Source organism: Cryobacterium sp. AP23 (assembly GCF_054075385.1).
The window spans coordinates 3,624,143-3,681,172 of record NZ_CM133415.1 but is presented as its reverse complement, the minus strand read 5'-3'; the positions used below and the strand labels follow the sequence as shown (position 1 = coordinate 3,681,172).

Here is a 57,030-nt window from a genome sequence, read left to right as displayed (position 1 = left end):
CGCCCTGCAACCGCCCGCTCAGCCCGCATCCCCGTTCGGCGCGGCTATCGGGATGCGCTGCTGGTCGGGGTGTTCGGCACCCTCGCGGCGCTGGCCTGGTCGTGGCAGCCGTCGCTCTGGTTCGACGAGGCCGCCACGGTCTCCGCCACCATGCGCAGCTGGACGGAACTCGGCCGGATGCTGCAGACCATCGACGCGGTGCACGGCCTGTACTACGCCGGGATGCACCTGTGGCTGGACGTCGTCGGGTATTCGCCGTTCACCCTGCGACTGCCCAGCGCGATCTGCGTGGGAGTCGCGGCCGCCCTGACGGTGCTGCTGGTGCGCTCCCGGGCATCCCGCCGCGCCGCGGTTCTGGCAGGCATTGTCTTCTGCCTGCTGCCCCGGGTCACCTGGATGGGCGCAGAGGGCCGGTCCTACGCGTTGACCGCAGTCCTCGCGCTCACCCTGACCCTGGTCTTCCTCGCCGCCTGGCGGCGCGGCCCGTCGTCCCGGCGCATCCGGTTGCTCTGGTGGAGCCTCTACGGTGTCACTGCCGTCATCGCCACCATCACGTTCATCTACCTCGCGTTCCTGGTCGCCGCCCACGGCGTGACCGCACTGTGGACGCTGTGGGCACGTCGGCGCAGCGGCCGGGCGGTGCGATCGTCGTTGCTCGGCTGGGCCCTGGCCGGCGGGTCGGCCGCCGTGCTGCTGATGCCGTTCGCGCTGAGCGTCGTGCGGCAGTCCGGCCAGGTGAGCTGGATCGCCCCCATCAGCTGGGGCAGCTGGCGGGGCGTGTTCGTCACCCAGTGGTTCTACCTCAACCCGCTGTTCGCGATCGTGGCCTGGGCGCTGCTGGTTGTGGGCGTGGTCACCCTCATCCTCACCAACCGGCCCGGCCGCACCCGCTCCCCCGTGCCGGCGACCGGCGAGCGCAACCCGTCGTTGCTGGCCATCGCACTGCCCTGGCTGGTCGTACCCACACTCGGGGTCATCGGCGTATCCGCGCTGGTGACGCCCCTGTATTCACCGCGCTACCTCACGTTCTGCGCCCCTGCCGTGGCGATTCTGATCGGAGTCGGGCTGAACGCCCTCCGCCGCCGGTGGCTGATCATCGTGGCGCTCGTCGCGCTCGTCGCTCTGGCTGTCCCGCAGTACGTGGCCCAACGGCAGCCGGAAGCCAAGCAGCACTCGTCGTGGAGCGAGGTCGCCGATCTGATCGCCCAGGAACGCGCCGCCCGCCCCGGCGAGACCGCCGCCATCATCTACGGGCCGGTGCGCCAGCATCCGTCGGCGACCACCCGCGTGATCGCGTACTCCTACCCGGATGCGTTCGACGGGCTGATCGATGTGAAGCTGAAGACCCCCGCCGCCCAGACCGGTGACCTGTGGGAAACCCGGTACCCGCTCACCGAGGTCACCGACCGGTTCGACGGGGTTGACGCGGTGTGGCTGGTCACGAGCGACAAACAGGACTGGCGGCCCAGCGTGACCGAGAAGCTCGGCGACCTCGGCTACACCCGTGTGCAGGAATGGGGCCTCACCGGGGTGAACGTGCTGCGCTACGAGCGCTGACCGATTCCGGGACCAGACCCGGCCCGGCTGAGGCTGCGGCGCCACCGCCCCAGCGCGCCCGGGCCGGCGCGGCGCACAGCCATCCACACGATGATCACCAGCGCGATCGCCAGGGAGACCCGGGTGACCGTGAGGGAGGGAACCAGCAGGCGCACGGTCAGGGCGAGCGGGATCGCCAGCCACTCCCACCGGCCGCTGAGCGCGATGAACGGCACCAGCAGCAGTGCGTACCAGGGGTAGCGGGGGCTGAGCACCAGCAGGGTGCCGCCGATCATCACGAGCTGGCCGAGCCACGGCGCATCCGGGTCGGTCTTCCAGATCGTGACCGCCGCAAGGCCTGCCAGCAGGATCGCGGCGACGACGATGGCGGAGCCTCCCGGCGCGATCAGCGACACCAGGGCGAACCGGGACCCGTCCTCGTAGCCCTCCTCGGTGAGGTAACCGGGCAGGTAGCCGAGTACCCCGATGCCCGTGCTGAGCACGTACGGCACGTACAGCACCGCGAAGGTCAGGACCGCGGCGGTGAGCACCTTCCAACCCTGCCGTTTCAGCATGGCTGGCGCGGCGATCGCCGGGATGAGCTTGACCCCGATGGCCACGCCGAGCAGGATCCCCCCGCGAACGTATTTCGCGCTGCTCACCCAGAACGCGGCGGCGAGAACGAAAGCCACCCCGAGCAGGTCGACGTGCGAGTTGGTGATTCCCTCCGTGGCGACCAGGGGGCACCATGCCCAGAGCGCCGCGTGCCGCTGGTCGAGGCCACGGCGGCGGAGGCCGACCAGCAGCATCCCGGTGATGCCGACGCACAGGACCAGCCCGGTCAGCTGCAACGGCCAATAGCCAGCGTCGGCGCCGACGACGGCCCGGACGGCTGCGAAGTAGATCTCCGCGGCGGGCGGATAGATGGTGGGAACGGTGGTGCGGTTCAGCGCTGAGCACAGCGGCGGCTCGGCGTCACGATCCACGGTCTCGATGCGCTCCCCCACGCATTCCTGCTCGTCGTCGCCGGCCACCGGGGCCGGGAACAACCAGTCCGGCCGCAACCCGTCGAGCCGTTCGTCCGCAGGCACGAACGCGTACGGCGAGATCCCGGCGTTCTGCACGATGCCGTCCCAGGCGTACCGGGCCGAGTCGGTGCTCGTGTTCGGTGGGCCGGCCATTGCGGCACCGCCGAGGACGACGGATCCAGCCAGCACGAGCACCACCACGGCCCGGCCCTCGACCTTCCGCAGCAGGATGACGGCGACGGCGAAGAGCACCCAGAGCGTCAGGGTTCCCAGCAGCAACGGAGCAGCGTCACGGTGCGGGCGGAACAGGTCGAACGCCACCACCAGGACCGCGGTCAGGGCGGTGCTGGCGGCCAGGAGAACCGAGACGACGATGGTGCGCACCCTGCCATCCTCCCCGAGTGGAGCCGGGCGCGCTGACCGGCGTGGTCCAGCGTCAGCGGACCGTAAGGTCTGCGGCCCCCGGCGGGGGCGGGTTGATGGTGAAATGGACTATGCGCCGATTGATGTACGAGGCCAGGGCCCAACTCGCCTCACCGGTGCGGAATCCGCGGATGGCCACCGTGATCGGCCGCCTGCTCGGCCTGGCCTTCCTGCTCTGTTTCGGCACCGGCCTGTACAGCCACTTCCTGCAACAGCCGCTGCCGTGGATGACTTTCCCCACCCGGCCGGCCGGGCTGTACCAGCTCACCCAGGGCACCCACATCGTGGCCGGGATCGCCTGCTTCCCCCTGCTCCTGGCCAAGCTCTACGTGGTCTTCCCGCAGCTCTTCCAGTACCCGCCGGTCACATCGTTCGCCGGATTCCTCGAACGGGCGTCGATCGCGCTGTTCGTGGGCGCCTCGCTCGTGGAGATCACGATCGGCCTGCTGAACACCTATCAGTGGTACCCGTTCCCATTCCCGTTCAAGCAGGTGCACTTCGCCCTCGCCTTCGTGATCATCGGCTCGCTGCTGGTGCACATCGGTGTCAAGTTGCCGCTGATCTCCGCACATTGGCGGGCCGACACCCCGGCCACCCGGGACGCCGGCCCCGCCGAGCGCACCGGCGACACCAGTGAGAGCGACGGCGAGGGACTCCCCCGCACCCGCGGGCTCACCGGCCGCGTGCTCGCCTACATCGATGCCACCCCGACCCTTCCGGCGCGCACGAGCCGCCGCGGGTTCCTCACCACGGTGGCGTTGGCTGTCGCGGCCGTCGTCGGGCTCACCGCCGGCCAGACCTTCGCACCGCTGGATGCCCTCAACGTGTTCGGGCCGCGCAAGAAAGGCGTCGGCCAGCAGGGCGTGCCTGTGAACCGCACCTCGGCCCAGGCCGACGTGGCGACAACGGCCATGGCGGCGGACTGGGTGCTCACGCTCGCGGTCGGCAGCGCCGAACGCTCCTTCAGCCACGCCGACCTGGTCGCCCTGCCGCAGACCGACGTCGACCTGCCCATCTCCTGCGTCGAGGGCTGGAGTCAGATGGCCTCCTGGCGGGGCGTGCGCCTGCGCGACCTCATCGGTGAGGCCGGCGGCTCCCCCGACTCCGACCTCAGGCTGATCAGCCTGGAGAAGCGCGGCGGTTTCAAGCAGACCGAGATGGGCCGCGAGTACGTGCAAGATCCGCTCACCCTCGTGGCCCTCGAGCTGAACGGCGAGACCCTCGACCTCGAGCACGGCTTCCCGGCGCGGATGATCGCGCCCGGCCGGCCCGGCGTCCTGCAAACCAAATGGCTCAGCCGGATCGAGGCGATCGACGCATGATGACCACAGAAACCGACCTGCCCGTGCCGTCAGGGCGGATGCGCGTGGCGCGGCTCCTCCTGGTCGCCGTGGGCGTGCTCGGCCTCGGCCTCGGCGCCTACGTGCTGCTGGACACCGTTGCCCTGCGGCGGCTACCGGGCGTGGCGCTGTGGATCGGACTGGCCATTGTGCTGCACGATGCGGTGCTCTCGCCGGTGGTGTTCGGCCTCGGCGTACTCACCCGCCGCGCGGGGCACCGGGTCGCCGGCAGCATCATCGTGACGGTGCAGGCCGTCATCGTGCTCGGCTCGCTGATGACGCTGATCGTGGTTCCGGCCATCGTGGCGCAGAACCTGGGCCCGAAGAACCCGACCATCCTGCCGCTGGATTATGCGCTGAACCTGGGCCTGTTCTGGCTCGCCCTCGCGGTGGTCGGGCTCATCGTCTGCGTCTGGATCTACCTGCGCACAAGGCGGGCGAACCAGCGTCCGTCGCTGATCCAGTCCTGAACCACCCGCAGGCCGGCCTCGGCGGCGCGGGCGCGGAGCGGCACGATGCCGATCTCGGCCCACGGGAACACGTCGCTGCGACGCCCGCTGGCGTCTTCGAGGGTTCCCTCGAACGCGTGCTCCCGACGGGCATCCGGGCTGACCTCGACGACCAGCGCCCCATCGAGGGAGAGCAGCTGGGCACACCGGGCCAGCAGCGCTCCGGGGTCACCGCCGATGCCGATATTGCCGTCCAGCAGGAGCGCCGTTCCCCAACCGCCTTCCAGCGGCATCGGAGCGAAGACGGACCGGTTGAACACCGCCAGGCCCGCCGCGGTGGCGATCTGCACGGCGGCCGGTGACACGTCCACGCCCGCGGCCGACAGGCCCAGGTCCATTGCCGCGCGGATCATCCGGCCGGGTCCGCAGCCGATGTCGAGCACCGGCCCGGTCGCATTCGTCAGCAGGTCCATGTCGGTGGCGTCGGCGTCGGCGCTCCACCGGCCGGTGTCCATCGGGGCGGAGGCCGGCGATTGCGCCGTGTTGTGCCGGAGGTAGAGCACGGTGGACTCGGTCTGCAGCGCCGCCGCGTACGGTTCGGTGCCGCCGGAGCCGAACGTGCGCGGGGCGTCGAGGTCCGGCCGGCCGGACAGGAGCGTCATCGTCCTGCTCCGCTGAGCAGGGGCGCACCGAAGCCGGCCAGGGTGGCCGCGAACCGGCCGTCGGGGGCGAGGGCGGCCACCTCGTGGGCGTCCTCGATGTGGTCGACGTCGGTGAGGGTCGGCAGCAGGCGCACCCGGAGGCCCGCGGCCCGCAACCTCTCGAGTTGCCGTTGCCCGGTATCGTCCCGCGACATGGGCACGCCACGGATGAGGTCGCCGTCGGGGTGGCGGAGCGCGAGCGCCCAGAAGCCGCCGTCGGCAGCGGGACCGAACCAGGCGTCCACGTCATCCGGCCACGCGGTGAAGATCGGGGCGAGCACGGCTGCAGAGACCTGCGGGGTGTCCATGCCGATCAGCACGGCCGGTTCGGTGCAGCCGTCGAAGATCGCGCCGAGGCGCTCGTCGAGTCCGCCGTGCACCTGCGGCACGATGTCGTAGCCGGCCGCGGCGGCCGGGGCCACCTGCCCGTCGAAGGCGAGCACCCGGCGGGTGGCGGGCAGCGTCGCCACTGCGGCGAGCGTGTCGTCGAGGCTCGCCGCGGCCAGCTGCGCGGCCTGCTCGAGGCTGAGCGGCGGGTGCAGCCGGGTCTTGACCTTGCCGGGCAGGCACTCCTTGGCGATGACGATCAGAGTCGTCATCGCCGGGCCTCCTTGAGGAGCCGTGACATGTCGCCGATCGCCGTGAGGGTGCCACGCACCGTGCCGGTCACCTTGCTGCGGCCCACGCGCGGCGCGTACGGGGTGTCGACCTCACGGATGCGCCAGCCTTGGGCTGCGGCCTTGAGGAAGACCTCCAACGGGTAGCCGCTGCGTCGGTCCTGGAGGTCGAGGGACAGGAGGTCTTCTCGCCGGGCGGCCCGCATCGGGCCCAAGTCGTAGATGTTCACACCTGTTATTCGGCGCAGTCGCCAAGAAAGAGTGGTATTTGCTATCCGGGCGTGCAACGGCCACGATCCGGCGGTCGTCGGCCGGCGCCGGCCGAGCACCAGATCGGCGTCGCCGGCGGCCACGGGATCCACCACCAACGAAAGGTCCCGGGGGTCCATCGACGCGTCGGCATCGCAGAAGGCCACGATCGGCGCGCTCGCGTGCAGCAATCCGGCGTGGGCGGCCGCGCCGAAACCGCGGCGGGCCTCGTGCACCACCGTGGCGCCGGCGGCCAGGGCGACCTCGGCCGACCCGTCGGTCGAGCCGTTGTCGACGACGATCGCGCGGTACCCCGCGGGTAGCCGGCCCAGCAGCCACGGCAGGGCTCCGGCCTCGTTCAAGCACGGCATAACGACATCAACCTGGAACTCACTCACCTCTCGACCCTAGGGCGCGGGCCGACCGCATCCGGCCCGCGAAACGTTACGGACTGCGGAAGGATGCCGACGGCGGCCGGAACGAATAGCCTTCAAGGGTGCATTCACCCCCCATCGCCGGGCCTCCCGACGCACCCCGCCGCATCCTGGTCATCGACGACGACCCCACGGTCGCCGAGATCGTCTGCCGCTACCTGATCGCTGCGGGTTTCAGCGTGGAACAGGCGCCCGACGGGCTCACCGGGCTGGCCCGAGCCGAAATGATGCGGCCGGACCTGGTCGTGCTCGACCGGATGCTGCCGGGGCTGGATGGCATCGAGGTGTGCGGCCGGCTGAAATCGACCCGGGCGGTGTCGGTGATCATGCTCACCGCGCTGAACGACGAGGACGACCGGATCGACGGCCTCGAAGCCGGCGCCGACGACTACCTCGCCAAACCGTTCTCCCCGCGGGAACTCGTGCTGCGGGTGCAGTCGGTGCTGCGCCGGAACGCGCCGGAGCCGGCATCCGGCGGCCCCACCGAGGTCGGTCCGTTCTCGCTGGACCTCGCCGCCCACGAGGTGCGGATGGACGGTGTCCCGCTCGTGCTCACGGCCAGGGAGTTCGACCTGCTGGCGTACCTGATCGGGCGGCCGCACCTGGCCCTGAGTCGGGAGGAGCTGCTCAAGTCGGTGTGGGGCTGGGACTTCGGCGACCTGTCGACGGTGACCGTGCACGTGCGGCGGCTGCGCGAGAAGATCGAGGCGGACCCGACCCGGCCGCGCCTGTTGAACACCGTCTGGGGAGTGGGCTACCGATTCGACCCCGAGCCCCTCGTCGCCTCCAGGGGTCAGCAGCACGACGCCGGGGAGGGCCGGTGAACGTCTCCGGGCTGGTCAGCGTCGTCGTGATCGCCCTGGCCAGCGCCATCATCGTCGGCGCCGTGGGTCTGATCACGCTGCGGCTGCTCGCCCGGTATTCGCTGGTGCTGCAGCTGCTGGTCGTCGCCCTCGCCACGATCGTCTCGGTGGTGAGCGGGATGGCCGCCGCCGCGTCGCTGATGTACGTGTCCGATCACGACCTGACGGTGTTTTACTTCGTGGCCGGGGTCGCGGGCGCCGTGTCCCTGCTCATGGCGGGCCTGCTCGGCCGCGCCCTGGTGAAGGACAGCCGGCACCTCACCCTCGCCGCGGTGAGCCTCGGCCGCGGCGAACCGGTGGCAGCGGCCGAACGGCACAGCAACACCGAGTTCGCCGCCCTCGCCGGCCAGCTCGCCGCCGCCGGGGAACGACTGCAGGAGCTGCGCGACCGTGAGGGCCGGATCGACGCCTCCCGGCGGGACCTGGTCGCCTGGATTTCGCACGACCTCCGCACCCCGCTGGCCGGCATCCGGGCCATGGCCGAGGCCCTCGAAGACGACATGGTCGAAGACCCCGCGCGGTACCACCGCCAGATCCGCGGCCAGGTGGACCGGTTGACGGCGATGGTCGACGACCTCTTCGAACTGTCCCGCATCCACTCCGGGACCCTGCGGCTGCGCTTGGCGGAGGTCGCCCTCTACGACCTGATCAGCGACACCGTCGCCGACCTTGGGCCGGTGGCGCGGGAGAAGGCGCTCGACCTGCGCTTCGAAGGCGCGATGGGCCTGACGATCCGGGCGGATCCGGGTGAGTTGTCCCGCGCCGTCGGCAACCTGGTGATGAACGCGATGCAGCAGTCGTCGCCGGGCAGCGCCATCGTCGTCGCCGTGACCGGGCACCCGGACGGCCGGGCGGTCATCTCGGTGCAGGACAGCGCCGGCGGCATCGACCCGGACGACCTCGGCCGGGTGTTCGAAGCCGGATGGCGCGGCAGCGAACCGCGCACCCCCGCCGTCGAACCGGCGGACAAGGGCCGCGCCGGCCTCGGCCTGGCGATCGTGGAGGGAATCATCGCCGCGCACGGCGGCGAGGTCACCGTGCAGAACGTCGCCGGCGGCTGCCGGTTCGACCTGCTGCTGCCGGCCTCCTAGCGCACCGCGCTCCGCAAGGGGGCAGAGGCGAATTCCAGCATGCCGGCCTCGAAGGTGATCGACGGCCGCCAGTGCAGTTCGGTGCGCAGCCGCTCGGATGACGCGGTGATGTGCCGGACATCGCCGAGCCGGTACTGGCCGGTGACGACGGGGGCGGGGCCGCCCGCGGCCCGGCTGAGCGCGTCGGCCATGTCGCCGATCGTGTGCACGGTGCCGCTGCCGACGTTGAAGGCCCGGAAGCCGCCGCCCGGCACGGCGGTCCATTCGATCGCGGCCAGGTTCGCTGACGCGATGTCGCGCACGTGCACGAAGTCGCGGCGCTGTCGGCCGTCCTCGAACACCTGCGGGGCCTCACCGCGCTGCAGGGCCGACCGGAACAGGGACGCGACCCCCGCGTACGGCGTGTTCTGCGGCATCCCGGGCCCGTAGACGTTGTGGTAGCGCAGGGCGGCCACCCGGCCCGCGCTGCCGCGGCTCCACGACGTGGCCAGGTACTCCTGGCCGAGTTTGCTGCTCGCATACACGTTGCGGGGGTCGAGCGGGTCGTCTTCGCCCACCAGCGCCGGATCGAGCGCCTCACCGGTCGCGTCGTCGACGGGGTCGAACCGGCCGGCGTCGAGGTCGGACACGCGCCGCGGGCCCGGCCGGGCGAATCCGGTGCGGCTGCGGTAGCTGCCTTCGCCGTAGACGACCATCGACGAGGCCAGGACCAATCGTTCGATTCCGGCGGCCTGCATGCCCGCCAGTAGCACGGCGGTGCCGACTTCGTTGCTGTGCACGTAGTCGGGGGCGTCGGAGAAGTCGACGCCGAGGCCGACCTTGGCCGCCTGGTGGCAGACGACGTCGATGCCGCGGAGGGAATGCGCGACGACGGCGGGATCGGTCACGTCGCCGACGACGAAGTCGACCCGGGGGTCCGGCGTCGGCAGGCCACCGTGCACGTCGCGGCGGAGGGAGTCGAGCACCCGCACCGTCCAGCCCCGGTCGAGCGCCGCGGACACGATCGCCCCGCCGATGAAACCGGCACCGCCGGTGACCAGCAGGTGGCCGGGCGACGCGGGGACTTCGGTCTCAGCCATGGCGGGCTCCTTCGGTGCGGTCGAAACGGGCTGGCGGTGGGTCAGGTCAACGGGAGTAGACCGGGATGGCTTCCACCAGCGGACCGATCGGGCTGACGGTGTAGGAGGAGGCGAGTCCGTCGCCGGTGTAGCCGACCGATGCGGCGATGCCCGCCCCGCCGGTGACCAGGTAGGCGATGGACGGCGTCACCCCGACGACGACGGATTGGCCCGCCGGCACGGTGAGATCCGTGACGGTACCACCGTCGGCGGTGAGGGTGACGGTGCTGTCGGCGGTGGTGGTGTTGGCCAGGTGGAGCGCCGGGGCAGGTCCGCTCGCGACGTAGACGAGGAACTCCTCACCCTGCGGTGCGGCGGCGGGCGTCCACGTGAAGTCCCGGCTGACGGACCCGTTCACCGTCGTCAGCGCGGCGGCGACCAGGGGCTGGTCACCGGCCAGGTTCACGGTGTAGTTGCCGGGCACGACCCCGCTCAGCGGGATCTCGGTGGCGATGCCGGGCTGGATGACCACCTCGAGGGAAGTGCCGGTGGAAGCGCCGTCTTCGCTTTGCACGCCGACACTCACGGTGGCCGCGGTGTCGCCGGGCACGAGGACCCGCACCGTCGGGGTGTCCTCCGACACCGCTCCCTCGTCGACGGATACGTCGGCACTGGGCGGGGTGACGACGACTCCGGGGATGACCTGTTCGGTCGCCGCCTCGGTGGTCGGGCCGGTGAGTTCGACGCCGCCGGGCTGGATGCCGCGAATGACGCTTTGCTCGAGGGCCGCGGCCACCACCCCGCCGGTGGACTGCATGTGCACCACGGGTGAGAGCAGGTTGGGGGCCAGGCCGGCCAGGGAGATGATGCGCTGGGTGCCGGGCTGCACCAGGATGCCTGTGGAGCCGGGGGCGTCCACCTGCCCGGTCTCGCCGTAGACGGTGAGGTCGACCGTGGCGACGACCGTGGACGGGTTGCTGAGCAGCACGAGGCTGGTGCGGCCGACGTCGGTGGAGCCACCGACCAGCCAGGAGTCGCTGGATGCCTCGGTGCACGCCGACGTTGCCAGCCCGGAGAGGGTTTCGCTTGCCGCGGTCTGGGACTGGGCGCCGGAGACGAGGGGCGCCTCCGGTGCATCGTCGGCCGCGGGAACCGTCAGGAGCTGCGGGGCCCCATCCCTGGCGCTCTCCGCGTTGTCGACGGCGGAGATGTCGCTGCGGTTGACGTCGACGACGACCCCGCCGGTGCCGGGTGCGCGGGCACCGTAGACGGTGTCGAAACGACCGACGGAGGTGGCGACATCCGCCTGGCTGGAATCGGCGGCGAGCGTGAGGAGGGGGCCGGGGCACACCCGCAGCTGGTCGCTGGCGACGGGCGTGACCACGGTCGACGTCGGTTCGCGCACGACAGACGGCCACGGCGCGACGGCGGCACCGCCGACGGCGACGACGACGACGGCCATGCCGATCAGGCCGGCGGTGACCCGGGCCCCGACGAGGGCAACCCTGCGCTTAGTGGCCATGGTCTGAATCCTTCGGGCTGTCGGGGTCGGCCGCTTCCGGGCTGGCGTTCGGGTTCTGGGGCTCCGGGGTCACGGTGTCAGCCGGGGCTGTCGCGGTCGTCGGTTGCGCACTCTCGGTGTCCGCGGGCGGCGTCGCTGTCGTCGGTTCGGTAACCGAGGGGACGGCCTCCGCGGCATCGGCGCGCTTCGCCTTGGTGGACTTGGATTTGGTCCTGGACTTCGGCTTCGCGCCGGGTCGTTCGGAGCGCGGCACCCGGGGGGCGCGCGGGCTGCGCGGCGCACGGGTGGGCTTGGGCGGTTTGCTCATCCGGGACGCCCGGCGGATGGCGTCACGGTGCGCCTGCCGCACGGCTTCCCGGCCGGCACCGGTGGGGATGGAGAGCAGCACCGTCGCACCGATCACGATCACGGCGATGACGGTTGTGACCAGCCCGAAGAGGCCACCGGCGTGGGCGGGAATCGCGCCGTTCACGGCGGCGTCGGTGGATGCGTCCGACCGCCATAGCCGGCCGAAGGCGGTGTCACCGACGGGGACGAGGGCGGCGGTGCCGTCGAGCGAGGTGGTGGCGCGGGTTGTGGTCTGTTCGGCTTCCGCGGTCACCGAGCTGTCGGAGCCCCACTCGGCGGGGGTTTCGGCGGCGGGGCGCAGCAGCACGAAGCTGATGCCGTACGTGGCCAGGTATGCCGAGGTGTCCGCCCCGCTCTGGGACGCGAGGTTCCCGGCCAGGGTCGCCAGTTCTGACTGCTCCTGGGTGAGGACTGTCGCGGTGCTGTTGAGGGTGGATTGCAGGTCGAGTCGGGCGCCCTCGCCGCGCACGATGGTGGCGAGGATGCCGCCGTCCGGCTGCGGGACGATCTGCAGGGTGCCGACCCGGGGGTCGACCAGGGCTTCGGCCGTGACGAATGCCGGCTGGGTGCGGCCGGCGCCTTCCTGCACCACGGAGGTGCCGAGCGGGATCGCGGCGGCCAGGGGCAGCGCCACCACGGCCAGGGCGAGCGCGGAAGCCACCAGCGGCGCCACGGCGACCTTGTGCAGCCCGCGGGCCGCGTACACGACGGCACCGACGATGCCGAGCCAGTAGAGGCTGAGTCCGGCCCCGGGCCAGATTCCCACGGCCTGGCTGCCGAGCGCGGCCACCGATACCGAACTGGCGACGATCGCGGTGCCCAGTCCGAGCAGGGCCGCGATCAGGGCGAACGCTGCGCTCCGGGCGCCGGGCAGCAGCAGGGACACGAGCCCGAGGATGGCCAGCGGAACGAGGAGCAGCGGAACCATCAGCGAGACGGCGCTGGCGTCACCACCCCAGAGCGGCAGCAATTGCGTCCACCCGCCGAAGTCGCCGGCCGGGAAGCCGAGGATCAGCTGCCAGACCGGCACCGGCGCGGTGGGAACCGGCACGCCGGGGTCCGCCAGCAGGGCCAACCAGTTTCCGCGCAGGGCCTGGTTCCAGATCAGGGGAAGCGCCAGGGCGAGGGCCGGCAGGGGGATGCCGACGAAGCGCATCACCCGGCGGCCGCTGGTCAGAACGCAGAGGAGCCATCCGACTAGCAGTGCGGGCGCCAAGGAAGGGGCGCAGGCGACGATCGCGGCGAACAGCAGGGCGGCGGAGCCCGACGCGGACCAGGACCTGGCTGCGGCCATTCCGGCGAAGAAGAGCCAGGGCAGCAGCAGGTGCACGAGGATGGCCGCCGGCCGGCCGGCGGCGATCGCGGTGAGGAAGGTGGGCGACAGCATCCAGAGCACCGCGGCGGTGGCGCGGATCGAGCCGCGGTGGGTGAGCCGGGTCGCGGCCATCCAGGCCCCGGTGGCGGCCAGCGGCAGCGCCAGCAGGTACAGCAGCACCATCGAGAACGACGGCGACCAGAAGGTGAGCGTGCCGAGGATCGCCAGTATCACCGCGAACGGGTCGGCGCCGCCGACGAAGCCCAGCCCGATGTCCCGCCAGCCGTAGCCGACGTTGCTCCAGAGCGCGCCCACGGTGTCGGACAGGGGCAACAGCCCGCCACCGGAGAGGGTTTGTGCGCCGAGGAACGTCGCGAAGATGCCGACGCTGAGCACAGCCGCGCCGAGCAAGGTCCAGGCCCCGCCGCGGGAGAAGAACCGGATCTCCGGTCGGTCGCCCCTGGCGCCGGTGAGGGCGGCCTCACGGGTGAGGGCGTGCCGGCGGCGGACCTCGGCGGCGGACACCCGCAGGGAGGAGATCGACGACCACGGCATGGTGCGGGTGGCGGCGAAGGTGCGCCGGGCCTGGCGGACCCGGCTGCCGAGGAACGCCGCGGAGAAAGCGGCGGCGAATTCGCCGATGATCGCGCCGGGCTCCTTGCGTAGCAGGTCGATGATCGAGCGGAGGAAGGCGAGCGGCACGAGGGAGAGCCAGTGCACCGCCAGGGTCCAGGTGGGGGCGTAGACGAGCCGGCGGTGCAGCTGGGCGGAGCGTTCGACCCGCGCCCGGCGGCGGCTGGCCCGGCCGCGCGAGGAGCCGTCCGGTCCGGCGACGCCGTCGCCGGCGGAGCTGATCCTGGCGGCGGGCACCACCGATACCCGGAAGCCGGCCAGGCGCACCCGCACGCAGAAGTCGAGCGAGTCGTCGACGACCGGCAGGGCGGAGTCGAAGCCGCCGAGGCGGTCCCACACCGTGCGCCGCACGAGCATGCCGCCGGCGCTGACCGCGAGGACGTCGCTCAGGGCATCGTGCTGTTCCTGGTCGAGTTCGCTCTCGACCAGCGTCACCGCGGACCCGTACGGCGTCATCGACAGGCCGAAGTCGTGGATGTACTGGTCGGCAACCCACTCCATGACCTTGGGACCGGCGACTGCCACGGAGGGGGCGATCTCCAGTTCGGCGACGAGCTTCTCCAGGGCGCTGGTCTCCGGAGCGCTGTCCTGGGCGAGGAGCCAGAGCAGCTCGTGGTCACCGTCGGGTTCCGGCAGGACGCGCACAGCGGTCTTGATCGCGTCGCCGAACGACAGGTTCGCATCCGCTGAGATGAAGTGGGTGGGCCCGTAGGCCGCCAGGAGTTCGGCGGAGGCATCCGTGGATCCGCAGTCGACGGCAACGACGGTATCGGGCTGGCGGGTCTGCCCGCGCAGGGCCTCGAGAGTTCGCTGAAGGTGGGCTGCGCCGTTACGGGCGACGATGATGGCGGTGACTCTGGCTTGCATATCGTGGATCAGCCTAGGTCGGATATCTGTGCAGACCCATCAAGCGGCTGGCGCGCCACGAAACGAAACCGCCGCGAAGGAGCGTGGGTCAGCCCGCGCGCTTGCGAAGTTTGCGGCGCTCGCGCTCGGATAGCCCGCCCCAGATTCCGAAGCGTTCGTCGTTGGCGAGGGCGTACTGCAGGCACTGCGGGCGCACCTCGCAGGAGCCGCAGATCTTCTTGGCATCCCTGGTCGAGCCGCCCTTTTCGGGGAAGAACGCCTCAGGGTCGGTCTGCGCGCAGAGCGAGTCGGACTGCCAGGCGAGAGGATTGTCGTCCTCCACGCTGTCAGGCGTCGTGGGCTGCTTGCGCACTCCGGGAACTCCGAGACGGACTGGATCTACAAACCAGTCGTCGGGGACTCCGGAACGATATTCGGACAACGTCATATCGCCTCCACCCATCAGCTTCTGCACATTTCCGCGCTAGAACTAATTACACCCGTGTAGTTCGCCGCCGTCAAGTCACGGATGGTAAACCCTCAATGCGGGCTGGAGGGTTTGCGACGCGCCCGGTTGCCCGAATCGTGTCGCGGCGGGTCAGCTCGCTGAGGCCTGGCGTGACTCCCAGGCGCTTCGCACCATGTCCTCGAGGCTGTGGCGCATCTTCCAGTCCAGATCGCGCGCGGCCATCTCGCCCGACGCCACGATCCGGTCGGGGTCGCCGGTACGGCGCGGGCCGATCTCCGGGGTGAAGTCGATGCCCGTGACCGAGGCGACGGTGCTCATGATCTCGCCGACGGAGACGCCGTCGCCGCTGCCGAGGTTGTAGACGGGGGCGATCTCCTGGCCGGCATCCAGCCGACGGGCCGCGGCCACATGGGACACGGCGAGGTCGGCGACGTGGATGTAGTCGCGCACGCAGGTGCCGTCTTCGGTCTTGTAGTCATTGCCGTTGATGCGAGGGGTGCGACCGTCGATGAGGGCTTCGAACACCATCGGGAACAGGTTGTGCGGGCTGGTGTCGCGAAGCTCCGGCGAACCGGAGCCGACGACGTTGAAGTAACGCAGCGAGGTGTGGGCGAGGCCGGCGGCCACGGCCTGGTCGCGCAGCAGCCATTCGCCGATCAGCTTGGACTCGCCGTAGGGCGACTCCGGGCTCTTGGCGGTCTCCTCGGTGACGAGGTCGGTGAACGGGGTGCCGTAGACGGCGGCGCTGGACGAGAATACGATGCGGCCGACCCCGGCCTCCTGCATGGCGGCCAGCAGCAGCGCCGTCGCGGTGACGTTCTGCTCGTAGGTGTGCAGCGGCCGGGACACGGACACCCCGGCGTACTTGAAACCGGCGACGTGCACGACGCCGCTGATGGAGTGCTCGGCGAAGGTCTTCGCCAGCAGCGCGGTGTCGAGCAGCGTGCCCCGGACGAACGGCACACCGGCCGGGACGAAGTCGGCGTGGCCGCTGGACAGGTCGTCGAGCACGACGACGTCGATGCCCTCAGCGAGGAACGCGCGGACGACGTGGGAGCCGATATAGCCGGCACCTCCGGTAACAAGCCAAGCCATGTGGTGCCCCTGCGCTTTCCAGGCAGCCGCATGCCGCCATTTCAGACCACACTATCGTCCGCGCGGGAACGGTTCGGGATGCCGGTTGCGCCGGGCCAGTTCGACGTCACCGAGACCGTCGGAGCGCAACGCGACAACACTGGCCGCCACAGCCCAGATCACCAGGGCCACCAAAATACTCATAAACAGGATCATGGCAGTAAAAGTAGGCCTTGTGACTTTCTGCCACTAGTGGCAGAGTTGCCGCTTAGCGGCACATTCCTGCCATCCACTCTTGGAGGAGCCTTGCTCAAGAAAATCGTCTGCGTCGCCATTCCCGGAATGGCCCCGTTCGAGTTCGGCGTGATCTGCGAGGTGTTCGGCATCGACCGGTCAGAGCACGGCGGCCCGGTCTTCGATTTCCGCGTTGTCACCGCGGTTCCGGGAGCGTTGCGCACCAAACTCGGCTTCGACATCGTGGTGCACGACGACCTCGCCGCGGCCGCCGACGCCGACCTGGTCGCCATTCCAGCGTACGAGGCCGGCTCGGAGATCCACCCCGAGGTACTGCGGGTGGTGCGCGAAGCCGAGGCCAGGGGCGCCTGGGTCCTCAGCGTCTGCAGCGGCGCATTCATCCTCGGCGCCGCCGGCATCCTCGACGGCCGGCGCAGCACCACGCACTGGATGTACGCCGCGGCGCTGGCCGAGGAGTACCCGAACACCACGGTTGACCCCGATGTGCTCTTCGTCGACGACAACCGTGTGGTCACCGGCGCCGGCACCGCGGCGGGTATCGACGCGGCGCTGCACGTGGTGCGCCGGGAACTCGGCGCGGCGGCCGCGAACGTCATCGCCCGGCGCATGGTGGTTCCGCCGCAGCGCGACGGCGGCCAGTCCCAGTTCATCCAGGCGCCGATCCCGGAGCAATACAGCGACTCGTTCGCCGAGATCACCGACTGGATGCTGCGCAGCCTCGATCAGGACCTCACCGTCGACCAGCTGGCCCGGCGCGCCCTGATGTCGCCGCGCACCTTCGCCCGCCGGTTCCGGGCCGAGCTCGGCACCACCCCGACGGCGTGGCTGAACCGGCAGCGCCTGATCCTGGCGCAGCAGCTCCTCGAGGAAACCGACGCGACCCTCGACCTGATTGCCGCCCAGACCGGTTTCGGCGGCGCGGCCGTGATGCGGCACCACTTCGTGCGCAGCCTGCAGACCACGCCGACGGCTTACCGCCGCACCTTCGGGCGGCGCCGGCCGGCAGCGGACTACGCGGCGGTGACGTCCGGGGTGGTGGCCAGGAAGACCTCGCCGGACCCGGCGAAGGTGAGCGTCGCCTCGTCGGGAGTGATGTAGACCGACTCTCCCCTGGACAGCGCGAACGACGAACCCGCCCCGGCGACGAGGAAACGCCCGGCGGTGCAGATGGCGATGGCGGGGCCGGTGATGCTGACCTGGCGCATCGGAACGCCCGCCGCACCGGCCGCACCGGCTTCGGCATCCGCCGGCACCACGATGTGGGCCAGTTCGAAGTCGGGCACATCCGGCCGGTACACGGCCACGCCGTCGGCCAGCACGATCGGCTCGAGGTACGGCACGGGCAGAGGCGCGAAATCGAGCACGTCGAGGAGCTCGTCGACGTCGATGTGCTTAGGGCTGAGGCCGCCGCGCAGGACGTTGTCGGAAGAGGCCATCACCTCGACACCGAGCCCGGACAGGTAGGCGTGGATGTTGCCGGCCGGCAGGAAGAGCACCTCGCCGCGCTTGAGCGTCACCAGGTTGGTGAGCAGGGAGATGACGATGCCGGGGTCGCCGGGGTAGGCATCGGCGAGCGACCGCACGGTGGCCAGCTCGTCGGCGAAACTGACCTGGGCGCCGCCGTCGATGAGGAACGCGGCCCGCTCGGCGAGCGCCACCACCCGTTCGACCAGCCAGGACACCTCACCGGAGTCGCCGCCGCGACCGTCGCGCAGCAGCCAGTCCACGGCGTCGCGCAGGGCGTCGTCGCCGACCAGCCGGTTCTCCAGCCCCAGCAGGGCCGCGGGCTGCGGGTCGTCCATGGTGGCGTCGAGCGCGCGCAGCTCGGCGAGGATGGCGCGGATCTGCCGGGGGTCACGGAATCCGCAGAGGGCCTGGAAGGTGTCGCTGAGCGCGAAGATGATCTCCGGCTTGTGGAACGGGTCGCGGTAGTTGCGGTCGGCCGCGGTGAGCGGGATGCCCGCGGCGTTCTCCAGGGCGAAACCGGCCGCGGCGCGCGCCGGCGACGGGTGGGCCTGCAGCGAGAGCGGGCTGTGGGCGGCGAGGATCTTCATCAGGAACGGCAGGCGCTCCGACCCGGCCCGGTCGGCGCCGAGCGCGGCGGCGGGGTCGGCGTGGATCCACTCGGCGAGGTTCGCCGCTCCCCCGGTGAGGTCGGGCCGGGTGATCACCGACGGGCTGCCGGGATGCGCGCCGAGCCACAGTTCGGCCTCGGGACCGCCCGATGCCGGACGGCCGAGGAGGTCGGCGATCGCGCTGTCTGAACCCCACGCGTAATCCCGCGGGGTGTTGCTGATGCCCACAAACATGCTTGGCTCCTGAGTCGAATGGTTTAGACCAAACTACCAACCGTTTTCCCGCCAGCCCTTTCGCCGACTTAGGCTGAAAGTCCCGGTCGGAGCGCTCGCGCGACCGACCCGTCCTCGTCGCAATGGAGCACAGATGACCTTCGAGCCGCTCGGCAGTGATTTCTTCGGATACGAGAACCTCCTCGGCGACGAGGAGAAGGCCGCCCTGGCGCGGATTCGCGCCTACCTGGAGGCCGATGTGCGCCCCGTGGTGAACGGCTACTGGGAACGTGCGGAATTCCCGACCGAGATCATCAAGCCCCTCGGCGCCCTCGGCGCCTACTCGTTCGGCTGGGAGGAAACCCGGCCGTTCGAGAACTCGGCGGTCTTCCGCGGCTTCGTGGCGCTGGAAATGGCGCGGGTGGACGGCTCCGTGGCCACCTTCGTCGGCGTGCAGAACGGGCTCGTGGCCGGGTCCATCGCGGCCTGCGGCTCGCCAGAGCAGCGGGCGGAGTGGCTGCCGAAGCTGGCCAGCGGCGACATCGTGGGCGCGTTCGCCCTCACCGAGCCGCTGAGCGGGTCCGACTCCGCGCAGGGCCTCTCCACCACCGCGACCCGCACCGGCGACAGCTGGACCCTGAACGGGCAGAAGCGCTGGATCGGCAACGCCACCTTCTCCGACATCACGATCGTCTGGGCCAAGGACACCGCCGACGGTGCCGTCAAGGGCTTCATCGTGCCCACCGACACCCCCGGCTACGCGGCAACGAAGATCGAGGGCAAGATCAGCCTCCGCTCCGTGCAGAACGCCGACATCACCCTGACGGATGTGGTCGTGCCCGAGCACAACCGGCTGCAGGAGGCGCACTCGTTCCGGGACACCGCCCGCGTGCTGCGGTTCACCCGAGCCGAGGTGTCCTGGGCGGCCGTCGGCCTGGCGATCGGCGCCTATGAGTCAGCGGTGAAGTACGCCGCCTCACGGGTACAGTTCGGCAAACCGATCGGCGGCCACCAACTCGTGCAGGACCTGCTCGTGAAGAGCCTGGGCAACATCACCGCGAGCCTCGGCATGGTCGTGCGGGTCTCCCAGATGCTCGACGACGGCACGCAGCGCGACGAGCACTCCGCCCTGACGAAGTCGTACACGACATCTCGGATGCGTGAAACGGTGGCCTGGTGCCGCGAACTGTTCGGCGGCAACGGGATCGTGCTCGACTACGACATTGCCCGGTTCTTCGCGGACGCGGAGGCGATCTACTCCTATGAAGGCACCCAGGAGATGAACACCCTGATCGTGGGGCGCAGCATCACCGGTCTGGCGGCATTCGTCTGAGCCGGAACTGCCGAGAATGCCGCCGCTTGGGTGAGAATGGGCTCATGGCATCGGCGGGCGGCGACGGGAACGGCGTGAACCAGTGAGCGTGCGGCGGGGTGCGCCCGAGGTCGATGCGATCGTGGTCGGCTCGGGGCCGAACGGGCTCGCTGCCGCCGTGACCCTCGCCAGGGCGGGCCTGTCGGTGCGGGTGTACGAGCGGGAGGCGCACGTCGGCGGCGGTGCGGCCACCGCCGAGCTGACCCTGCCCGGCTACCTGCACGACGTCTGCTCCGCCGTGCACCCGATGGCACTGGCGTCGGAGTTCTTCCGCCGGTTCGGCCTCAGCGACCGCATCGACCTGGTCGTGCCGGAGGTCTCCTACGGGCATCCGCTGCCCGGCGGCACGGCCGGCCTGGCCTATCAGAGCCTCGCCCGCACCGTCGACGAGCTCGGCCGCGACGGCCCCGCCTGGCGCCGGTTGTTCGAGCCGCTGGTGGACCACGCCCAGCAGGTCGCCGAGTTCACCGGGAACCAGCTGCTGCGGATCCCCCGGCACCCGGCGACGGCGCTGCGCTTCGGCCTGCGCGCCCTGGAACAGGGCACCGCGCTCTGGGACTGGCGGTTCAGCGGCCAGGTCGCGCCGGCACTGCTCACCGGCGTCAGCGCCCACACCATCCGGGCCCTGCCGAGCATCGCCACCGCCGGCGCCGGCCTGACCCTGGCCACCCACGCGCACGCCGGCGGCTGGCCCATCCCGGTCGGTGGCAGCGGCGCGATCGTGACCGCGATGGTGGACGACCTGCTCGCCCACGGCGGCGAGATCGTGACCGGCACCGAGGTGCGGCGCCTGAGCGACCTGCCACCGGCCCGCGTGGTGCTGCTGGACCTGACCCCCAAAGCGCTGCTGCAACTGGCCGGCGACGAGCTTCCCGCCGGCTACGCCCGACGGCTCCGCGCCTTCCGGTACGGCAACGCCGTCGCCAAAGTCGACTTCGCCCTGTCCGACCCGGTCCCGTGGCAGGCGCCAGGGCTGCGCGCGGCCGGCACCGTGCACGTCGGCGGCACCCGGGCCCAGATCCGCCGGGCGGAGAACACCGTGGCGCGCGGCCGGCACGCCGAGGAGCCCTACGTGCTCGTCTCGCAGCCCAGCGGCAGCGACCCCAGCCGGGCGCCGGCCGGCAAGCACACCCTGTGGGCGTATACGCACGTGCCCCGCGGCTCCACGGTGGACCAGACCGGCGCGATCATCGGGCAGATCGAGCGGTTCGCGCCGGGCTTCAGGGACACGATCCTTGCCTCCGCCTCCCGCACCGCCCAGGACGTGCAGGCGCACAACCCCAACTATGTGGGCGGGGACATCTCGGCCGGGGAGATCAGCATCCGCCAGCTGCTGGCCCGGCCGGTGTTGTCGCCCGACCCGTGGCGCACTCCGCTGGCCGGGGTGTACCTGTGTTCGTCGTCCACCCCGCCCGGGCCCGGTGTGCACGGCCTCGCCGGCTGGCACGCGGCGCTCAGCGCGCTCCGGCACGACCTGGGCGTGACGCGCGCGCCAGACCTCTCCCCCGATCCGCCCGACGAAAGGTGACACCGTGGCCGTCAACTACCGCCCGTTCGATTGCTCCCCCGAGGAGGTCTTCGCGGTGCTCGCCGACGGATGGCTGTACCCCAGCTGGGTCGTCGGCGCGTCCCGAATCAGGAAGGTCGACGAGCTCTGGCCGGCCAGCGGCACCTCCATCCACCATTCGGTGGGAGTGTGGCCGGCCCTGATCGATGACACGACGTCGGTGCTGGAGTGGGACCCGCCCCGGCACGTCCTGCTCAAGGCGCGCGGCTGGCCGATCGGCGAGGCGCAGGTCGCGATCGACGTGAAGCCCAGGCCGCACGGCTGCGTTGTCCGGATCACCGAGGACGCCACTGCGGGGCCCGGCCGATTCGTGCCGTCGTTCCTCCGCGATACCGCGATCGGCGCCCGCAACACCGAAACCTTGCGGCGCCTGGCCTATCTGGCCGAGGGCGGCGCCGTCCAGGTCCGGTGAACCCCTCGCCCGCCTAACTGTTCCCCGTGCGGACAATTGCACCCGGTGTGCCGGGACCACTTGTCCGCATTGGGAACTGTTGGGCGGGCAGTGAGTTCAGGGGGCCCAGGTCACGGCTCGCGGATGTAGGCGCCGTCCTGGATGGTGGGCAGGCCGGCCTGCTGCCAGGCGTTCATGCCGCCCGTCACGTTGATCGCCTCGAGGCCGTGGCGTTCGAGGAACGCCGCGCCCTGCAGGCTGCGGCCACCGGCGGCGCAGATCACGTACACGGGCGACTCACTCGGCACCTCGCCGACCCGCTCGCCGAGGTCGCCGAGGGGGATGTGGATGGCCTCGGCGGCGTGGCCGGCCTCCCACTCGAAGGCTTCGCGCACGTCGATCACGATGGGATCGGGCAGCGCCGAGAGTTCGGTCACGGAAATATCGGTCATGCGGCTTCCCTTCGCGGCGGGGAGGGGCGCTGTGCACCCCACGTCCCTCGATGTATACCCCAGAGGGTATCAAGCGATCCCCGCAGGTCCAGGAGAGGCCGCCCCAGTACCCTAGACACATGCCCGTCGTGCAGAGCCGTCTCCCTGTTCGTCTTTTCGCGACCCTGGTCTTCTTCAGCGTCCTGGCCGGGCAGTTCTGGCGCAACCTGTTCGGCTGGTGGGGATTCGGCGCCATCGCCCTGATCGTCGTCGGCGGCAGCATCTGGTTCCTCGTGTCGACCAAACCCGCCCTGGGCTGGCGCACGTTCCCGAAATCGCTCGCCGCGTTCATGCTGCTCGCGACCCTCTCGGTCGCATGGTCGGCCTACCCGGGCGCCAGCGCGCTGGGCATCACGCTGCAATGGATCACCACGATCACCGCCCTGTTCGTCGCGCTCTGCCTGACCTGGACGGAATTCCTGCGCACCCTGTCGGCGGCGCTGCGGCTGATCCTCGCCCTGTCCCTGGTGTTCGAAGCCGTCGTCGCGATCTTCATCGGTCACGCCGTGCTGCCGTTCTGGGTGGAATACACCGGCAAGATCCCCGCCGCGTTCTACTGGTCCCGCGCCCTGCTGCTGGAGGGCGGCCCGGTCGAGGGCATCGTCGCCAGCCGCAACCTGCTCGGGTTCATCGCCCTGCTGGCGCTGATCGTGTTCGCCATCCAGCTCGCGGCGGGCACCGTCGCCCGCGGCTGGGGCATCTTCTGGGTGGTCCTGGCGCTGGTGATGCTCTGGCTGACCCGGTCCGCGACGGTGTCCGTGGCGCTCGTGGCCGTGGCGGTCGCCCTGCTCTTCGCCCTCTGGGCCCGCCGGGTTCCGCCGCTCGGCCGGCGCGGGCTGTACCTCACCGCCGGCGGGGCGGCGGCGGCCGTCATCGTCGGCGTGGCGGCCTTCTCGTCGACCCTCCTCGGCCTGCTCGGCAAGAGCGACGACCTGACCGGCCGGTTCGACATCTGGAACCGGGTCATCGACCTGGCCGGCCAGCGACCCGTCTGGGGCTGGGGCTGGGTGAGCTACTGGGTGCCGTGGGTGGAACCATTCGACGGCCTCGCCGTGCGGAAGGGCGTGCAGTACCTGCAGGCGCACAACGCGTGGCTGGATGTCTGGCTGCAGCTGGGCATCCTCGGCCTGATCGCCTTCGGCGCCCTGGCGGTGGCGACCCTGTGGCGGTCCTGGTTCCTGGCGGTCGACCGCCCCCGCCTGGGCATCGCCGACACGGCCGAATACGCGGTGACGGCGCTCCTGCCCCTGCTGCTGATCGTCGCGCTGCTGGCGCAGAGCCTGGCGGAAAGCCGCATCCTGGTGGAATCGGGCTGGGTGCTGCTGATCGTGCTCGCGGTCAAGACCAAGCGCCCCAGCGCGGCGGAGGACCTGCTCAGCGTGGGCAGGCGATGACCGACCGCGCCCGTCCCCCGCAGGTTCCGGCGGCGATCTCCGCCGTCTTCTCCTCCCCACGCTTCAGCGCAGCGCTCACCCACCTGATCCTCGGCGTGGCGTTCGCGACCCATCTGCTGCGCAGCCTGATGGGCTGGCCCGGCCTGCTCGGCGCCCTTGCCTGCCTGGTGGCCCTCGCGGCCGGGTCGCTCATCGCCCGGCGGCGCAGCATCGAATGGCACGGCCTGCTGCCGGTGTCCATCCTGGTGTTCCTGATCTGGTGCGCCCTGTCGGTTCTGTGGAGCGGATACGCCGGCCGCACCGTGACCGGGATCGGATACCAGCTCACCTTCGCCTTTCTGGCGATCTACATCGCCCTGGTGCGGGACACCATCCAGATCGTGCGGTCCACCGGTGACGTCTTGCGGGTGCTGCTGGGCCTGTCGATCGGGTTGGAGGTGCTCTCGGGGCTGCTGCTCGACCTGCCGATCGCTTTCCTCGGCGTGCAGGGCAACATCGCTATGCTCGGGCCCATCCAGGGTGTGTTCGGCTCGCGCAATGTCCTCGGCCTGGTCTCGCTGATCGCCGGGGTCAGCTTCCTCGTCGAACTGCGCTCCCGTTCGGTGCGCCCGGTGCGCGCCGCCTGGTCCATCGCCCTCGCCACCCTCGGGGTGCTCCTGACCCATTCGCCGGTGTTCGTCGTCGTCGCCAGCGCCGTCGGCATCGCCGCGCTGGCCCTGTACTGGCTGCGCCACACCCGCCCCGAGGACCGATGGCGGCTGCAGCTGGGCCTGCTCGCCACCGTGCTCGTCACCACGCTGCTCGTCTTCATCGGCCGGGCGAGCATCATCGACCTGCTCAACGCCGGCAGCGAGTTCGAGACCCGGTCCACCCTGTGGCAGGAGATGTGGCGGCTCGTGGAGCTGCATCCGCTGGAGGGGTGGGGCTGGACCGGATCCTGGCCGCAGGCCGTCAGCCCATACGGCTGGCTCGACTTCGTGACCCGGACCGAGCACAGCTCGGCGCTGAACGCCTTCCTGGACGTGTACTTCCAGGTCGGGCTCGTCGGGTTCCTCTCCTTCCTCGCCCTGGTGACCCTGGCCTTCATCCGGTCCTGGCTGCTCGCCTCGAACAAGCGCCCCGTCGTCTACGTCTGGTCGCCGCTGGTCCTGGTCGCACTGCTGGTCACCTCGGCGGCCGAGAGCACCGTGCTGGTCGAGTTCGGCTGGCTGCTGCTGCTGATCTGTTCGGTCAAGGCCGCGCAGGGCCAGAGTTGGCGCCGCCAGCTGAAGCCCAGCCCGCGCAGCGACCTGGACCGCTAAGACCGAAGCCCAGGACCGGCCGGGGTGAACATCCATCAATGCCCGGCAGAATGGAACGAACCAGCCAATGGAAGCGGGACCCGTGCACGTGAGTCACACCGAAGAGCCAGACCAGGACCAGCCCACCGTCGCGGCGGCGAGCCCGAACACGGGCAATGGCTTCATCCTGATCGTGGCGGCGACCGGACTCGTCGGCATCGCGGGCTACCTGATCACCGTGTGGGTGCCCAACCTGATCGGGTTCGGGCCGTACGCGACCTTCGCGGTGTTCTGGGCGTTCACCTTCCTCGTCGCCGCGGCCCTCACCGGCATCCAGCAGGAGATCACCCGCGGCACCCACGCCCGGCTGCCCGGTGACAGCACCCGGTCCGGCCAGGCCGGAAAGTTCGCCCTGCTGGCCGCCATCGCGGTGCTCGTCGCCGTCCTCGGCACCGCGCCGTTCTGGCAGGCCGCGGTGTTCCCCGAGCACGGGTGGGCGCTCGTGGTCCCCCTCGCCGTCGGCGCGGCATCCTACGTACCTCTGGCCGTGCTGGCCGGGTCGCTCTATGGCGTGGGGCACTGGAAGGCCCTGTTCGCGCTGATCAGCATCGAGGGACTGCTGCGCCTCGTGCTGGTGATCCTGGCCGCGTACCTGCAGCCGGATGCCGCCACCTTCGCCTGGGCCATCGCGATCCCGTTCCCCGTCGCGGTCCTCGCCGTGTGGCCCTTCGCCAGGGCCCGGATCGTCGGCAAGACCCGGCTGGACGTCACCCTCCCCCAGCTCACCTGGAACGTCTCCCGCACCATCGTCGCGGCGTCCGCCATGGGCCTGATGATCAGCGGTTTCCCGCTCGTCCTTCAGCTGACCTCCCCCGGCCAGCCGGAGGGCCTGATGGGGCTCGTCATCGCCACCGCCACCCTGACGCGGGCTCCCCTGATCGTCGTCGGGATGGCCCTGCAGAGCTTCCTCATCGTGTTCTTCCGCGCCAGGGCCGCGCACTTCTGGCGCACCCTGTTGATGCTCGAAGCCGCGGTGATCGCCATCGGCCTGGTGCTGGCCGTCGCGGGCTACCTGCTCGGCCCCGCGGTGTTCGCGTTCGCCTTCCCCAAGGAGGAGGTGCCGGCCAACTGGCTGATCGCAACGTTCGTGCTGTCCAGTGCGCTGGTCGGCGCGCTGTGCGTGAGCGCCCCCGCGGTGCTGTCCCGCAACGCGCACGCGGCGTTCAGCGCCGGCTGGATCGCGGCCGCCGCCACCACCATCGTCTGCCTGCTGCTACCGCTCGGCTTCATCGAGAAGACCGTGCTCGCGCTGCTCGTCGGACCGACGGTGGGCGTGCTCGTGCACGCGGTCTACCTGGCGGTCGTGCGAAACGCCGAACCCGCCCGGGCCTAGTTCTTCAGGCCCCACAGGGTGATCGTGCCGGTCGTGCCGTCGGCGTCGGTATACGGCGCGCTGGCCTGCTCCTCGAGGTCCGCCCCGTAGCGGTCGTTCCAGTAGTCCCCGCACTCGCTGTCGGTGAGCACCTGGGTGGCATTGGCCTCGATCGCCGCATCCCGGTCCAGGTTCCCACCCAGGCGGGCCGACACGATCGTGGCGACGGCGTCGTACTCGGTGGGCCAGGCCATACCCAGGTGGTAGTACGCCACCGGCACACCCGAGGTGACCTTGAGCACCCGGGGGTCGATGCAGAAATCAACCATGAGCAGTGTGCCCGGGTGGTCCTCAGCCGACTGCAGCGCCAGGTCGGTGACCACCTTGTCCTTGGGCGAGTCGGTGACCATGAGGGCCTTCGCGACGTCGCTCTGGTAGAACGCCCACCAGTCGGTCAGTGACACCGACGCCACCCCGACGGAGAGCACGGTGGCCACGACGACGACCCACCGCGGCACCGACCGCTTCGCCGGCCGCGGGCGGATGGCCGCGTGCCGGCCGGTCGCCAGCGTCGCCGTCACCGCATCGGCCGCCGGCGCACTCGCCCGTGAGTTCCAGAGGTCGGTCGTGACCATTACCCCGATGGGCAGGATGGTGGCGGCGACGAGGAAGAACACGTCCATGTACAGCCGGTAGGGCTCGGCGTTGGCTCCCCACACGTCGTTGGTGCCGAGCAGGATCCAGGCCAGGGCGGCTCCGACCGCGTAAGCGCCCCACACCGGGCGCCGACGCCAGATCGCCGCGAGCAGGATCACGGCCAGGGGGACAATGAGCGCCAGCCCCGACATCACCCCGGTCTCGAACGGCACGCCGAGCTTGCTGTTGGAGGCCACCCGGTACGCCAGGAACGGGTCCCCGGTGACGAGTCCCATCACGGTGCCGATCACCTGCGGGGATGCGCCGAGCACCACCGCGACGCAGTACAGCAGCACGACGCCCCGGCTGCGCACGATGAGCACGATCATCCCCGGCACAGCGGGGAGCAACCCGAAGACCAGGGCCGGCAGCTGCCCACCGGCCTCGGCGACGGCGGGGCCCGCGAGGAACACCACCGGGATGAGCGCCAGCGACAGCACGGCCAACACGATGTGGCGGCCGCGCAGCACGACCCAGGCCGCCAGCCCGAACGCCAGCAGGTAGATCGCGGCGATGAACGAGTACGTCTGCACGTTCGCGAGCCCGCCGAGGACCAGGCAGATCAGGGTTGTGAGCAGCACCCGGGTGCGCTGGCGGGCCGGCCGCAGCCAGAGCAGAGCCAGCACCAGGATGCAGATCGCGGCGACAGACAACGACACCGTCTCACCGTTGAGGGTGTGCAGCAGCCCGAACGGACCCCAGATCACGGCGTGCGATTCCAGCTGCGTGTACCAGCCGGACTGGGTGAGGTTGGAGAAGGTGCCCAGCATGAACGGCACCGGCGCGATCAGGCCCACCCACCAGCGGCGGCTCAGCCCGATGAGGATCGCGGCGAGGAGCCCGACGAGCACCAGCTGCACGGCGAGGCCGCAGATGTTCCAGGCGACGATCGGATCCCAGCCGGTCACCCGGGCGACGAGGCCGATGACCTCGTAGTACATCCGGGGATAGCTGATCGCGCCGGTCTCGGTGTCGGGCTCGACGGCGGCGAACTGGCCCTCGGAGAAGTTCTTCACGATCGCGAGGTAGCCGAGCTGGTCGTGCACGAAGTAGTCGCGGAACCGGCTGAGCGAGAATCCGGGAATGGCGAGGTACATGCCGGCCTGGGCAAACAGGTGCAGCACCAGCGCGACCGCGATCACGGCGCCGGACCGGACGCCGGCGAGGACCGATACCCTGGCCGTTCGCGCGTCTGTCACTGCCCCACCCTACAACGGGGCTGCTGGGCGAATCCGCCGCGGAATGCCCCGGACGGGACCCTCCCAGCAAGCATCGGCTATCGTTGAACGTTGCAGAACGTCGGCTACACCCCCAGAGACAAAGGACTTTTAATATGACGGTTGACCTTGTGGTCGTTGGCTCGGGCTTCTTCGGCCTGACCGTTGCGGAACGCGCCGCCAGGGAACTCGGTCTCAAGGTGGTCGTGATCGACCGGCGCAGCCACATCGGCGGCAACGCGTACAGCGCGCCGGAGCCGGAGACCGGCATCGAGGTGCACCAGTACGGTGCGCACCTCTTCCACACCTCCAACGAGCCGGTGTGGGAGTACGTCAACCGCTTCACGAAGTTCACCAACTACGAGCACCGGGTGTTCACCAACTACGGCGGCGAGGTCTTCCCGCTGCCGATCAACCTGGGCACGATCAACCAGTTCTTCCGCTCGGCACACTCCCCCGACTCGGCCCGCGCGCTGATCAAGGGCTTGGCGAGCGAGTTCTCCACCAGCGACGCCCGCAACCTGGAAGAGAAGGGCATCTCGTTGATCGGGCGTCCTCTCTATGAGGCGTTCATCCGCGACTACACCGCCAAGCAGTGGCAGACCTCCCCCACCGAGCTGCCGGCCGAGATCATCAGCCGCCTGCCCGTCCGGTACAACTACGACAACCGGTACTTCAACGACACCCACGAGGGCCTGCCCGTCGACGGCTACACCGCGTGGATCGAGCGGATGGCCGACCACCCGAACATTGAGGTCCGCCTCAACACCGACTTCTTCGACGAGACCCAGGAATACAACAAGAAGTCCGTCGTCGGGCGCATCCCCGTGGTCTACACCGGTCCGGTCGACAAGTACTTCGACTACCAGGGCGGTGAACTCACCTGGCGCACGCTCGACTTCGAGCAGGAAGTCCTGCCGGTTGGCGACTTCCAGGGCACCCCGGTGATGAACTACGCGGACTCCACCGTGCCGTACACCCGCATCCACGAGTTCCGGCACTTCCACCCTGAGCGCGCCGAGTACCCCACCGACAAGACCGTCATCATGCGCGAGTTCTCCCGCGCGGCCACCAAGGCCGACGAGCCGTACTACCCGATCAACACGCCCGCCGACCGCGAGAGCCTGCACGCGTACCGCGCCCTGCAGGCCGGCGAGCCGGACGTCTTCTTCGGTGGCCGCCTGGGCACCTACCAATACCTCGACATGCACATGGCCATCGGGTCAGCGCTGTCCATGTACGAAAACAAGCTCAAGCCGCTTCTGAGCGGCCGCAGCGTCTAACGACACGGAGCCTCTATGTCCACACCCATCGTCCTGCAGAAAATCATCTTCCCGTCGTCGTCCGACCCGGACGTCGCGCCGCTGTACGTCGACCCCGACGAGTGGACCCAGATCATCACGCCCGGCCAGCAGACCCCCGGCCGGCGCGGGCACCGCACCCTGCCGAGTGAGCAGCCGCTGCGACTGACCCACCACAACGTCACGCCGATGCTCGACGGCCGCCGCGGCCTCAAGCCGGGCCTGGACAAACGGGTCTCGCTCGGCACCTACTTCAATGCCTTCCCCGCCAGCTACTGGCGGCGCTGGACCAGCCTGACCGGGGTGCGGCTGAGCATCTCCACGACCGGACCCGGCGACATCATCGTCTACCGGTCCAACGCCCGCGGCGTCATCCAGGTCGTCGATTCCGCCCACGTCGAAGACGACGGAACGGTGAACTTCGACCTCGGCTTCGAGTACTTCATCGACGGCGGCTGGTACTGGTTCGACCTGGTGTCCCGCGGCGAGGACTTCGCGCTCACCAGCGCCGAATGGCAGGCACCGCCCAGCGACGCGCCAGCCCCGCCGAAGCGCAGCCTGACCATCGCCATCACCACCCTGAACCGCACGGCGTACTGCCTCGAGCTGCTGGCCACCATCGCCACCGACGCCGACGTCCTCGCCGGGCTCGACCAGGTGATCGTGGTCGACCAGGGCACCGACAAGATCCGTGAGCACGCCAGGTACGCCGAAGTGGACACCGCCATGGGCGGGCGCCTGAGGGTCATCGACCAGGTCAACGCCGGCGGCTCCGGCGGATTCTCCCGCGGCATGCTCGAAACCGTCGCCGCGGGCACCAGCGACTACGTGATGCTGCTCGACGACGACGTCGTCGCCGAACCGGAGAGCATCCGCCGCGCCCTGGCCTTCGCCAGCCTGTGCACCGAACCGACCATCGTCGGCGGCCACATGTTCGACATGTTCGACAAGACCAAGCTGCACGCCTTCGCCGAGTCGATCGACAGTTGGAACTTCATGTGGGGCCCGATCACCCCGTCCCGCCACGACTTCACGGCGAGCAACCTGCGCCAGACCACCTGGCTGCACCAGCGCAACGATGTGGCCTACAACGGCTGGTGGATGAGCCTCATCCCCGTCGAGGTCATTCGCGAGGTCGGCCTGTCGCTGCCCGTGTTCATCAAATGGGACGACGCCGAGTTCTCGCTGCGCGCCTCGGAGCACGGCTACTCCACCGTGAGCCTTCCCGGCTCCGCGGTGTGGCACGTGTCCTGGGTCGACAAGGACGACTCCCGGGACTGGCAGGCGTTCTATCACGCCCGCAACCGGCTCGTCGCGGCGCTGCTGCACTCCCCGCACGCCAAGGGCGGCCGGCTGACGCTGAGCAACCTGGCCTCCGACGTGCGTCACCTGCTCACCATGGACTACTACACGGTGAAGCTGCGCCAGCTGGCCTACGAGAGCGTCACCGCGGGCCCCGGCTCGTTGCACCCCGAGCTGACCAGCCGACTGCCCGCCATCCGGGCGATCGCCGGTGACTACCCGGAGTCCACGCTCATCAAGGACCTCGGCCGGTTCGGCCGGTTCCCCATGACGAACCTCCAGGGCAGCGACGAACCCCGCCCGAGCGGCCGGAAGCTCTACTCCTTCCTGATCAAGAACTTCGTGCGCCACGGCCTCACCAACCCGCACCCGGGCAGCACCGACCGCCCGGACACGCACCTGCCGCGCACAGCGCCGTGGTGGACCGTGCCGGACAAGGACAGCGTGGTCATCACCAACGCGGAGGGGTCCGGCGTCACCTGGCACATCCGGGACCGCGCCATGTTCCGGTCGCTGTTGTGGTCGAGCCTCACGCACAACCTGCGTTTCCGCCGCCAGTGGTCCGCGCTCAGCGAGAAGTACCGGGCCAGCGAACACGACCTCACCTCGATGGAGTCGTGGACGTCCACCCTCGGCCTGGACCCCGTTGCCGGAACCACCGCCAAGGTTCCGGTCGCCCAGGCAGACCAGGCCCGCGACTAGGGAACACCCCCTCCGCCCCCAACGGCTAGAATCACGGGTGGGCTAGTTGCCCCCGCCCGGAAGGTACCAGGCAGGCGACCCATGGACCAAAGGAATCGTGTGACCCAAATCGCTCCAGTACCAGACCTCGACGGGTTTGTCCGGCCGGGTCAAGGGGCCGGACTGATCGACGTATTCCGCCGGCGGTACCTGCTCTCCCTGCTCGTCCGCAAGGAGGTGCAGGTTCGCTATCGCGGGTCGGTCCTCGGCTGGATGTGGTCGTACGTCAAGCCGATCACGCAGTTCCTGGTCTTCTTCATCGCCCTGGGCGTGTTCCTGCAGCTCAACGGCACCATCCCGAACTATCCGGTGTACCTGTTCTCCGGGTTGATCGTGATCAACCTGTTCAGCGAGGCGTTCAGCAACGGCACCAAGTCGCTGGTCGACAACGCCGCGCTGATCAAGAAGATCTACCTGCCGCGGGAACTGTTCCCGGTGTCGTCCACGCTGGTGGCCTTCGTCAACTTCCTCCCGCAGGCACTCGTGCTGGCGGTGGTGTGCGTCTTCACCGGCTGGCACCCGAGCCTGCTGCAGATCCTCGGCATCCTCCTCGGGGTGCTCATTATCGTGCTCCTCGCCATGGGACTGAGCCTGTTCTTCGGGTCGATCAACGTGTCGTTCCGGGATGCGCAGAACTTCGTCGAGCTGATCCTGCTCGTGGCCACGTGGGCGTCGCCGGTGCTCTACCAGTGGAGCACCGTTGCCAAGGTACTGCCCGACTGGATGATGGTGGTCTACCAGCTGAATCCCATCACCGCCGCGGTCGAACTGCTGCACGCCGGTTTCTGGTACCCCACCACCGACGGCAGCAGCCCGCTGCCCCCGAGCCTGTGGTTCTTCGGCCTCTGCGCCCTGGTCACCTCGACCGTGCTGCTGGTCATCGGACAGCTTGTCTTCCGCCGATTGGAGCGTCGTTTTGCCCAAGACCTTTAATGATCAGGCGCCGCCGCGGCTGGCCATCATCGTCACCGAACTGCGGAAGACGTTCCTGCTGCGACACACCCATTCCCTCAAGGAATCGGTGATCGCCGCGGTCCGCCGGAAGCCCATCTCCTCGAGCTTCAACGCCCTGGACGACGTGAACTTCACCATCAACGCGGGCGAGTCCGTTGCCCTGCTCGGGTTCAACGGCTCCGGCAAGTCCACGCTGCTCAAGTTGATCTCCGGGGTGCTCCGGCCGGACACCGGAGAGGTCCTCACCCGGGGTCGCGTCGCCGGGCTGATCGAGGTCGGCGCCGGTTTCCACCCCGACCTGTCCGGCCGGGAGAACATCTACCTCAACGCGGCCATCCTCGGCATGAGCCAGAAGGAGATCGACGCGCGGTTCGACGCCATCGTCGAGTTCAGCGAGATCGCCAAGTTCATCGACACGGAGGTCAAGCACTACTCCTCGGGCATGTTCCTGCGGTTGGCGTTCTCCGTGGCCATCCACACCGAGGTCGACATCCTCCTGGTCGACGAAATCCTCTCTGTGGGCGACGAACCGTTCCAGCGCAAGTGCCTGGCCAAGATCCGGCAGTTGCACGCTGAGGGCCGCACCCTGGTCGTCGTGAGCCATGACCTGGGCATGGTCGCGGACCTCTGCGACCGGGGCATCCTGATCGACAAGGGCAAGGTCGTCTTCGACGGCGAATCGCACGAGGCCGTCGCGCGGATGCGCGCCCAGTAGCAGCCGCTCCCGCACGAACGCAGCACAACGACGAAGCGCCCCGACCGAGGTCGGGGCGCTTCGTCGTTGTGGGGCCGGTCGGCTACTTCATCGGCCCACCGTTGGCCATCGACCCGAGCTCAGCGGAGTTCACGGTGTGGACGGTCGGCGCCGAACCACCGTTCAGGCCGACGAGCTGGGACCAGCTCGTCACCTCGCGGTACTTCCCACCCGTGATGTAGTACACGGGGGCCTTGTTGGCGACCTTGATGAAGACCTTGCTGATCGCACCGTTCTTGGAGAAGGCCAGCTCATTGCAGGTGGTGTCGCGCAGGTTGGTCACGGCCAGACCGGTGACGCCGCCGGACGTGAGCCGGTACAGGGTGCCCTTCAGGCCGATGTACGGCGCGCCCTTGCAGACGACAACCCGGCTGAGCGAACCGGCCGTCTTGACGTACCCCTTCAGGACCGAGTCGGGCACCGTGCGATACCCGGTGATGCCCAGGGAGTCCGAGGTTCCGAACGAGCCGACCCTGGTCATCCGGTCGTGCGCGTCGGTCAGGTACACGTTCGGGCTGCCGGCCGATTTCACCAGCGACCCCGCGGCGACGATGCCGCCCGGGCGGGCGAAGGTGTTGATCGTCGCGGAGGACCACGATGCCATGGTCGGGGTCTTGCCGCCGTTGAGGGCGACAACGTCACTCCAGGCCAGGACAGGCCGGGCCTGGCCCTCGACGATGCGGTAGACGTTGGGCGATCCCTTCACCATGGCGAAGAGCTTGTTCGTGATCGACGCCCCGGTGCCCAGCGCCATGCATGTGGACGACGCCAGCTTCGTCGTCGCGATTCCGGACCCGTTGCCGGCCGAGATCGGTGACGCCTTCTTGCCGTTGACGAGCACGAGCTTCGAGTTGCACTGCGCGACGAGGGTGAGGTTGCCGGGCGACCTGGCGTAACCGTTGACCGTCGCGTCGGACACCGTTTTGATGGACGAGGCGCCGTATTCGGTGAGCGTGGCGAGGTTGGGCACCCTGATCCGGTGGGAAAGGCCGTCGACCAGGAAGACGTCGTTCGACGACGCCGACTTGATCGCCGTTCCCGGGGTCTCCAGGGTGCGGCCGATCGGGTAGCGCTTGGCGTTGGCGGCGCCCATGGTGCCGACCCAGGGGCTCTTGCCGCCGTTGAGTCGCACCACACCGGTCCAGGAGGTGATCGGGAACCGGGCGGAGGAGTTCAGGAAGTAGGTGGTGTTCTTGCCGGAGACCACCATGTAGTTCGAGACTTCCCCGCCGGTGGGCAGTTTGCTCCACTGGGCGGGCATCAGGTCGGTCGGCGACCCGCAGTCGTAGCCCCACACCGAGACCTGGCCGCAGCTGGTGAAACGGTGCCGGGAGTTGGCCTGCACGAGCGCGATGTCGCCGGTGAGGGGGTTGCGCACCAGCGGGCTGGCGTTCGTGCCCGACGTGTAACCGGCGAGGTACGCGGTGCTGACGTTGCGGTACGTGCCCAGCTTGGCCAGCGCGTTGTAGATGGCGGTGGTGGGCACGTAGTGCTTGACGGTGCCGGTGATGAGGTAGATCGCGCCCGAAGCCGAGTCGCGCACGAAGGAGCTGCCGCCTGTGGTGCTGCCGAACCAGTTGGTGAAGTACGCCCAGAAGTTGCGGTTGCCGTACGACGAGCAGCCGTCGCCGGTGCGGCCGATGTTGTCCAGCGAGGCCTGGTTCGGCCGGTACGGCGTGTAGATGTACAGCGCGGCGGTCACCTGGTTCTCGATGTAGACGCTGGAGGTGCCGCAGGAAGCGTTCGGGTGGTACTGGATGGTGTTCCACCGGCCGGCGACGTAGCCGCGGGATTCCGGCCGGGCCTGGTACTTCTTGAACTGCCAGGCGGCGTTGTACACCTGGTTGAAGAAGCCGTAGTAGGTCGAGTCACAGACCGCGGTGTCCGGGCAGCCGTATCCGGTCGCCTTCCGGTAGGTTCCGCTGGTCGGCGCGGTGCCGGAGATCAGGCCGGTCTCCTTCTCCAGCAGTACCAGGATCACCTGCGGGTTGATGCCGCACGCCTTGGCGACCTTGAAGATGATGGCCGCGGCGTTCTCCTTCGCGGAGCCGGAGTAGGCGGCGCAGCCCTCGCTCTTGGCGCTCTGCGACGCTGTCTTCTGGCTGTAGCTCTTGAGGCAGGTGTAGCCGCTGCGGCAGTTGGGCACCTTACTGTTCAGGAACGACTGGATCTCGGCCTTCGTCATGGTGGACGAGTTGTAGAAGACCGCGTCGCTCATGATGTTGCCGGCGTTGAAGTCGCTGCCGCTGGCGGCGACTGCAGCGTCGTCCGTCGTGGTCGCTCCGACGGTGAGGAAGCCGATGACGAGGGCGAAAACCCCGATCGTGGCGGTAAGCCGGCCGAGGCCACGCTTTAATCCGTGGGCTCTGGGCCGCTCTGGGGCAGGTCTGAACACGTCGGGGGCCTCGGCTATCTTGTCGGTCTATGAACCTGGCAAAGGCACGAGAAAGCCCAACGAGAGCCAGATAACTTCGCCCCCACGGTTATGCTCACGCGACTGCACATGTGAAATAACCCTAACCCGGCGAGGTCGCGACGGAGCCGTCCGATCCGCCTGACGCGCCGGTCAGTCGCCGTCGGTGTGGTAATTCCGCACGATGAACCGGCGGTAGGCGACCCGCCTGACGGCGACGGGAACGAAGCGGTAGCCGCCCCGCACGAGCACATTCCGGGCGAACTGGCGCCGGGTGACGAAGCGGTCCTTGAGCAGGCTGCGCTGCAGGGCGATCTCGCTGCGGAACAGCGTGAAGCCGCCACGTCGGCCGTACGCACCGGCATCCACTCGGTACATCACCAGCGGGTCGGGCAGGTTCGCCACGACGGCACCCGCCTGGATCATCCGGGCGAAGAGCCAGTAGTCCTCCATCAGCGGGAGTTCCCGGTACCCGCCGGCCCTGGCGACCACCGACCGTCGGTAGACCACGGTCGGGTGGTTGAACGGGTCGTGGAACCGGGCGCTGCTGACGATGTCGTCCGGGTCCGTCGGCGGGATGCGTTTGCCGAGCACCCGGCCGGCCTCGTCGAATTCGAGCATGCCGGTGCCGACGAGGTCGTAGCCGGACTCCATCACGGCCAGTTGGCGTTCGAACCGGGTGGGCAGCGAGATATCGTCGGCGTCCATGCGGGCGACCACGTCGTGGGCGCAGTGCCCCAGTCCGGTCTCCAGGGCGCGGGCGAGGCCGACGTTGGCGGGCAGCCGCACGTGGTTCACCGGCACCGGCGAACTGGCGGTGGCGGCGGCGACGGCCGCGGCCAGCTCAGTTCCGATCGGGCCGTCCTGCACGATGACGACGTCGCTGGGGCGTCGGCTCTGCTCGACGACGGTGCTCGCGAACGCCTTGGTGAAATACGCCGCCTTGTCGCCCGCGTAGACGGGCAACAGCAGGGAGAACTCGGTGTCGGCCATGCTCAGGCCGCTCCGGCTTCGCAGGCGGCGACGTCGTCGGATGCCTCGCCCAGCCCGGCCAGCGCCACCCGGTTGGGCCGCGGGCGGCTGCGGAACCCGTCGCGGAGTCCGCTGCGGAGCCCGGTCAACAGCAACGGCCGGTCGGCGGATGCGGCGAAGGTGCGCGCCCAGCGGCGCAGGGACGATCCGGTGTAGAGGACCTTCTCCGCCGGGCTCAGCCCGCGGGCCAGCCGGATGAGCCACACCTTGTTGCGCACCTCGTAGTAGAACCGGGCGCCGGGGTCGACATCCGTGGCGCCGAGCTTGACGGTCTTGTGCACCACGACGCTGGCGGGCACGAAGAACCCGCGGCTGCGGCGCAGCAGGCGCATCGAGAACTCGAAGTCGTCGTTCCAGATGAAGTAGTCGGCGATGGGCAGCCCGTGCTCGCGCACCGCGTCCGCGCGCACCAGCATCGACACGAAGGACGAGCTCCGCACCGGCACCGCGCCGCGGGACTCGGCCGCGGCGCGTTCGGCGGCGCGGACGAACGGCTTGGGCCGCGGCGTGTTCATCGGGTGGTCCTGGCCGTCGGTCCACACCACCCGGGATCCGGCCAGGGTGACGCCGTCGTCGTCGCCGACACTCGCGAGCAACGCCGCGAGGGCGGTGTCGGTGGGGACGGTGTCGTCGTCCATCAGCCAGACCAGGTCGGCAGACTGCCTGACGACGGCGCGCGCGGCCCCGATGGCGAACCCGCCGGCGCCCCCGGTGTTGCGGGGCACGGAGACGAGGTCGACATGCGGGTATCGCTCGCGCACCACGGCGGCGGTGTCATCGGTGGAGGCGTTGTCGACGACGACGATCGCGGCGACGGGGGCGGTCTGCACGGCGAGGGCGTCGAGCACCTCGATCAGCAGGTCGCGCCGGTTGTAGGCGACGACGACGGCCACGGTGCGGCCGGCCGCACCGGTCATACCGAAACCTCCGGGGCCGGCCGGCGGCTGCCCGCGGCCAGGCGTCCGATGGCGTTGCCGCCGATGCCCCTCCGCCGGCCGATCAGGCGCAGCAGCGGCCAACCCAGCAGGATCAGCAGGATCAGGGCCGCCGCCGCCAGCTGCAGCGGGTAGCCGGGTGAGTAGAACGACACCGTCACCGTCTTGCCGACCTCGGAGGCGTCGATGTCGACACCGAGCAGGAACGTGTCGACGGGGTCGGCCGACACGGTGGCGCCGTCGGCCTGGTAGCCCGGCCACGGGATGCGGCTCATGGCGACCTGTCCGCCGTCGGCGGGTACGGCGTCGACCTGGAAGGTGACCCCCATGGCGTCCTCGCTCAGCACGCTGACCTCGGTGCCCTCGGAAGACCAGACGACCGATCCGGCGCCGGCGACGGGTTCGTCGCGCACGATCAGCCGGGTCTGGTCGGAGTCGTCGACGATTGACCAGCCCTCCGGCACGTCGTTCCAGTCCTTGCGGGGCACGACGCCCTTCACCGAGAGCACCGAGCTGATGCCCATCAGGTCCGCAGCCGTCTGTCCGGTCTGCTTCATCGGTTCGAACAACCGGTCGTAGAGGTCGGGGCAGGTGGAACCGTTGTACGACATGCAGGTGAGGTTGTTGTACGGGCTGTAGTACACGGCCGAGTAGGCGTTCTGCACGTCCTCCTCCGCCACGTACCAGAGGTTGCCGACCAGTAGTTCGTCCCAGGCATCCGGGTCGTTCACGTCGGGCACCCCGCCGACGACGATGACGTCACCGACCGCGTCCTGGAGCTGGTCCTGGTATTCGCTGACGTCGTTGGGCACGTTGTAGTCCGGCAACGGGGACGTGGGCGAGGACAGGTGCTGCGGGACGAGGAGCAGCACGGTGAGGGCGATTCCGGTCCAGCCGAGCGTCGCGACGCCCCGCCCGGCGAGCCGGCCGGAGGAGTTGCTGCCCAGGAACGGCAGCGGGCGGTCGGACAGGATCCGGTAGGCGACCCAGAGGGCGGCCAGGATGATCACGGTGACGAGCAGCAACAGCTTGATGTACTGCGGGGCGGCCGCCCAGGTGAGCCCGGCGCCGACCAGCACGAAGCCGGCGGCGAGGAAGAACCGGTTGCGGCCGAGCACGGCCGCCCGGCCGTGCGAGAGCGCCACCGCCACCAGGAGCAGTGCGGCCAGGGTGACGTACGGCATCATCCGCACCGGGAACCGCAACGCTCCGAAGTCGCTGGGCAGCAGCACCCCGATCAGCGCGGCGATGAGGATGATGACGATGCTGAGCCTGGCGCGGAGCAGCTCCCAGACCCGCTTGGGGTCGATGAAAGCCAGCAGCGGCAGGAACCAGGCGATGTACAGCAGCGGCGCGTACGGGAAATGCCCGCTGAAGAACATCATGCTGGGGGTGCCGACCGGGGTGGAGGAGGCGAACAGGCCGCTGAGGTTGACGGTGAGCAGGCCGGTGTTCTCGTAGGCACTGGTGCGCCCGGTGACCGGCGCGGTCAGCACGCCGGGCAGGTGCACGATCACGGCGAAGCTGCCCGCGGCGAAGGCCAGGCCGAATGCCCGCACGATCGACGGGCGGTGTTTGCTGACGAACGCCTCGACGATCAGGGCGCCCAGCACGAGGGCCAGGAAGATCGTGGCGTGCGCGTACCCGATGCCGACCAGGCAGATCGCCGAGAGGATCGGCAGCACGGGCGACTTGGCGTTCAGCACGGCCCGGCGGGCGAGCACCCAGGTCAGCGGCAGGAAGCTCCACGCCATCAGACCGTTGACCCAGGACGACGCATCCATGTACATGGTGAAACCGGCCAGCGGCGCGGCGACGGCCACGAGGGCCGCCCAGGGGCGTAGGGCACCGAAGTTGCGGGCAAGCGCGTAGATGCCGACGGCGCCCAGCAGCAGGAAGACGACCTTGATGATGGTGCTGAAGATCAGCGCGTTCGTGGCGTAGTAGGCCCCGATGCCCACCAGCCAGAGCAGCGGGCTGAAAATGCCCCAGGCGCCCTCGGCGAGGTAGTTGCCGGACTGCCAGACGCGCGGGTTGATCAGCGACCAGTCCAGGTCGAGCACCCGGCGGCCGATCTCGTACCACTGCCCGAAAGCACCGGACTGGGTGTCGTCGATGAAGTAGAAACCGGGGTCGAAGGCCAGCGGGATACTCGCTCCCACCAGAACCGCCACCACGACGAGGATGGGCCACACTATTTTGGACTGCACCAGAAGATTATCCCTCACGGTGCCTTCACAAGCGCACGCCAGGGCCAGCGGGTATCGTGGTGGGGTAGTTTCCCCAACGAAACGAGCAACCACCTACATATGAGCATTCACGCGCAGCCCTCCGGCCCCACCCCCGCCGCAGCTGACGAGCCCCTCGTCTCCATTGTCATTCCCGCGTACAACAATGCGGACTACCTCGACGAGACGATGAAGTCGGTGCTCGGCCAGACCTACACCAACCTCGAGGTGATCGTCTCCGACCATGCGTCCACCGACACCACCTGGACGGTCATGCAGCGCTACCGCAGCGACCCCCGGGTCACCCTGCTGCACACCGAAGCCGGCGGCGGGGCCCTGCGCAACTGGAACCGGGTGAGCCAGGCGGCCACCGGCGAACTGATCAAGCTGGTCTGCGGCGACGACCTGCTCTACCCCACCATCGTGGCGCAGCAGGTGGCCGCGCTCGTCGCCGAGCCCGGCGCCGTGCTGGCCGCCTCCCCCCGCGACATCGTGGACGCCAACAGCGTGCCCGTGATCAAGAACCGCGGCCTGGCCGGCCTCACCGGCGTGCACGACGGCACCGTCGCCATCCGCAAGAGCGTCACGCAGGGCACCAACATCTTCGGCGAGCCGGGCTGCGTGCTGATGCGCCGGAGCGTTTTGGAGACGACCGGCTGGTGGGACTCCCGCTGGCCGTACCTGATCGACCAGGCCTCCTATTCCCGGGTGCTGCTGGAGGGCAAGTTCGTCGGCGTCCCCGGCAGCCTCGCCGGTTTCCGCATCTCGGACAGCCAGTGGAGCGTGCGCCTCGTCGCCGAGCAGGCCGCCCAGGCGATGGGCTTCCACAACTGGATGGCCGAGACCCGGCCCGACGTCGTATCGAAGTCCGACCGGCTGATCGGCAACACCCGGGCCCGGGTGATGGCCCAGGTGCGCCGGCTCGCCTATGTCTGGCTCGGCCGACGCATGTCGAAGGCGGTGAAGGCGGATGCAGCAGCAAGCGCCTGACCCGGCCGGTGAAACGGGCCGTGTGGTAGGTTCTGAACCCGTGACACTCCCCTCCGCAGAACCCGACGTCGCCGAACACAGCATCTCGATCGTCATCCCCGTTTACCAGGGTGAACGCACCCTCGAAGGCGTGCTCGACGAGATCGAACCGTTGACCCGGGTGAGCATCACCCCGGACGGTTACACCTTCCAGGTTGAAGAGGTGCTGCTGGTCTTCGACCACGGCCCGGACAACTCCGCGTCGATCATCCGCGGCATCACCGAACGGTACCCGTTCGCCCGCGGCATCTGGCTGAGCAAGAACTTCGGCCAGCACGCCGCCACCCTGGCCGGCATGGCCTCCTCCGGCGGCGACTGGATCGTCACCCTGGACGAGGACGGCCAGCACGACCCCCAGGCCATCGGCGGGATGCTCGACACCGCCATGCGCGAGCAGGCCAGCGTCGTCTACGCCAAGCCCACCAACCCCGCGCCGCACGGCGCCCTGCGGAACGGTGCCTCCAAGGGTGCCAAGTACCTGCTCACCAAGCTGTCCGGCTCCGGTGCGGCCGCCGACTATCAGAGCTACCGGCTGATGCTCGGCAACATCGGCCGCAGCGTCGCCGCGTACGCCGGCAGCGGCGTGTACCTCGACGTGGCCATCGGCTGGGTCGCCGCCCGCGTGACCACCTCTCCCGTCGAACTCCGCGAAGAGGGCGAACGTTCCAGCGGCTACTCGGCCCGACGGCTGTTCTCGCACTTCTGGCGCATGATCCTCACCACCGGAACCCGGGGCCTGCGCCTCGTCAGCGGCCTCGGCGTGGTCTTCGCGCTCGTGGGCGTCGTGTTCGCCGTGGTGATCTTCATCCAGCGGCTTGCCGGCGACATCGCGATCCAGGGCTGGGCCTCTCTGAGTGTGCTCGTGCTGCTCAGCGCCGGCTTCATCCTCTTCTCCCTCGGCATCATCGCCGAGTACATCGGCATCAACGTGAACATGGCAATGGGCAAGCCGCCTTACCTGATCACCACCGACCCGGCGGATGGTCCTCTCGGGCGGACGCACAAAGCCGTCCAGTGACGACGTATGCCTGGGTGATCGGCGCCCGCGGGCTGCTCGGTAGCGCCACCTCCGCAGCCATCGGTCGACGCAACGACTGGGTCCTGCTGCCCGCGGAACCGCTGCCGTGGGAGGACGACACGGCCCTGGTCGCGTCGGCTTCGGCGACCGCTGAGCGGCTGCTGCGCGCCGCCGCCACGGATTCCGCGGACTGGGTCGTGCTCTGGCTGGCCGGGAATGCCGTCACCTCGACTCCCCCGGCCGCCATCAGTCAGGAGCTGCACCAGCTCCGGCTGGTGCTGGACGCCGTGCGCACCGCCGCCGGGGCCGTCGGCACCGCGGCGCGCGGCGCGGTGTTTTACGCGTCCTCCGCCGGCGGCGTCTACGGCGGGTCGGCGCATCCGCCGTTCGACGAGACCAGCACGCCCGTGCCGATCTCCGGCTACGGCCGGTTCAAGCTCGACGCCGAAGCGAGCCTGTTCGAGTTCTCCCGGTCGTCCTCGGTCTCGGTCCTGGCCGGCCGGATCGCCAACCTGTACGGTCCGGGCCAGAAGCTCGGCAAGATGCAGGGCCTGATCTCGCACCTCGCCAAGGCCCAGTTCTCCCCCAAGCCGGCCTCGATCTTCGTCCCGCTGGAGACCATGCGGGACTACATCTTCGTGCGCGACTGCGCCGAACTCGTGGTGGACTGCGTCGACCGGCTGCATGCCGTCTCGGCCGAGGCCGGCCGCACCGAGGTCGTGAAGAACCTCGCCTCCGGCCAGGCCGTGACCATCAGCAACCTGCTCGGCCACATCCGCAGCCTGGCCAAGGGCCAGCCGAACGTGATGCTCGGCTACTCGGCCGAGGCGTCGATGCAGGGCCTGGACCTGCGCATCACCTCGACGGTGTGGCCCGATCTCGACCGGCGCCAGCTGACCAGCCTGCCCGCGGGGATCAAGGCGACCATGGACGACGTCCTCGCCCACATCCAGTCCGGCGGCTGACACTCCGCTCCCCCGCCGGTGGCGAGCATAACTCCTGCAGAATTGTGCCGCCCAGACGCACGCCCGCGTGATTCCGGGGCCGTTGCACCCGTGCGGCGAGAATTGCAGGAGTTATGCACACAAAAGGCCCCGCGGAGCGATCCACGGGGCCTGTGGCGGCAGGTCGGTACTGCTGCTAGTCGGTCTTGAGCAGGCCGTTCAGGTAGACGCCGTAGCCGCTCTTGGCGAGCGGGGCGGCGAGAGTGGCGAGCTGGGCGTCGTCGATCCAGCCGGCGCGCCAGGCGATCTCTTCGATGCAGCCGATCTTGTGGCCCTGGCGGTCTTCGATCACGCGCACGTATTCGGAGGCCTGCATCATCGATTCGAAGGTGCCGGTGTCCAGCCAGGCGGTGCCGCGGTCCAGGACCTGCACGTGCAGGTTGCCCTGGTTGAGGTAGCGCTCGTTGACGGTGGAGATCTCCAGCTCACCGCGGGCGGAGGGTTCGATCGACTTGGCGATCTCGACGACGGAGTTGTCGTAGAAGTACAGGCCGGGCACGGCGTAGTTGCTCTTGGGCTTGACCGGCTTCTCTTCGATGGAGACGGCGGTGAAGTCATCGTCGAACTCGACAACCCCATAGGAGGTGGGGTTGGACACGTGGTACGCGAAGATCAGGGCGCCGTCGATGTCGGCGTTGTTGCGCAGCGCCGTGCCCAGGCCCGCGCCGTGGAAGATGTTGTCGCCGAGGACCAGGGCGACACTGTCGTCGCCGATGAACTCCTCACCGATGGTGAACGCCTGGGCGAGGCCGTCCGGGGAGGGCTGCACGGCGTACTCGAGCTTCAGGCCCAGGTCGCTGCCGTCGCCGAGGAGCGCCTTGAACTGGTCGTTGTACTCGGGGGTGGTGATGATGAGGACCTCGCGGATGCCGGCCATCATCAGCGTCGACAAGGGGTAGTAGATCATCGGCTTGTCGTAGATGGGCATCAGCTGCTTGGAGATGCCCTTGGTGATCGGCCACAGGCGAGTGCCAGAGCCTCCGGCGAGAATGATTCCGCGCATGGGTCAGTTCCGTTCGTTGAGCGTCTGGTAGTAGGCGCGGGCGGCGTCCCAGGTGGGCAGCAGTCCGCTCGCGGCGGCCTCGGCGAGGCTGGGCGCGTCGGTGTCCTTCGGGGAGAGCAGCAGCTCACCGGCCGACGACGGGAAGATCAGGCCGACCTCCTCGTCGAGGGGGTTGATGCCGTGTTCGGCGCCGACGGTGTAGGTGGAGGAGACCAGGTAGCTCACGGTGGCCTTGTCGGTCAGGGCGACGAACGCGTGCCCGAGGCCCTCGGAGAGGTAGACGGCCTTCCGGTCGACGTCGTCGAGGAGGACGGAGTCCCACTGGCCGAAGGTGGGCGAGCCGACCCGGATGTCGACGATGAAGTCGATGATCGCACCGTGCGTGGCGGTGACGTACTTCGCCTGCCCCGGCGGGATGTCGGCGAAGTGGATGCCGCGCACGACACCGCGGCTGGACACGCTGGTGTTGGCCTGCCGCAGGTCCAGCGGGTGCCCGACCGCCTCGCTCAGCTTGTCGAAGCGGTACCACTCGAGGAACACTCCCCGGTCGTCACCGAACTGCTTCGGGGTCACCTCGTAGGAATCGGGCACGGAGAGTTCACGAATCTGCACGTTTGCCAGCCTAGCAATGCGTGTCCAGTACAATCGCGTAGGCACCTTTACGCAAACGGAATGGTCACGTATATATATGAAGATCCTCGTCACCGGCGGCGCCGGGTTCATCGGCTCGAACTTTGTTCGCCGTACCCTGCAAGACGCTTACCCGGGCCTGGAGGGCGCTGAGGTCGTCGTCCTGGACGCCCTCACCTACTCCGGCAACCTGGAGAACCTGGCCCCCGTGGCCGATTCCCCCCGCTACAGCTTCGTCAACGGCGACATCCGCGACGGCGCCCTGCTCGACACCCTGTTCCCGGGCCTGGACGCGGTCGTGCACTTCGCCGCCGAGTCCCACGTCGACCGGTCCGTCCGCGACGCGTCGATCTTCGTCGAGACCAACGTCCTGGGCACCCAGCAGCTCCTGGACGCGGCCCTCCGCCACGACCTGCCCCGGTTCGTGCACGTCTCCACAGACGAGGTCTACGGCTCCATCGCTGAAGGCTCCTGGAACGAAGAACGCGCCCTCGAGCCCAACTCGCCGTACTCCGCATCCAAGGCCGGCAGCGACCTGCTCGCCCGCAGCTACCACCGCACACACGATTTGAACGTGTCGATCACACGGTGCTCGAACAACTATGGCCCGTACCACTTCCCCGAGAAGGTCATCCCGCTGTTCGTCACGAACCTCATCGACGACCTGCACGTGCCCCTCTACGGCGCCGGCAACAACATCCGCGACTGGCTGCACGTGGACGACCACACCCGCGCCATCGCCATGGTCCTCACCCGCGGCCGCGCCGGCGAGATCTACAACATCGGCGGCGGCACCGAACTGACCAACGTCGAACTCACCCAGCTGCTCCTGGACGCCACCGGCAAGGACTTCTCCTACGTCGACCGCGTCGCCGACCGCCTCGGCCACGACCTGCGCTACTCCGTGGACATCTCCAAGATCCAGGCCGAACTCGGCTACTCCCCCGAGGTCCCCTTCGAACAGGGCCTGGCCGACGTCGTGCAGTGGTACCGCGACAACCGCTCCTGGTGGGAACCCCTCAAAGCCCGCGCGGCCCTGAGCTGACCGGCGCCTAACCGACATGACCCGTTATCTGATCACCGGCGCGGCCGGGATGCTCGGCCGCGACCTGCAGGACGCCCTCGACGGCCGTGACGTCACGGCCGTCGACCGCAGCGAGCTGGACATCACCGACCTCGCCGCCGTGCGGGAGGCCGTGACCGGCCACGACGTGATCATCAACGCCGCCGCGTACACCGCGGTGGACAAGGCCGAGGAGGACGAGGCCGTCGCCTACGCCGTGAACGCCCTCGGTCCCCGCAACCTGGCGATCGGGGCCGCGGCGGTCGGCGCGAAGCTGGTGCAGATCTCCACCGATTACGTCTTCGACGGCACCGGCACCACGCCGTACGCCGAAGACACCGAGATCGACCCGCTGAACGCGTACGGCCGCACCAAGGCCGCGGGCGAAGCCTTCGTGCTCACCGAGAACCCGGCCGGGAGCTACATCGTGCGCACCGCGTGGCTCTACGGCGCCAACGGGCCCAACTTCGGCCGCACCATGCTCACCCTCGCCGCCGGCCGCGACACCGTCTCCGTCGTCGCCGACCAGTTCGGCCAGCCCACCTGGACGGTCGACCTGGCCGCGCAGATCGTGGCCATGCTCGACGCGGATGCTCCCGCCGGGATTTATCACGGCACCAACGCCGGGCAGACCAACTGGTTCGGCTTCGCCCGCGCCGTGTTCGAAAGCGCCGGCCTCGACCCGGAACGGGTACTGCCCACCGACGGGAGCCAGTTCGTGCGACCCGCACCGCGGCCGTCCTACTCGGTGCTCGGGCATGACGCCTGGGCGACCGCCGGGCTCTCCCCCATGCGCGACTGGACAGAGGCCCTGGCCGACGCCGCCACCCACGGCGCCTTCACCCCGTCATGATCACCCTCCGCGTCATCGTCGACCAGCTGGTCTCACCGGTCCCCGGCGGGCTCGGCCGGTACACCGAGGAACTCACCCGGTCGCTGATCAGCACGGCCCCGACCGATTGCGTGGTCGAGGGCATCGTCTCCGCCACGACGGCGGAGAACTACGAGCAGATCACCCAGGCGCTGCCCGGCCTCGCCGGCCTGCACAAGATGGCGCTGGCCCGGCGGGAGCTCACCGCCGCCTGGCAGCTGGGCGTGGCCACCTCGGCCGGCCACGGCCTGGTGCACGCACCCGGGCTGTTCGCGCCCCTGCGCCGGCACGACCGGGCCAGGGACGAGACCCAGGTGGCCGTGACCGTGCACGACGTGCTCGCCTGGACGCATCCGGAGTCGCTGACCCCGACCACCGTCGCCCGCGCCAAGCTGATGCTCAAACGTGCCCGCAAGCACGCCGACGCCATCGTCGTGCCCAGCCACGCCCTGGCCGGCCAGCTCGGCGAGATCATGGACTTCGGCGACCGGGTGCGCGTCATCGGCGGCGCCGTGAGCAGCGGCCTGCGGTTGCCGACGAACTCCGCCGCGGCCGAGGCCCTGGCGACCACGCTCGGCCTGCCGGACGAGTACATCCTCACCGCCGGCACCCTCGAACCGCGCCGCGCCGTCACCGCGGTCATCGAGGCGCTCGCCCGGCCGGGCGCGTCCGAGCTGCCCCTGCTCGTGCTCGGACCGGACTCCTGGGGCGAGCTCACCCTCGCCTCGGTGGCCGACGAGGCCGGCCTGGCGCCGGACCGGGTGCGGTCGCTGAACAACCTGACCGACCAGGAACTCGCGCTGGTGATGTCGCGGGCGTCGGTGTTCGTCTACCCCAGCCTGGAGGAGGGTTTCGGCCTGCCGATCATCCAGGCGTTCACGTTCGGCACCCCCGTCATCCACTCGGATGCCCCCGCCCTGGTCGAGGCCGGCGGCGACGCGGGCTTCACCGTGGAGCGGGACGACCCGGCCGGCTACCCGGAGCGCCTCGGCGCGGCGATCGACCGGGTGCTGGGCGACACGGAGCTGGCCGACCGGCTGCGCATCTTTGGCAGCGACCGGGCCAAGGCGTTCACCTGGCGGGACACCGCCGAGCGCGTCTGGCAGCTGCACGCCGACCTCTAACCCGGTCCGCACCGCCCCCAGCACGGCTCACCGCGCCACTGGCGGCGGACCGCGCCCGCTAGAGCGGGCGCGGGCGCCGCCCGGGCTGCGCTCAGCGGCGCTGATCAGGGCGCCGGGGTCTCCGAGGAGGGGTTGAGCGCCGCGTCGATCAGGCCGGCGATGTAGTCGTAGTCCGGGTCCACCGGGTCGACCCCGTTGTCCGGCACCAGCTCGACGGCGCCGACCGGGAGTCCCTTGGTCTTGGTCGCGAGGTTGGTGAAGTACCCGAGCATGCCCTGCGGCACGTCGGTCTTGACCACCTGCTCACCGGCCTGCGCCACGCCCTGGAACTTGGTGAGCACGTTCCCCGGGTTGAACTGCTGCAGGATCGCCTCCTGCAGGATGCGCTGGCGCGCCATCCGGTCGTAGTCGCTGGAGCCGTGCCGGGCGCGGCCGTACCAGAGGGCGGTGAAGCCGTCCATGTGCTGCTGACCCGGCTCCACCCAGCCCTCGACGTCGCTGAGGTCGTCCAGCTGGCCGCCGATGGGCAGCCGCTCGGCCACGTTGATGTCGACACCGCCGAGGGCGTCGATCAGCTGGGAGAAGCCCTGCATGTCGATCAGCACGTAGTACTGGATGGTGAGCCCGGTGACGCCGCTGGCGGCGTCACGCATGGCCTCGATGCCCGGCTCGCTGCCCTCCGCCACCGCGTCGGGGTACATCTCCGGGCTCTTCAGCTCCACCTCGGTGTAGATCGAGTTGAGCTGGCAGACATCCACGTCGCAGGTGCCGTTGTAGCCGTAGCCGTTCGGGTAGGCCTCGTGCATCGGCGACCCCTCGGGGAAGGGCACGTAGCCGAGGTCGCGGGGCAGGCCGATGATGTCGGCCTTGCCGGTGTCGGCGTCGATGCTGACCACCGAGGTGCTGTCCGGGCGGAGGCCCAACCGGTCGGCGCCGGCGTCGCCGCCGAGCAGCAGGATGTTGTACCGGCCGTCGGCGGGCGGCTCCGAGGGCCCGGCGGCGAACACCGAGGCCAGGAAACCGCTGGCCGTCGTGGCCACATAGGCGCCGTAGCCGGCCGTGCCGGCCACCGCGACGAGGGCAACGGTCGCGAGCCCGGCGATGAACGGGCGGGCCTTGGGCCGGGCCTTCACCAGGCGCACGAGGCGCATGGTGTCGAAGGTCAGGACGGCCCACACCACCGCGTAGAACACCATCACGGCGGCGATGATCCACAGGCCGAAGGAGTTCGTGGCGATCGTGAGCATAATCTCAGGGTTGACCGCGTACAGCAGCCCGGCGAGCACGACCAGGACGAGGAAACCCAGCGTGGCCCGCAGGCCGAACCGGCCCAGCCCCCGGTTGCCGGCGAGCACCTGGGCTGAGCCGGGGATGACGATGTTGAGGACGACGAGCCACCAGGCTCGCCGGGTCATGAGCTGGCTGGAACCGGAATTCGGGTACCGGATCGGGCTGCTGGCGCTGCTCATAGTTTCGCTTGCAGGGCCGTGTTCTTCTGCTCCACCTGCTCCGCCAGGGAGGCGGCGTACGCCTCCAGCTTCAGGCGCAGCGCGTCATCCGCTGTCGCCAGGATCTTCACCGCGATCAGCGCGGCGTTGCGGGCGCCACCGATCGACACGGTTGCGACGGGCACTCCGGCCGGCATCTGCACGATGGACAGCAGCGAGTCGAGGCCGTCGAGGCGGCCGAGCGGCACGGGCACTCCGACGACGGGCAGCGTCGTGACGGCGGCGAGCATGCCGGGCAGGTGCGCGGCACCACCGGCACCGGCGATGATCACCTTGAGGCCGCGCCCGTGCGCATCCTGGCCGTACCTGATCATCTTCTCGGGCGTGCGGTGCGCCGACACGACCTGCACCTCGTGGCCGACGCCGAACTCCCGAAGCAGCAGGGCGGCGTCGCTCATGACGTTCCAGTCGGAGTCAGACCCCATCACGACACCGACGAGGATGGCGGGTGCGGTTTCGGGCTCGGGAGTCACGGGGTTGTCTGGCACGGAGACGATCTTAGGCTTCAGTCCTGAAAAAACGCCGCAGTGGCACGCGCCTGGTAGGTGACCGAGTCCAGATCGGCCCCGGTCGCCGTCACATGGCCGATTTTGCGGCCCGGCCGGGGGTCCTTGCCGTAGTTGTGCACCTTGACCGTCGGCTGGTCCGCGAAGGCGGCCGGGTACCGGTCGGCCATGCTGCCCTCGACCGGGCCACCGAGGATGTTCACCATCACCGACCACGGTTCGCACAGGCCCGTCCCGCCGAACGGCAGGTCGAGCACGGCGCGCAGGTGCTGCTCGAACTGACTCGTCGTCGACCCGTCGATCGACCAGTGCCCGCTGTTGTGCGGGCGCATCGCGAGCTCGTTGACCAGCAGCCGGCCGTCGACGGTTTCGAACAGCTCGACGGCGAGCACACCGGTCACCCCGATGCCCTCAGCGATGCGCTCCGCGATCTCGGCGGCGACGTCGCTGATCCGGCCGGCCGATTTCGGGGCCGGAGCGATGACCTCGGCGCAGACGCCGTCGCGTTGGACGGTCTCCACGACGGGCCAGATGGCCAGTTCGCCGGACGGGCGCCGGGCGACGACCTGGGCCAGTTCACGGCGGAAGTCGACGAGTTCCTCGACCAGGAGCGCGCCGCCGTTGGCGTCTTCGGCGAGGGCCTGGAACCAGTCGTCGGCGTCGTGGGCGTGCCCGACGACACGCACACCCTTGCCGTCGTAGCCGCCGCGGGCGGTCTTCACGACGGCGCGGCCGCCGTGGTCGGCGAGGAAGTCGGCCAGCTCGTCGGCGTCCTGCACCCGGGCCCAGTCGGGGACGGGCAGCCCGAGTTCGGTGAGGCGCTCACGCATGAGCAGCTTGTCCTGGGCGTAGAGCAGGGCGTCCGGTCCGGGGTGCACCGTGATGCCGCGGCTGACGAGTTCCCGGAGGATCACCTGCGGAACGTGTTCGTGGTCGAAGGTGACGACGTCGACGGTCTCGGCGAACGCGAGCACCGTCGCCAGGTCGCGGTAGTCGCCCACCGACACTGCCGCGAGGCTGGCCGACATTCCGTCGGCTTCGGCCAGCACCCGCAGGTCGAGGCCGAGATTCACCGCGGCGGGGATCATCATGCGGGCCAGTTGACCGCCGCCGATCACACCAACGATCGTGCTCATCTGTTCACCAATTTCTGTGCGAGCGTTCACCCGGTGGGCTGGGAACTCCCAGCCTCGGGATTCGGCCGCGTCGTAGACTTCGAGGAAGCGCAGTTCTCGCTCCATGTTCCATTTTCAACCATCGGCCGGACGGATACATGTCGAGAATAACGGTCAGCAGGCACCGGGTGTTCGCGTTCGCTACGCAGCTCGCGAAGTTCGGCATGGTCGGGCTCGTCGGCTTCGCCGTGGATGTCACGGTCTTCAACCTGCTCCGGGCCACGGTCTTCTCCCCCGACGCGGTGGATGCGGGGCCGATCTGGGCGAAGGTGGTCTCGACGATCCTGGCCATCCTGGCGAACTGGGTGGGCAACCGGTACTGGACCTTCTCGAAGGACCGCCAATCGCAGACCCTGCGGGAGGGGCTGGAGTTCTTCGCCGTCAGCCTCGCCGGCATGGGCATCGGCCTGGCCTGCCTGTGGGTGAGCCACTACGTGCTCGGCTACACGAGCGTGCTGGCCGACAACATCTCCTCGAACGTGGTCGGCCTGCTGCTCGGCGCCGTCTTCCGCTTCGTGCTCTACCGATACTGGGTGTTCTCGCCGACCAGGCGGAACGCGCCCGCCGGGCAGCCCGCGACCGCCGCGACGGGATCGCTTCGGCTACCGGCCCGTCCAGAAGGAACCCTGGTCACCGAGCGCTGACGGGTCCGTCCCGTAGCCCTGCGCCAGGCGCGCCTGCCGGATCCGGGCCTGTTCGCAGAGGTCCTGCAGCGCCCGTGCCACCAGGGCGGCATCCGGCACGTCGCGGAGCTCCTGCCGGTGGTCGCCCCCGGTGCTGACCCGCACGGTGCCGGACCGGAACAGGGCCTGCAGCCAGCTGCGGCGCACGCTCACGTCGTAGCCCCGGCTGTGCAGCACTTCCTGCCGGGTGCGCACGAAGACGCCGCGCACGAAGATGATGCGCCGGGTGGTGATCGTGTACCGCCGGGTCAGCCAGGACACCAGCGGCAGGAACCACAACAGCAGCGCCACCGCCGCGCTCCCGGCGAGGAGGAGCGTGTTCTGCCACGGCTCCGCCAGGCTGCCGTAGTAGTAGCCGGTGACCCCGCAGACGCCGAACAGGACCAGGGTGGGCCAGAACAGCGCGCGGCCGTGCGGACGCAGGCGCGCGACGACCACCTCTGGCGGCGCCGGGGGCTGGGCCGCGGGGCTGGTGCTGGCTGGGTTGGTCATACCCCCATTAATACCTCAGGTGGGTCACATCCCCAGCGGCGACGGCCTGCGGCTCCCCCGTGGCCTGGTCCTCCACGATGAGGCGTCCGTCGGGGTCGAGGCCCACGGCGGTGCCCACCAGGTCGTGTCCGCCGGGAAGCTCCACCCGCACCGCGCTGCCCAGCGTTCCGCACAACGCGGTCACCTGCGCGTGCAGGCCGCTGGCGACCGGGTCGGCGCCCACGGCGAGGAACTCCGCGACGAGACGCCGCAGCTCCGTCAGGTACGCCGCCAGGACCGCATCCGCGTCGGGAGCGCCGCCGGTGACCAGCAGCAAGGACGTGGAGGTGAGGGTGGGCAGGTCGTGCTCGTCGAGGGCGAGGTTCAGGCCGGCGCCGATGCACAGCCCGCTGGCGTCCGGCAGCAGCTCGGAGAGGATGCCGGACACCTTGTAGCCGTCGATGAGCACGTCGTTGGGCCATTTGAGGGCGACCTCGTGCCGGGGCGCATCCTCGTCACCCGGGTGCACCGCCGCCGCATCGACCACGCCGCGGACGGCCAGGGTCATCGCCGCTCCCGCGAGCAACGGGAACCAGCCGTACCGGTTCGGCGGCAACGGGCCGGAACCCAGCCGGGGGCGCAGCAGCACCGAGATGGCCAGGGACTTGCCGCTCGGGGCCGACCAGGCCCGGCCGAGCCGGCCGCGGCCGCTGGTCTGGTTGTCGGTCACGATCACCGACAGGTCGGGCCAACGGTGCGCATCCGGCCCGGTCGCCCGGGTCACCAGGACGTCGTTGGTGGAGCCGGCCTCCTCGAGGTACTCGAACCGTGCCCCGATGCCGCTGCTGATCGGAAATTCCATCTCACGCCGCTTCCCACATCCCGTCGCGGGATGCATAACTCCTGCAATTCTGCCCAGTCTGGCCGGGAACCGGGGATTTTGCCGCCGGCGCCGCCGAATTGCAGGAGTTGTGCCCAGCGCCGGGGCGGGTCGCTGGCGGCGCTCTCTGGGGCGGGCAGGGCGGGGCCGGTAGAGTAAACGGCGTGACTGAGAACCCGACCGGACCCGACCTGTACACGACGGCGGGAAAACTCGCCGACCTGAAGCACCGCTATCACGAGGCCGTGACCGCCAGCGGTGAGGCGGCCATCGAGAAACAGCACGCCAAGGGCAAGATGACCGCCCGCGAACGGGTTGCCGAGCTCCTCGACGAGGGCTCCTTCGTCGAACTGGACGAGTTCGTGCGGCACCGCACCGTGGCCTTCGGCATGGAAAAGAAGCGCCCCTACGGTGACGCCGTCGTCACCGGGACCGGCACCATCCACGGCCGCCAGGTGGCCGTGTACTCGCAGGACTTCACCATCTTCGGTGGCTCGCTCGGCGAGGTCGCCGGCGAGAAGATCATCAAGGTGATGGACCTGGCCCTGAAGACCGGGGTGCCCATCATCGGCATCCTCGACTCCGGCGGAGCGCGCATCCAGGAGGGCGTCGTCGCCCTCGGCAAGTACGGCGAGATCTTCCGCCGCAACACGGCCGCCTCCGGCGTCATCCCGCAGATCTCGATCATCTGCGGCCCCGCGGCCGGCGGCGCGGTGTACTCCCCCGCCCTGACCGACTTCGTGATCATGGTCGACAAGACCAGCCAGATGTTCGTCACCGGCCCCGACGTGATCAAGACCGTCACCGGCGAGGACGTGGGCATGGAGGAGCTCGGCGGCGCGCTCACCCACAACACCATCTCCGGCGTGGCGCACTACCTGGCCAGCGACGAGTCCGACGCGCTCGACTACGCGCGTACCCTGCTCAGCTTCCTGCCGGACAACAACCTGGCCGAGCTGCCGGTGTTCGACAGCGAGGTCGAGCTCGAGACGACGGATGCCGACCTCAAGCTCAACACGCTGATCCCGGATTCGCCCAACCAGCCCTACGACGTGAAGACCGTCATCGAGCACATCGTCGACCACGGCGACTTCCTCGAGACCCAGCCGCTGTTCGCGCCGAACATCGTGGTGGGCTTCGCCCGCATCGAGGGCCGCAGCGTCGGCATCGTCGCCAACCAGCCCAACTCCATGGCCGGCACCCTGAACATCCACGCCGGCGAGAAGGCCGCGAGGTTCGTGCGCTTCTGCGACGCGTTCTCGATCCCGATCCTCACCCTCGTCGACGTGCCCGGCTTCCTGCCCGGCACCGACCAGGAATGGACCGGCGTCATCCGCCGCGGCGCGAAGCTGCTGTACGCCTACGCCGAGGCGACGGTGCCGCTGATCACCGTGATCCTCCGCAAGGCCTACGGCGGCGCGTACATCGTGATGGGCTCCAAGCAGCTCGGCGCCGACATCAACCTGGCCTGGCCCACCGCCGAGATCGCCGTGATGGGCGGCCAAGGCGCCGTGAACATCCTCTACCGGGCCGAAATCAAGCGGGCCGAAGCGGCCAACGAGGATGTCGCCGCGGTGCGCAGCCGACTGGCCAACGAGTACACCTACAACGTCGCCAGCCCGTTCCTCGCCGCCGAGCGCGGCGAGCTCGACGGGGTCATCGAACCGTCCGCCACCCGGGTGTCCGTCGTGAAGGCGATGCGGGCGCTCCGCACCAAGCGGGCCAGCCTGCCCGCCAAGAAGCACGGGAACATCCCGCTGTAGGCGGCATCATGACCGATTCAGAGAACCCCAGCGGCTTCGACCCGGCCGACCTGACCTTCGTCACGACCGGCGTCACCGATCAGGAGGCCGCGGCCGTCACGGCGGTGCTGCGCGCTCTGCTGCGCGAGGAATCGGACAGCCTGCGGGCCGCGCCGACTGCGGCCAGGAGCGCCTGGCTGGACAGCCAGCGCGCCATCCGGCCGACCCTCGCCCGCGGTGACGAGCGCTGGCGCGGCTTCACCGCCTGACCCCGCCGCACCCGTGTGGGCGCTGTCCCCCTAAATGACGACTTTTTCCGGGGGCGCCCAGGCAGCATTATTGTTATTGCTGGGTGACGCTCTTCGGAGCGACACCACCAATCATTCGCCGACTAGGGTAAGCAGGCGAATGTTTTGGGGGCGCGTCAAGGCGGCATTCGGGTTGTCGCCTCGACACGGATTGTCGGGAGGGGATCTGCCTTAAGGGGCAGGTCCCCTTTCGCATGCCTCGTGCCTGTCGAAGGCCTCGTGCCTTTCACATGCGCTAGTGCCGGCGGGTGGCCCGCCGGAGTTCATGTGTGGCCCGCGGGATCTCCAGCCACAGGTCGACCTCTTCGTCCGGGGAGTCCTGCCCCAGTGCGCTCAACCGCGGGTCGGGGCTGCTCAGGCCCACGACGGTGACCGCCGTCCCGGCCCCGTCGGATGCGGTGCGGGCGATGATCGTCGCCGCGGTCGTGCCGGCCATCGCGTCGGCCAGGGTGTTCAGCACGACATCGAGGTCCGGGCCGCTGATGTCGTCGATGCCGCCCTCGTCCAGCAGGGTCACGATCGCGCCGCGTCGCCTGGCGCTCATCACCTCGCGGCGCACCGCGTCGTTGAGCAGCCGGCGGCCGCGGATCTCGTCGCGGATCGCGGCCTCGAGGTAGCGGCATTCCTGCCGGTCGGCCTCGGAGAGGGCGCCGTCGCCCTCGATGATGCGGCGGAGCATCGGCGCGGCCAGGCGGATGGTCTGGGCCAGGCGCACCTGTCGTTCGTAGAGGTGCGCCTCCTGCGCCGCCTGCCACTCGGTGGCTTCCCGTTCGGCGAGGCCGTACTGACGGGCGTCCCGGCCGGCCTTGGCCAGGGCCCTGCCCAGCATGACGGCGACAACCACCCAGACGACACTGCCGATGACGCCCATCGAGGCGAGAGAGCCGGCGCCGGCCCAGACGATCGTGTGCGCGACGAGGAAGCCCACTCCCACCCACGCGAGTGTCGCCCGCCGCCGGGTGGCCGTGATGGTCATCAGGGTGCCGACCGCGGCCACGTACCAGGTGGCGTAGCCGTTGTCCGGCACCGAGCCGTCGAGCTGGCTGCCCACCAGCAGCGGGACGGCGATGCACACGGCCACGTTGAAGAACCCGTGCCAGAGCGACATCCGGGCCGGGCTGGTGGGCCACAGGCTTATCGCCGTGGCAACGACGTACAGCAGGATGGCCAGCAGCGGCGGCACCGGCGACCTGGCGGCATCCAGCGAGTAGATCGCCAGGATCACGTGATAGGCCGAGAACAGCGCGGCCAGGGAGAGGATCAGGCCCCGGGGTACGGTTATCATTCGTCGTCCCGGTTCTCGGTGAGCGGCCATTCGATGAGGATCGACGTGCCCCGGCCGGGTGCGGACCGCACGTGCACCAGGCCGCCGGCGGTGGCGACCCGCTCCTGGATGGAGATGCGCAGGCCCAGGCGTTCGCTGGGCACCGCGGCCGGGTCGAACCCGACCCCGGAGTCGACGATCTCGATGGTGCATCCGCCGAGCAGGTTGGAGTTCATCCGCACCGACCGCACCACGGGCTCGCCGGCGGTGCCGGCGTGCTGGATGCTGTTCACGATGGCCTGGGCGGTAGCCGCGACGAGCGCCTCACCCGCGTAGCCGGGCAGGCCGAGGTCTTCGGCCTCGCAGTCGACGAACTCGATCGGTTCCTCGAACCGGGTCGCGATGGCCCGGATTTCGCCCTTCAGCCGGGCGAAGGACACCAGGCTGTCGTCGCCGGCCGGCATGGAGCCGGCCTCGGTGAGCCGGGTGATGGCATCCTGCGCCATGGTGGAGGCCAGCTCGGCCGCCTTGGGCGTGGTCGCGGCGGCGGCCGACAGCAGGGCGGCGAGAACGCTGTCGTGCACGATCGAGTCGACCTGCACCCGCTCTACCTCGGTGGCGTGCTGTCGCACGGCGGCGGCGTAGGTGCCGAGGGCGGTGGTCTGGGCGGTGTCGACGGCGGCGGTGGCCTGCCGCAGCATGGTGATGATGATCAGCACCACCTGGCCGAGCAGGATCGCGTAGAACGCGTCGAGGAAGCCGAGCATCGGCT

General features: G+C 69.7%; 51 protein-coding genes (2 of these 51 only partly in view). 25 read left to right on the top strand and 26 right to left on the bottom strand.

Annotated features, from left to right (window positions below; translation table 11 throughout):
* A protein-coding gene (locus tag ACU5E9_RS17365; RefSeq protein ID WP_456811142.1) for a glycosyltransferase family 39 protein crosses the window boundary here: on the top strand, positions 1 to 1,557 show its 3' portion. 27 nt of this gene lie to the left of the window's left edge; only the last 1,557 of its 1,584 coding nucleotides appear in the window; its start codon lies off the left edge, out of view; it ends in the stop codon at positions 1,555 to 1,557.
* Here the strand turns inward: ACU5E9_RS17365 and ACU5E9_RS17360 are convergent.
* Entirely contained in the window at positions 1,545 to 2,948 is a 1,404-nt protein-coding gene (locus tag ACU5E9_RS17360) for a glycosyltransferase 87 family protein (protein WP_456811141.1), read from the bottom strand. The genes ACU5E9_RS17365 and ACU5E9_RS17360 overlap by 13 nt on opposite strands.
* 110 nt (positions 2,949 to 3,058) lie before the next feature.
* On the opposite strand from ACU5E9_RS17360, the gene ACU5E9_RS17355 reads away from it, so the two are divergent.
* Complete coding sequence (locus tag ACU5E9_RS17355; protein ID WP_456811140.1) at positions 3,059 to 4,309, top strand: molybdopterin-dependent oxidoreductase; 1,251 nt, start codon at positions 3,059 to 3,061, stop codon at positions 4,307 to 4,309.
* Positions 4,306 to 4,797, top strand: coding sequence for a hypothetical protein (locus ACU5E9_RS17350; protein ID WP_456811139.1), 492 nt, complete (start codon positions 4,306 to 4,308; stop codon positions 4,795 to 4,797). The genes ACU5E9_RS17355 and ACU5E9_RS17350 overlap by 4 nt, the downstream gene beginning before the upstream one ends.
* Here the strand turns inward: ACU5E9_RS17350 and ACU5E9_RS17345 are convergent.
* From ACU5E9_RS17345 to ACU5E9_RS17335, 3 genes are read right to left on the bottom strand one after another with little or no spacing between them, the layout of a single operon-like run.
* Entirely contained in the window at positions 4,746 to 5,438 is a 693-nt protein-coding gene (locus ACU5E9_RS17345; protein WP_456811138.1) for a class I SAM-dependent methyltransferase, read from the bottom strand. The two genes, ACU5E9_RS17350 and ACU5E9_RS17345, sit on opposite strands and share 52 nt — an antisense overlap.
* Positions 5,435 to 6,076 (bottom strand): TIGR04282 family arsenosugar biosynthesis glycosyltransferase, encoded by a 642-nt coding sequence (locus ACU5E9_RS17340; RefSeq protein WP_456811137.1) that lies wholly within the window; start codon positions 6,074 to 6,076, stop codon positions 5,435 to 5,437. Before ACU5E9_RS17340 ends, ACU5E9_RS17345 begins: the two co-directional genes overlap by 4 nt.
* Positions 6,073 to 6,714 carry a glycosyltransferase family 2 protein gene (locus ACU5E9_RS17335; RefSeq protein ID WP_456813567.1) on the bottom strand — a complete coding sequence of 214 codons (642 nt, stop codon included), beginning with the start codon at positions 6,712 to 6,714 and terminating at the stop codon, positions 6,073 to 6,075. Before ACU5E9_RS17335 ends, ACU5E9_RS17340 begins: the two co-directional genes overlap by 4 nt.
* A 125-nt stretch (positions 6,715 to 6,839) precedes the next feature.
* On the opposite strand from ACU5E9_RS17335, the gene ACU5E9_RS17330 reads away from it, so the two are divergent.
* The gene (locus ACU5E9_RS17330) at positions 6,840 to 7,601 is read left to right on the top strand and encodes a response regulator transcription factor (RefSeq protein ID WP_456811136.1); all 762 of its coding nucleotides are present in this window, start codon (positions 6,840 to 6,842) and stop codon (positions 7,599 to 7,601) included.
* Positions 7,598 to 8,731, top strand: coding sequence for a sensor histidine kinase (locus tag ACU5E9_RS17325; protein WP_456811135.1), 1,134 nt, complete (start codon positions 7,598 to 7,600; stop codon positions 8,729 to 8,731). The genes ACU5E9_RS17330 and ACU5E9_RS17325 overlap by 4 nt, the downstream gene beginning before the upstream one ends.
* On the opposite strand, the gene ACU5E9_RS17320 is transcribed toward ACU5E9_RS17325, so the two are convergent.
* From ACU5E9_RS17320 to ACU5E9_RS17295, 6 genes are all read right to left on the bottom strand, one after another.
* Complete coding sequence (locus tag ACU5E9_RS17320) at positions 8,728 to 9,810, bottom strand: NAD-dependent epimerase/dehydratase family protein (RefSeq protein WP_456811134.1); 1,083 nt, start codon at positions 9,808 to 9,810, stop codon at positions 8,728 to 8,730. The genes ACU5E9_RS17325 and ACU5E9_RS17320 overlap by 4 nt on opposite strands.
* Positions 9,811 to 9,856: 46 nt before the next feature.
* Entirely contained in the window at positions 9,857 to 11,311 is a 1,455-nt protein-coding gene (locus tag ACU5E9_RS17315; protein WP_456811133.1) for a DUF5719 family protein, read from the bottom strand.
* On the bottom strand, positions 11,301 to 14,474 hold the full coding sequence (locus ACU5E9_RS17310; RefSeq protein ID WP_456811132.1) for a glycosyltransferase: 3,174 nt from the start codon (positions 14,472 to 14,474) through the stop codon (positions 11,301 to 11,303). Before ACU5E9_RS17310 ends, ACU5E9_RS17315 begins: the two co-directional genes overlap by 11 nt.
* Before the next feature lie 88 nt (positions 14,475 to 14,562).
* Positions 14,563 to 14,901 carry a WhiB family transcriptional regulator gene (locus ACU5E9_RS17305; RefSeq protein ID WP_456811131.1) on the bottom strand — a complete coding sequence of 113 codons (339 nt, stop codon included), beginning with the start codon at positions 14,899 to 14,901 and terminating at the stop codon, positions 14,563 to 14,565.
* Between the two features lie 150 nt (positions 14,902 to 15,051).
* The gene (galE, locus tag ACU5E9_RS17300; protein ID WP_456811130.1) at positions 15,052 to 16,017 is read right to left on the bottom strand and encodes a UDP-glucose 4-epimerase GalE; all 966 of its coding nucleotides are present in this window, start codon (positions 16,015 to 16,017) and stop codon (positions 15,052 to 15,054) included.
* Between the two features lie 51 nt (positions 16,018 to 16,068).
* On the bottom strand, positions 16,069 to 16,200 hold the full coding sequence (locus tag ACU5E9_RS17295) for a hypothetical protein (RefSeq protein WP_456811129.1): 132 nt from the start codon (positions 16,198 to 16,200) through the stop codon (positions 16,069 to 16,071).
* Positions 16,201 to 16,302: 102 nt separating this feature from the next.
* Here ACU5E9_RS17295 and ACU5E9_RS17290 point away from each other — a divergent pair, with 102 nt between their 5' ends.
* Positions 16,303 to 17,349, top strand: coding sequence for a GlxA family transcriptional regulator (locus ACU5E9_RS17290; protein ID WP_456811128.1), 1,047 nt, complete (start codon positions 16,303 to 16,305; stop codon positions 17,347 to 17,349).
* Here the strand turns inward: ACU5E9_RS17290 and manA are convergent.
* On the bottom strand, positions 17,262 to 18,560 hold the full coding sequence (manA, locus tag ACU5E9_RS17285) for a mannose-6-phosphate isomerase, class I (RefSeq protein ID WP_456811127.1): 1,299 nt from the start codon (positions 18,558 to 18,560) through the stop codon (positions 17,262 to 17,264). The genes ACU5E9_RS17290 and manA overlap by 88 nt on opposite strands.
* A 133-nt stretch (positions 18,561 to 18,693) precedes the next feature.
* On the opposite strand from manA, the gene ACU5E9_RS17280 reads away from it, so the two are divergent.
* From ACU5E9_RS17280 to ACU5E9_RS17270, 3 genes are all read left to right on the top strand, one after another.
* Positions 18,694 to 19,872, top strand: a complete 1,179-nt coding sequence (locus tag ACU5E9_RS17280; protein WP_456811126.1) for an acyl-CoA dehydrogenase family protein — start codon at positions 18,694 to 18,696, stop codon at positions 19,870 to 19,872.
* 82 nt (positions 19,873 to 19,954) lie between these two features.
* A complete protein-coding gene (locus ACU5E9_RS17275) occupies positions 19,955 to 21,439 on the top strand; it encodes a phytoene desaturase family protein (RefSeq protein WP_456811125.1) in 1,485 nt (494 codons plus the stop codon).
* A 4-nt stretch (positions 21,440 to 21,443) separates the two neighbouring features.
* Complete coding sequence (locus tag ACU5E9_RS17270) at positions 21,444 to 21,890, top strand: SRPBCC family protein (RefSeq protein WP_456811124.1); 447 nt, start codon at positions 21,444 to 21,446, stop codon at positions 21,888 to 21,890.
* A gap of 110 nt (positions 21,891 to 22,000) precedes the next feature.
* Here the strand turns inward: ACU5E9_RS17270 and ACU5E9_RS17265 are convergent, their stop codons facing one another.
* Positions 22,001 to 22,321, bottom strand: a complete 321-nt coding sequence (locus tag ACU5E9_RS17265; protein WP_456811123.1) for a rhodanese-like domain-containing protein — start codon at positions 22,319 to 22,321, stop codon at positions 22,001 to 22,003.
* Between the two features lie 119 nt (positions 22,322 to 22,440).
* Between ACU5E9_RS17265 and ACU5E9_RS17260 the strand changes: the two genes are divergently transcribed.
* The 3 genes from ACU5E9_RS17260 (at position 22,441) to ACU5E9_RS17250 (ending at position 26,427) form a co-directional block, all read left to right on the top strand.
* Complete coding sequence (locus tag ACU5E9_RS17260) at positions 22,441 to 23,754, top strand: O-antigen ligase family protein (protein ID WP_456811122.1); 1,314 nt, start codon at positions 22,441 to 22,443, stop codon at positions 23,752 to 23,754.
* A complete protein-coding gene (locus ACU5E9_RS17255; protein ID WP_456811121.1) occupies positions 23,751 to 25,055 on the top strand; it encodes an O-antigen ligase family protein in 1,305 nt (434 codons plus the stop codon). Before ACU5E9_RS17260 ends, ACU5E9_RS17255 begins: the two co-directional genes overlap by 4 nt.
* An 88-nt stretch (positions 25,056 to 25,143) precedes the next feature.
* A complete protein-coding gene (locus ACU5E9_RS17250) occupies positions 25,144 to 26,427 on the top strand; it encodes a hypothetical protein (protein ID WP_456811120.1) in 1,284 nt (427 codons plus the stop codon).
* On the opposite strand, the gene ACU5E9_RS17245 is transcribed toward ACU5E9_RS17250, so the two are convergent.
* Entirely contained in the window at positions 26,424 to 28,301 is a 1,878-nt protein-coding gene (locus ACU5E9_RS17245; protein ID WP_456811119.1) for a hypothetical protein, read from the bottom strand. The two genes, ACU5E9_RS17250 and ACU5E9_RS17245, sit on opposite strands and share 4 nt — an antisense overlap.
* A gap of 134 nt (positions 28,302 to 28,435) precedes the next feature.
* On the opposite strand from ACU5E9_RS17245, the gene glf reads away from it, so the two are divergent.
* From glf to ACU5E9_RS17225, 4 genes are all read left to right on the top strand, one after another.
* Positions 28,436 to 29,602: a UDP-galactopyranose mutase gene (glf, locus tag ACU5E9_RS17240; protein WP_456811118.1), complete on the top strand. Its 1,167-nt coding sequence runs from the start codon at positions 28,436 to 28,438 to the stop codon at positions 29,600 to 29,602.
* A 15-nt stretch (positions 29,603 to 29,617) separates the two neighbouring features.
* Entirely contained in the window at positions 29,618 to 31,624 is a 2,007-nt protein-coding gene (locus ACU5E9_RS17235) for a glycosyltransferase (RefSeq protein ID WP_456811117.1), read from the top strand.
* An 81-nt stretch (positions 31,625 to 31,705) separates the two neighbouring features.
* A complete protein-coding gene (locus ACU5E9_RS17230; protein WP_456811116.1) occupies positions 31,706 to 32,596 on the top strand; it encodes an ABC transporter permease in 891 nt (296 codons plus the stop codon).
* Positions 32,580 to 33,332 (top strand): ABC transporter ATP-binding protein, encoded by a 753-nt coding sequence (locus tag ACU5E9_RS17225; RefSeq protein ID WP_456811115.1) that lies wholly within the window; start codon positions 32,580 to 32,582, stop codon positions 33,330 to 33,332. Before ACU5E9_RS17230 ends, ACU5E9_RS17225 begins: the two co-directional genes overlap by 17 nt.
* Before the next feature lie 82 nt (positions 33,333 to 33,414).
* Here ACU5E9_RS17225 and ACU5E9_RS17220 read toward each other — a convergent pair whose 3' ends face one another.
* From ACU5E9_RS17220 to ACU5E9_RS17205, 4 genes are all read right to left on the bottom strand, one after another.
* The gene (locus ACU5E9_RS17220) at positions 33,415 to 35,766 is read right to left on the bottom strand and encodes a hypothetical protein (RefSeq protein WP_456811114.1); all 2,352 of its coding nucleotides are present in this window, start codon (positions 35,764 to 35,766) and stop codon (positions 33,415 to 33,417) included.
* A gap of 171 nt (positions 35,767 to 35,937) precedes the next feature.
* Complete coding sequence (locus ACU5E9_RS17215) at positions 35,938 to 36,777, bottom strand: glycosyltransferase (protein WP_456811113.1); 840 nt, start codon at positions 36,775 to 36,777, stop codon at positions 35,938 to 35,940.
* A 2-nt stretch (positions 36,778 to 36,779) separates the two neighbouring features.
* The gene (locus tag ACU5E9_RS17210) at positions 36,780 to 37,733 is read right to left on the bottom strand and encodes a glycosyltransferase (RefSeq protein WP_456811112.1); all 954 of its coding nucleotides are present in this window, start codon (positions 37,731 to 37,733) and stop codon (positions 36,780 to 36,782) included.
* Complete coding sequence (locus tag ACU5E9_RS17205) at positions 37,730 to 39,979, bottom strand: hypothetical protein (RefSeq protein WP_456811111.1); 2,250 nt, start codon at positions 39,977 to 39,979, stop codon at positions 37,730 to 37,732. Before ACU5E9_RS17205 ends, ACU5E9_RS17210 begins: the two co-directional genes overlap by 4 nt.
* An 81-nt stretch (positions 39,980 to 40,060) precedes the next feature.
* Here ACU5E9_RS17205 and ACU5E9_RS17200 point away from each other — a divergent pair, with 81 nt between their 5' ends.
* The 3 genes from ACU5E9_RS17200 to ACU5E9_RS17190 are packed head-to-tail and all read left to right on the top strand — an operon-like array spanning position 40,061 to position 42,991.
* Entirely contained in the window at positions 40,061 to 40,969 is a 909-nt protein-coding gene (locus ACU5E9_RS17200; RefSeq protein ID WP_456811110.1) for a glycosyltransferase family 2 protein, read from the top strand.
* Positions 40,970 to 41,009: 40 nt separating this feature from the next.
* Complete coding sequence (locus ACU5E9_RS17195) at positions 41,010 to 42,026, top strand: glycosyltransferase (protein WP_456811109.1); 1,017 nt, start codon at positions 41,010 to 41,012, stop codon at positions 42,024 to 42,026.
* A complete protein-coding gene (locus tag ACU5E9_RS17190; protein ID WP_456811108.1) occupies positions 42,023 to 42,991 on the top strand; it encodes an NAD-dependent epimerase/dehydratase family protein in 969 nt (322 codons plus the stop codon). The genes ACU5E9_RS17195 and ACU5E9_RS17190 overlap by 4 nt, the downstream gene beginning before the upstream one ends.
* Before the next feature lie 175 nt (positions 42,992 to 43,166).
* On the opposite strand, the gene rfbA is transcribed toward ACU5E9_RS17190, so the two are convergent.
* A complete protein-coding gene (gene rfbA / locus ACU5E9_RS17185) occupies positions 43,167 to 44,033 on the bottom strand; it encodes a glucose-1-phosphate thymidylyltransferase RfbA (RefSeq protein ID WP_456811107.1) in 867 nt (288 codons plus the stop codon).
* 3 nt (positions 44,034 to 44,036) lie between these two features.
* Positions 44,037 to 44,645 (bottom strand): dTDP-4-dehydrorhamnose 3,5-epimerase family protein, encoded by a 609-nt coding sequence (locus tag ACU5E9_RS17180; RefSeq protein WP_456811106.1) that lies wholly within the window; start codon positions 44,643 to 44,645, stop codon positions 44,037 to 44,039.
* A gap of 76 nt (positions 44,646 to 44,721) precedes the next feature.
* On the opposite strand from ACU5E9_RS17180, the gene rfbB reads away from it, so the two are divergent.
* From rfbB to ACU5E9_RS17165, 3 genes are read left to right on the top strand one after another with little or no spacing between them, the layout of a single operon-like run.
* Positions 44,722 to 45,708, top strand: coding sequence for a dTDP-glucose 4,6-dehydratase (rfbB, locus tag ACU5E9_RS17175; protein WP_456811105.1), 987 nt, complete (start codon positions 44,722 to 44,724; stop codon positions 45,706 to 45,708).
* A gap of 16 nt (positions 45,709 to 45,724) precedes the next feature.
* Positions 45,725 to 46,579 carry a dTDP-4-dehydrorhamnose reductase gene (gene rfbD / locus ACU5E9_RS17170; protein ID WP_456811104.1) on the top strand — a complete coding sequence of 285 codons (855 nt, stop codon included), beginning with the start codon at positions 45,725 to 45,727 and terminating at the stop codon, positions 46,577 to 46,579.
* On the top strand, positions 46,576 to 47,721 hold the full coding sequence (locus ACU5E9_RS17165; protein WP_456811103.1) for a glycosyltransferase family 4 protein: 1,146 nt from the start codon (positions 46,576 to 46,578) through the stop codon (positions 47,719 to 47,721). The genes rfbD and ACU5E9_RS17165 overlap by 4 nt, the downstream gene beginning before the upstream one ends.
* Before the next feature lie 104 nt (positions 47,722 to 47,825).
* Here the strand turns inward: ACU5E9_RS17165 and ACU5E9_RS17160 are convergent, their stop codons facing one another.
* The 3 genes from ACU5E9_RS17160 to ACU5E9_RS17150 are packed head-to-tail and all read right to left on the bottom strand — an operon-like array spanning position 47,826 to position 50,976.
* Positions 47,826 to 49,190: an LCP family protein gene (locus ACU5E9_RS17160; protein WP_456811102.1), complete on the bottom strand. Its 1,365-nt coding sequence runs from the start codon at positions 49,188 to 49,190 to the stop codon at positions 47,826 to 47,828.
* Complete coding sequence (purE, locus tag ACU5E9_RS17155; protein WP_456813566.1) at positions 49,187 to 49,726, bottom strand: 5-(carboxyamino)imidazole ribonucleotide mutase; 540 nt, start codon at positions 49,724 to 49,726, stop codon at positions 49,187 to 49,189. The genes ACU5E9_RS17160 and purE overlap by 4 nt, the downstream gene beginning before the upstream one ends.
* A gap of 8 nt (positions 49,727 to 49,734) precedes the next feature.
* Positions 49,735 to 50,976 (bottom strand): 5-(carboxyamino)imidazole ribonucleotide synthase, encoded by a 1,242-nt coding sequence (locus tag ACU5E9_RS17150; protein WP_456811101.1) that lies wholly within the window; start codon positions 50,974 to 50,976, stop codon positions 49,735 to 49,737.
* Positions 50,977 to 51,008: 32 nt separating this feature from the next.
* Here ACU5E9_RS17150 and ACU5E9_RS17145 point away from each other — a divergent pair, with 32 nt between their 5' ends.
* Positions 51,009 to 51,554 carry a GtrA family protein gene (locus ACU5E9_RS17145; protein WP_456811100.1) on the top strand — a complete coding sequence of 182 codons (546 nt, stop codon included), beginning with the start codon at positions 51,009 to 51,011 and terminating at the stop codon, positions 51,552 to 51,554.
* On the opposite strand, the gene ACU5E9_RS17140 is transcribed toward ACU5E9_RS17145, so the two are convergent.
* Complete coding sequence (locus ACU5E9_RS17140; RefSeq protein WP_456811099.1) at positions 51,513 to 52,085, bottom strand: PH domain-containing protein; 573 nt, start codon at positions 52,083 to 52,085, stop codon at positions 51,513 to 51,515. The two genes, ACU5E9_RS17145 and ACU5E9_RS17140, sit on opposite strands and share 42 nt — an antisense overlap.
* A 7-nt stretch (positions 52,086 to 52,092) precedes the next feature.
* Positions 52,093 to 52,926: a biotin--[acetyl-CoA-carboxylase] ligase gene (locus tag ACU5E9_RS17135; protein ID WP_456811098.1), complete on the bottom strand. Its 834-nt coding sequence runs from the start codon at positions 52,924 to 52,926 to the stop codon at positions 52,093 to 52,095.
* Between the two features lie 182 nt (positions 52,927 to 53,108).
* On the opposite strand from ACU5E9_RS17135, the gene ACU5E9_RS17130 reads away from it, so the two are divergent.
* The gene (locus ACU5E9_RS17130; protein ID WP_456811097.1) at positions 53,109 to 54,707 is read left to right on the top strand and encodes an acyl-CoA carboxylase subunit beta; all 1,599 of its coding nucleotides are present in this window, start codon (positions 53,109 to 53,111) and stop codon (positions 54,705 to 54,707) included.
* 8 nt (positions 54,708 to 54,715) lie between these two features.
* Positions 54,716 to 54,955, top strand: coding sequence for an acyl-CoA carboxylase epsilon subunit (locus ACU5E9_RS17125; protein WP_456811096.1), 240 nt, complete (start codon positions 54,716 to 54,718; stop codon positions 54,953 to 54,955).
* Between the two features lie 274 nt (positions 54,956 to 55,229).
* Here the strand turns inward: ACU5E9_RS17125 and ACU5E9_RS17120 are convergent, their stop codons facing one another.
* Together ACU5E9_RS17120 and ACU5E9_RS17115 are read right to left on the bottom strand one after the other, a co-directional pair.
* The gene (locus ACU5E9_RS17120; protein ID WP_456811095.1) at positions 55,230 to 56,279 is read right to left on the bottom strand and encodes a hypothetical protein; all 1,050 of its coding nucleotides are present in this window, start codon (positions 56,277 to 56,279) and stop codon (positions 55,230 to 55,232) included.
* Positions 56,276 to 57,030, bottom strand: the 3' portion of a protein-coding gene (locus ACU5E9_RS17115) for a sensor histidine kinase (protein WP_456811094.1). Its footprint extends 547 nt past the window's final position; 755 of the gene's 1,302 nt are visible here — the last part of the coding sequence; its start codon lies beyond the right edge, outside the window — the gene reads right to left on this strand; its stop codon occupies positions 56,276 to 56,278. The genes ACU5E9_RS17120 and ACU5E9_RS17115 overlap by 4 nt, the downstream gene beginning before the upstream one ends.

Coding starts and splice junctions, on each gene's coding strand:
- ACU5E9_RS17255 (WP_456811121.1), top strand. CDS start 23,751: ATGACCGACCGCGCCCGTCCCCCGCAGGTTCCGGCGGCGATCTCCGCC.
- ACU5E9_RS17135 (WP_456811098.1), bottom strand. CDS start 52,926: ATGGAATTTCCGATCAGCAGCGGCATCGGGGCACGGTTCGAGTACCTC.
- ACU5E9_RS17235 (WP_456811117.1), top strand. CDS start 29,618: ATGTCCACACCCATCGTCCTGCAGAAAATCATCTTCCCGTCGTCGTCC.
- ACU5E9_RS17215 (WP_456811113.1), bottom strand. CDS start 36,777: ATGGCCGACACCGAGTTCTCCCTGCTGTTGCCCGTCTACGCGGGCGAC.
- ACU5E9_RS17210 (WP_456811112.1), bottom strand. CDS start 37,733: ATGACCGGTGCGGCCGGCCGCACCGTGGCCGTCGTCGTCGCCTACAAC.
- ACU5E9_RS17150 (WP_456811101.1), bottom strand. CDS start 50,976: ATGGAGCGAGAACTGCGCTTCCTCGAAGTCTACGACGCGGCCGAATCC.
- glf (WP_456811118.1), top strand. CDS start 28,436: ATGACGGTTGACCTTGTGGTCGTTGGCTCGGGCTTCTTCGGCCTGACC.
- rfbA (WP_456811107.1), bottom strand. CDS start 44,033: ATGCGCGGAATCATTCTCGCCGGAGGCTCTGGCACTCGCCTGTGGCCG.
- galE (WP_456811130.1), bottom strand. CDS start 16,017: ATGGCTTGGCTTGTTACCGGAGGTGCCGGCTATATCGGCTCCCACGTC.
- ACU5E9_RS17340 (WP_456811137.1), bottom strand. CDS start 6,076: ATGACGACTCTGATCGTCATCGCCAAGGAGTGCCTGCCCGGCAAGGTC.
- ACU5E9_RS17230 (WP_456811116.1), top strand. CDS start 31,706: ATGGACCAAAGGAATCGTGTGACCCAAATCGCTCCAGTACCAGACCTC.
- ACU5E9_RS17160 (WP_456811102.1), bottom strand. CDS start 49,190: ATGAGCAGCGCCAGCAGCCCGATCCGGTACCCGAATTCCGGTTCCAGC.
- ACU5E9_RS17125 (WP_456811096.1), top strand. CDS start 54,716: ATGACCGATTCAGAGAACCCCAGCGGCTTCGACCCGGCCGACCTGACC.
- ACU5E9_RS17120 (WP_456811095.1), bottom strand. CDS start 56,279: ATGATAACCGTACCCCGGGGCCTGATCCTCTCCCTGGCCGCGCTGTTC.
- ACU5E9_RS17200 (WP_456811110.1), top strand. CDS start 40,061: ATGAGCATTCACGCGCAGCCCTCCGGCCCCACCCCCGCCGCAGCTGAC.
- ACU5E9_RS17295 (WP_456811129.1), bottom strand. CDS start 16,200: ATGAGTATTTTGGTGGCCCTGGTGATCTGGGCTGTGGCGGCCAGTGTT.
- ACU5E9_RS17140 (WP_456811099.1), bottom strand. CDS start 52,085: ATGACCAACCCAGCCAGCACCAGCCCCGCGGCCCAGCCCCCGGCGCCG.
- ACU5E9_RS17350 (WP_456811139.1), top strand. CDS start 4,306: ATGATGACCACAGAAACCGACCTGCCCGTGCCGTCAGGGCGGATGCGC.
- ACU5E9_RS17355 (WP_456811140.1), top strand. CDS start 3,059: ATGCGCCGATTGATGTACGAGGCCAGGGCCCAACTCGCCTCACCGGTG.
- manA (WP_456811127.1), bottom strand. CDS start 18,560: ATGTTTGTGGGCATCAGCAACACCCCGCGGGATTACGCGTGGGGTTCA.
- rfbB (WP_456811105.1), top strand. CDS start 44,722: ATGAAGATCCTCGTCACCGGCGGCGCCGGGTTCATCGGCTCGAACTTT.
- ACU5E9_RS17305 (WP_456811131.1), bottom strand. CDS start 14,901: ATGACGTTGTCCGAATATCGTTCCGGAGTCCCCGACGACTGGTTTGTA.
- ACU5E9_RS17320 (WP_456811134.1), bottom strand. CDS start 9,810: ATGGCTGAGACCGAAGTCCCCGCGTCGCCCGGCCACCTGCTGGTCACC.
- ACU5E9_RS17335 (WP_456813567.1), bottom strand. CDS start 6,714: ATGCCGTGCTTGAACGAGGCCGGAGCCCTGCCGTGGCTGCTGGGCCGG.
- ACU5E9_RS17145 (WP_456811100.1), top strand. CDS start 51,009: ATGTCGAGAATAACGGTCAGCAGGCACCGGGTGTTCGCGTTCGCTACG.
- ACU5E9_RS17260 (WP_456811122.1), top strand. CDS start 22,441: ATGCCCGTCGTGCAGAGCCGTCTCCCTGTTCGTCTTTTCGCGACCCTG.
- ACU5E9_RS17280 (WP_456811126.1), top strand. CDS start 18,694: ATGACCTTCGAGCCGCTCGGCAGTGATTTCTTCGGATACGAGAACCTC.
- ACU5E9_RS17265 (WP_456811123.1), bottom strand. CDS start 22,321: ATGACCGATATTTCCGTGACCGAACTCTCGGCGCTGCCCGATCCCATC.
- ACU5E9_RS17315 (WP_456811133.1), bottom strand. CDS start 11,311: ATGGCCACTAAGCGCAGGGTTGCCCTCGTCGGGGCCCGGGTCACCGCC.
- ACU5E9_RS17310 (WP_456811132.1), bottom strand. CDS start 14,474: ATGCAAGCCAGAGTCACCGCCATCATCGTCGCCCGTAACGGCGCAGCC.
- rfbD (WP_456811104.1), top strand. CDS start 45,725: ATGACCCGTTATCTGATCACCGGCGCGGCCGGGATGCTCGGCCGCGAC.
- ACU5E9_RS17345 (WP_456811138.1), bottom strand. CDS start 5,438: ATGACGCTCCTGTCCGGCCGGCCGGACCTCGACGCCCCGCGCACGTTC.
- ACU5E9_RS17165 (WP_456811103.1), top strand. CDS start 46,576: ATGATCACCCTCCGCGTCATCGTCGACCAGCTGGTCTCACCGGTCCCC.